Below are 56,200 nucleotides of genomic sequence, written 5' to 3'. Positions count from 1 at the left end.
GCGGGCCGCCGTGATCATCGGGTCGGGGTCGGCGTCCTTCGAGATGCTGCGGTATCTCACCGAACGGCTCCCCGTGATGACCACGCCCCGCTGGGTGCGCAGCCGGGTGCAGCCGATCGCCGTACGCGATGTGCTGCGGCTGCTCGTCGGGTCGGCCGACCTGCCTCCGGACCGCAATCGCGCCTTCGACGTCGGCGGGCCCGACGTCCTCACCTACGCGGACATGATCCAGCGGTTCGCGAAGGCGGCGGGACTGCGGCCGCGTGTCATCCTGCCGGTCCCGGTGCTGTCCCCGGGGCTGTCGAGCCTGTGGGTCGGTCTGGTCACCCCGGTGCCGCCCGCCATCGCCCGCCCGCTGGTGGAGTCCCTGCGCCACGACGCGGTGTGCGGCGAGGACGACCTGTCCGATCTGCTCGGCGACCACGAGCGGATCGGGTTCGACCGCGCGGTGGGGCTGGCGATCCGCCGCACCGCCCAGTCCCGGGTGGACACCCGCTGGACGTCGGCGTCCTGGGCGGGCGCCCCGTCCGACCCGCTGCCCAGCGACCCGGACTGGGCCGGCGGCAGCCTGTACACCGACGAGCGGGTACGGGAGGTGGACGCCCCGCCGGAGGCGGTGTGGCGGGTGGTCGAGGGGATCGGCGGCGAACGGGGCTGGTACTCGTGGCCGCTCGCCTGGGCGGCCCGCGGCTGGATCGACCTGGCGGTGGGCGGGGTGGGCCCGCGCCGGGGCCGCCGCGATCCCGGACGTCTGCGGGTGGGCGACTCCCTGGACTTCTGGCGGGTCGAGGAGATCGTTCCGGGGCGACTGCTGCGACTGCGCGCGGAGATGCGGCTGCCCGGCCCGGCGTGGCTGGAGTTCACGGTCGAGCGCGGTGAGGGGCGCACGGTCCTGCGCCAGCGTGCGCTGTTCCGGCCCCGCGGCCTGACAGGCCACCTTTACTGGGCTGCGGTGACGCCGTTCCACGGTGTGGTCTTCGGCTCCATGTCGCGGAACATGGCCCGCATGGCCCAGAGCGAGGCACGCGAGCCCGCGGCCGTCTGACTGCGCAGCCCCGCCCTGGCCGCCCCGTGCCGTTCCCGGCGCGGGGCGGTCGGTGTGCGGGCCCCGGGCGGCGCCGTTCCCCGGAGGGTGTAGAGTCGCGCCCAAGAAATGCTTGAAAAACGAGATGCTTGTTTTCCGTGGCTTTTGCCGTGGTGGAGGGGAACATCGGTGAACGAGGAGAGGCGGCCGGAACGCCGGTCGCGGTGGTGGATCGGGGCGGCACTGCTCGTCGTCCTGCTGTGGACACTGGGCGGCGGGCCCCTGGGCGCTTTCCTGGGCAGGCTCGGCGAGGTGCAGACCAACGACCGGTCCGCCTTCCTCCCAGTGGGGGCGGAGTCCACCGAGGTCGCCCGGATCGCCGAGGACTTCGACCGCGAGGACGCGGTGCCCGCCATCGCCCTCTGGTCCGGCGACGGGGACATCACCGGGGAGGAACTGGGGGACATCGCCGCCCTCGGTGAGGAGATCGCCGACCGGCCATGGGTCTCCGGCGACGTGGTCGGCCCCTTCCCCGGTACCGAGGACCCCTCCGTCGCCCAGTTGATCGTGCCGATCGACTCCGGCGCGAAGACCTCCGAAGCGGTCGAGGAACTGCGCGCCGTTCTCGCCGGTGAGCCCGTCGGCGACCTCACGGTCCAGGTCACCGGCCCGGCGGGATACGCCGCCGACCTCGCTGCCGCCTTCGGCGGAATCGACTCCACCCTGCTGCTCGTCGCGGTCACAGCCGTACTGGTCATCCTCGTCGCCGTCTACCGCTCCCCGCTGCTGCCGGTCCTGGTCATCCTGGCGTCCCTGCTGGCCCTGGGCCTGTCGGGCGCCCTCGTTTACCTGGCCGCCGACGCCGGGTGGGTCAGCCTCAACGGGCAGAGCCAGGGCATTCTCTTCATCCTCGTCGTAGGTGCCTGCACCGACTACGCCCTGCTGCTCGTCGCCCGCTACCGCGAAGAGTCGGCCCTGCGCGACCGCGTCCCGACCGCCGTCCTGGCCGCGCTGAGCGGTGTCACCGGCCCGGTGCTCGCCTCCGCCGGCACCGTCGTCCTGGGCTTGCTCTGCCTGCTCGCCGCCGACCTGGCCTCCACCCGCAGCCTCGGCCCGGTCGTGGCCATCGGCGTCGGAGCGGCCGTGCTCTCGGCGATGACCTTCCTGCCCGCCGCGCTCGCCCTCGCCGGCCGGGCCGCGTTCTGGCCGAGCGCCCCGCACCGCCCCACCGCCGTCACCGGGGGAGACACCGACCGCGTCATGGCAGCCCACCCCCTGTGGGGCCGGGTCGCCCGGGCCGTCGCCCGCCGACCGCGCGCGCTGTGGCTCGCCACCACGGCGCTGCTGGCCGCGGCGGCCGTGTTCGCCCCCGCGTTCAGTGCCCAGGGCACCGGCCAGGCCGAGGTGTTCCGCACCGAGGTGGAGGCGGTCACCGCGCAGGAGGCCCTGGACCGGGGCTTCGGGAGCGACGCGGCCGCCGCACCCGCCCTGATCGTCGCCGACGCCGACCACCTCGACGCCGTCGTCGCGGCGGCGGAGTCGTCCCCGACCGTGGAGAGCGCCGTCCCCGTCACGGAACCCGGACCTCCCGGGGCCGACCTGCCGCCGCTGACCGAGGACGGCCGCGTGCTGGTCGAGGCGGTCCTCACCGTGGGCCCGGAGTCTCCCGAGGCCGTGGACGCCGTGCGCGACCTGCGCGAACGCCTGGCCGCGGACGCTCCGGACGCCGGCGCCCTGGTGGGCGGCGTCACCGCCACCGACCTGGACACCCTGGAGACGGCCCAACGCGACTTCCTGGTGGTGGTGCCGCTGGTCCTGGTCGTGGTCCTGCTGGTGCTCGTCGTCCTGCTGCGGGCACTGGTCGCCCCGCTGCTGCTCATGGCCGCCAACGTGCTGTCGTTCGCCGCCGCCCTGGGCGTGGGGACCCTGGTCTTCGACCACGTGCTGGACCTACCGGGCGCCGACCCGGTGGTGCCGCTGTTCGCGTTCGTCTTCCTGGTGGCGCTGGGCATCGACTACAGCATCTTCCTCATGTCGCGGGCCCGGGAGGAGACCCTGGCCCACGGGCACCGCGACGGCGTGCTGCGGGCGCTCGCCGTCACCGGCGGCGTCATCACCTCCGCCGGTGTGGTGCTGGCCGCCACCTTCGCCGCGCTCGCCGTCATCCCGCTGCTGTTCCTGCTCCAGCTGGCCTTCCTGGTGGCGTTCGGGGTGCTGGTGGACGCGCTGCTGGTGCGTACCGTGCTGGTGCCCGCCCTGGCGCTGGACGCGGGACCGCGCACCTGGTGGCCGGGCCGGGCCCGACGCGCCGGGGCCTGATCCGGCGGGTCACAGGGGGTCGCCCGGCAGGTCCCGGTAGGTGGCGGCCAGCTTGTTGGTGAGCGCGGCCAACGGAAGCCGCTCCCCGTCGATGGAGATCACCGGGCGCACTCCGGTGACCGCGTTGGTCACGAACGCCCCGGCCATCCGGGTCGCGGCCGCCGCCGACAGCGGCCGGGTGGAGACCGGTACGCCCATGTCCTCGGCCAGCCCGCTCACCAGTCGGGCGGTCACCCCCGACAGCACCGGGGCCTGCGGCCAGACCAGGCCCTCACCGTCCAGGAAGCAGATGTTCCAGGTGGGCCCCTCCGACACCCGGCCGTCCACCCCGTGGAACAGGGCGTCGTCGTGCCCGTCCAGCTGCGCGGCCCGCCGCTGGCGGATCGGGCCGAACAGACCGGTGCCCTTCACCTGCGGGGTGTCCCGGGCGTACCGGCGTGTGCCCAGCCGCAACGGGGACGGCAGCCGGTCGGGGGCGGGGGCGGGCCGGGTGGTGACGAGGATCTGCGGAAGGCTGCGCTTGGCGGGCCTGCCCAGGTCCAGCCCGGGGTCGAAGACGGTCACCCGGATGACGGCGGGGGAGGTGTGCGCGCGGGCGCTGCGCCGCGCCAGCTCGCGCACCCGGGGGATGTCCGGATCGGTGCCGAACAGTGCCCGGCAGTCCTCGCGCAACCGGTCCATGTGCAGCTCCAGGCCGCGTACGCGCAGGTCGGCGACGAGCATGGTGGTGAAGTGGCCGTAGCCGTGGAGGGCGAGGGAGGCGAGCTCCCCGGTGGTGGCAGGGCGTCCGTTCAGTTCCATTGCGCGCCCATCATGGCATTTCGGGACCTGTGTCACCGGGCTTTTCCCCAGCCTTGCCGGAAGCGGTGGCGAACCCCCAGGTCAGCCCGGCACCGACCGCGCGGTCAGCCGGTGCCGTCGGCCTCGCGGGCGAGGAAGGCGGTGATCAGCTGCTCCTCCGAGGTGTCCAGGTAGTTCTCCAGCTCGGCGGCGGCGGCCGTGTGGTCGCCGTCGGCGAGCAGGGTGTGGATGCGCCGGTTCCAGTCCAGGTAGGGCGCGTGGAACTCGCGGGGCGCGTCCATCACGTGGAAGGCGAGCCGGGTCTCGGCCAGGATCCGGCTCATGAACTCGTCGACGCGGACGCTGCCCGCCAGCCCGGCCAGCGACTGGTGGAAGTGCATGTTCGCGGTGCCCACGCCCCACCAGTCGCCCGCGTCGCGGGCCGCCACCCCCTCGGCGACGGCCCGGCCCACCGCCTGCACCGCCTCGGGGACGGGGTCGGCGGCGCGCTGCACCGCGGGCAGTTCCAGCGAGCGCCGAGCCCGGAACAGGTCGCGGACGTCCTCCGTGGTGGGCAGCGTGACGAACACGCCGCGGTGCATCTGGTGGACCACCAGACGCTCGCGGACGAGCAGCCGGAACGCCTCGCGCAGGGTGTTGCGGGAGACACCGAGCTCCTCGCTCAGCCGCTCCTCGGACAGGCGCCGACCGGGCGGGTGGTCGCCGTCGATGACGGCTTCGCGCAGCAGTTCGGCGACCCGCTCGGCCTGGCTGGGCAGCGGCAGCAGCCGTCGGGTCGGCCTGCCGATGCGGTCGTCCGTGGCCGTCACTGGGGCTCCTCGCTGGAAAAAGGGGCGGTGCCCTCCCATTGTCGCCGATGGCCCGGGGTTCCGGGCTGGGTCTCCCCGGCGCGAGCGCTCCATTGGATGATCCTATGAATCGCCGGTCGATGTGAGCGGACCGTTACATCTCTGACCAGCGATCTTTGCGGGCGGACTCTTTACTCGCCTTGTTGGATTGAAGTATTGTTCAACAATCCAACGACGTGGAGTGGTCCGTGTCACGTCGTATTCTCCGGCTCCCAACCGAGGAGAGACCCATGGGCGACACGCCCCCCGCACCCGCCGAGGTGCGCCCCCGTCCCGGGCGGGTCGCGCTGAGCAGCGCCCTGCTCGGCGCGATGTTCCTCATGGCCACCAGCGCCATCGGCCCCGGCTTCATCACCCAGACCACTCAGTTCACGGCGCAGCTCGGCGCCACGTTCGCCTTCGCGATCCTCCTCTCGATCCTCGTGGACATCGCCGTCCAGCTGAACATCTGGCGGGTCGTCGGCGTCGCGAACATGCGCGCCCAGGACCTGGCCAACAAGGTCGTCCCCGGCGCCGGATACCTGCTGGCCGTCCTCATCGTCTTCGGCGGCCTGGTCTTCAACGTCGGCAACCTCGCCGGCACCGGACTGGGCCTGAACGCCCTGGCCGGACTCGACCCCCGGATCGGTGCGGTCATCTCCGCGGTCCTGGCCGTCGTCATCCTGGGCGCCAAGAGGCTGGGCGCGGCACTGGACCGCATCCTGGTCGTCCTCGGCGTCGCGATGATCGGCCTCACCCTGTACGTCGCGATCATCTCGCGGCCCCCGGTCGGCGAGGCCCTGCGCCAGTCCGTCCTGCCCGAACACCTCGGCACGGACGTCTTCCTGGCCACCGTCACCATCATCGGCGGCACCGTCGGCGGTTACATCACCTACGCCGGGGTCCACCGCCTCATCGAGGCAGGGCGGGGCGGCCCCGAGAACATCGCCGCGATCTCCCGCACCTCCGTGCTGGGCATCATCGTCACCGGTGTCATGCGCGTGCTGCTCTTCCTCGCCATCCTCGGCGTGGTCTCCGGCGGCGTCGAGATCCTCAACTCCGACAACCCGTCGGCCGAGGCCTTCCTCCAGGCCGCGGGAGAGGCGGGCATGCGCCTGTTCGGCGTGATCATGTGGGCGGCCGCGGTCAGCTCCGTGATCGGCGCCTCCTACACCTCGATCTCCTTCGTCTCCACCTTCCACTGGCGCCTGGAGAAGTACAGGGGGCTCCTCGTCACCGCCTTCATCGGCGTTTCCCTGGTCGTCCTGCTCGTCTCCGGCCAGGCCCCGACCACGCTCCTGGTCCTGGCCGGCGCGCTCAACGGCATCATCCTGCCGGTCGGCCTGGGCATCATGCTCTGGGTCGCGGCCCGCCGCTCCCGGGACCTGCTCGGCGGCTACCGGTACCCCGTGTGGCTGGTCGTCATCGGCGTCCTGGCCTGGGCCCTCACCGCCTACATGGCGGTCAACTCCCTCGGCGGCATCGCCGCCCTCTGGCAGTAGAGGAGCACCCGTGTCCCGCATCGACCTCAACTCCGACCTCGGCGAGGGCTTCGGCCGCTGGGAGCTCGGCGACGACCGCGCACTGCTGTCCATCGTCACCAGCGCCAACGTCGCCTGCGGCTTCCACGCGGGCGACCCCCTGGTGCTGCGCCGCACCACCGCGGACGCCGCCGCCCGCAACGTGGCGGTCGGCGCCCACGTCGGCTACCGCGACCTGGCCGGGTTCGGCCGCCGCTTCATCGACGTCCCGCCCGCGGAACTGACCGCCGACGTCCTGTACCAGATGGGTGCGCTGTCGGCCTTCACCCGCCTGGCCGGCGACCGCATCCGCTACGTCAAGCCGCACGGGGCGCTCTACAACACGATCGTCCACCACGAGCAGCAGGCCGCCGCCGTGGTCGAGGCCGTCCGCGCCTTCGACCCCGGCCTGCCCGTGCTCGGCCTGCCCGGCTCCCGGTTCCTGCACCTGGCGGAGAAGGCCGGGCTGCCCACCTACCGGGAGGCGTTCGCCGACCGCGCCTACACCCCCGAGGGCACCCTGGTCTCCCGCCGCGAACCCGGCGCCGTCCTGCACGACCCCGCGGAGATCGCCGAGCGCTGCCTGCGCATCGCCCGGCGGGAACCGGTCACCGCGGTCGACGGGAGTGAGATCCTCATCGAGGCCGACTCCCTGTGCGTCCACGGCGACAGCCCCGGAGCGGTCGCCATCGCCCGTACCGTCGCCGAACGGCTGCGCGCCGCAGGCGTCACCCCGGCGCCGTTCGCCCGCTGACCGTCCGGGACCGGCCCGAAGGAGAATCCGTGCGCGTACTGACCTGCGCCGACAGCGGTGTGCTGGTGGAGGTCGCCGACCTGACCGAGGTGATCGCCCTGGGGGCGGCCCTGGAGGCCGCCCCCGTCCCGGGCGTCGCCGACGTCGTCCCGGCGGCGCGGACCGTGCTGCTGCGGCTCACCCCCGGGGCCGACCCCGGCGCGGTGGCCGCCGCGGTGCGCGAGGTCCCGCTCGCCCCGGCCGGGGAACGCGCCGAAGGGGAGACCGTGGTCCTCCCGGTGGTCTACGACGGCGAGGACCTGGCCGACGTCGCCGGGGCGACCGGCCTCACCCCGCGCGGGGTGGTCGAGGCGCACACAGCGGCCACCTGGACCGTCGCGTTCTGCGGCTTCGCACCCGGGTTCGGCTACCTGGTGTGCGACGATGAGCGCCTGCACGTCCCGCGCCGCGCAGAGTCCCGCACCCGGGTCCCCGCCGGGTCGGTCGCCCTGGCCGGGGAGTTCACCGGCGTGTACCCGCGCAGCTCCCCGGGCGGTTGGCAACTGCTCGGTCGCACCGAGGAGAAGATCTGGGACCTGCACCGCGACCCGCCCGGCCTGCTGCGCCCGGGTGTGCGCGTCCGCTTCGAGGAGGTGCGGTGAACGCCCTGGAGATCGTGGCGACCGGGCCGCTGACCACGGTCCAGGACACCGGGCGGTTCGGCCACGCCGCCCTGGGCGTGGGCCGCTCCGGCGCCGCCGACGCCGCCTCCTACGCCCTGGCCAACCGCATGCTCGCCAACCCGGCCGGGGCCGCCGCCCTGGAGGCCACCCTGGGCGGGCTGAGGGTACGGGCCCGCGGCCCCCTGACGGTCGCCGTCACCGGGGCCGAGGTACCGCTCCAAGTGGACGGCCGCGGGGCCGCCATGAACACCGTCCTGCGGCTGGCCGACGGCGCCGAACTGACGATGGGCCTCCCGACCCGGGGCCTGCGCACCTACCTGGCCGTGCGCGGAGGCGTGGCCGTACCGCCGGTCCTGGGCTCGCGCAGCACCGACGTGCTGGCCGGGCTCGGCCCCGACGTGCCCACCCCCGGGACCCTGCTGCCGGTCGGCCCGCCGCCCGCCGGGTTCCCCAACGTCGACCTGGCCCCGGTCCCGCCGGTCGGCGGACCGGAGACGACCCTGCGCGTGGTCCCGGGCCCGCGCGAGGACTGGTTCACCGGCGACGCCCTCACGACCCTGCTCACCTGCGCCTACGAGGTCACCTCGCGCAGCGACCGGGTCGGCGCCCGGCTGTCCGGGCCGGTCCTGGAACGGTCGCGCGAGGGCGAACTGCCCAGCGAGGGCATGGTGCCCGGGTCGCTCCAGGTGCCGCCCACCGGCGAACCCGTGCTGTTCCTGGCCGACCACCCGGTCACCGGCGGGTACCCGGTGATCGCGGTGGTCCGCTCCACCGACCTGCCCCGGGCGGCCCAGGCCAGGCCCGGGACCGCGATCCGCTTCACGCTCTAGAACTCTGGAAGGAGAGGCCGCCGATGGACCCGGCCCGGCTGTCCCCGAAGCAGGCCCGCGCGCTGTTCCGCTCCGGGCTGCGCACGACCACCTCGGGGTTCAGCCCCGGGTACGCGCAGGCCAACCTCATCGCCCTGCCGCGCGAGGCGGCCTTCGACTTCCTGCTGTTCGCCCAGCGCAACCCCAAACCGTGCCCGGTGCTGGACGTGACCGAACCGGGGCAGGTGTCGGCGTCGGTGTTCGACGGCGACCTGCGCACCGACCTGCCCGCCTACCGCGTCTACCGGCACGGCGAGCCGGCCGAGGAGCGCACCGACGTCACCGACCTGTGGCGGGACGACCTGGTGGCGTTCCTTATCGGGTGCAGCTTCACCTTCGAGACGCCGCTGCTGGAGGCCGGGGTCCCGGTGCGCCACATCGAGGCCGGGACCAACGTCGCGATGTACCGGACCAACCGGGAGTGCCGTCCGGCCGGGCGGTTCCGCGGCCCGCTGGTGGTGTCCATGCGGCCGATCCCGGCGGACCGGGTGGCCGACGCCGTGCGCATCACCTCCCGCTACCCGGCCGTGCACGGGGCGCCGGTGCACGTGGGCGACCCGGCGGCGCTGGGCATCGCCGACCTGTCCCGGCCCGACTACGGCGACCCGGTCCAGGTGCGGGAGGGGGAGATCCCGGTGTTCTGGGCGTGCGGGGTGACCCCGCAGGCCGCGGTGGCGGCCTCGGCCCCGGAGTTCGCCATCGGGCACGCCCCGGGGCACATGGCCGTCACCGACGTCAGGGACTCCTGCTACCAGGTGCCCTGACCCGGCCGGTCAGGACCGCTCGGTCCCGCCCTGTCCACCGCCCTCCTCGGGGGAGTCCGGGGAGGAGAGCCGCCGGTCGGGGTCCTGGTCGCGCAGCCGCCGCCTGCGCCGCGGCGCGGCGGGCGGCTCCTGCCCCGGGTCGCCCGCCGGGGCGGGGGGAGGCGACGCCTGCGGGCCGGTGGGCGTCCCGGGCGCCGGCGGTGCCGACGGGGCCTGGGACTGCGACTGCTCGTAGCGGCCCCGCTTGCGGGAGTACCCGGACTGGCTGGCGTAGGTCATCTTGGCGGCCCGCGAGATGTCGTCCCTGCGGGCCCTGCGGGCCATGTCCCGCAACTCCGCGGACTGGGCGGCGGCCGCCGACGGGGGTGCCCCGTACGCGGCGCCCGGGGCCGCGGGGCCGCCACCGAGGAAGTCCGGCGTGTCCAGGTCGTCCAGGTCCTGCCCGGCCCGGTCCAGCAGCCGGGCCGCCTCGGCCCGGTCGCCCCGCCGCAGCGCCTCGCTCGCCCGCTTCTTGGCGGTCTGCGCCTTCTGGAGCGCCTCCTCGGTGCGCACCTCCGGGCGCGGCACCCGGCCCGCGGCCTCGTCGCCCGGCACCACGTTCACACCGACCGGCAGTGTCGCGTTGTAGGTCGTCAGGGTCTCCGGGTCCACATAGGTGACCTCCAGCGTGGTCAGGGTGACCGTCCCCAGAGACGACATCCCCGGCACCTCCAGCCGCAGCAGCAGCCGGCGCTCCTCACCGGAGTGGAAGTCGCCCAGTTCCACCACCACCGACCCGTCCGGCAGGCGGTGCGAGGGCATCTCGCCGACCACGTCCACCGCCCGCACGTGCTCGCCCGCCGGGATCCGCAGCGACACCGCCTGAGCGCTCTTGGCCAGCAGGTACTCCGCCTCCTGCACGATCAGCCCGCCCGCGGTGTCGGGGTCCTCGGCGAACAGGGCGCTGCCCGTACCGCCCTCGGCCACCGCACCGAGCAGCGCCTCGTCGTAGCCCAGCCCGTAGCCGAGCGTGCCCACCGCGACCCCGTGCCCGTAGGCGTCGGCCGCCACCTGCCGCAGCAGGTCGTGGTCGGTGACGCCGTTGTTGGCGTGCCCGTCCGAGATGAGCAGCAGCGTCGCACCCCGTTCCCCGCCCGCCCGGCGGGCCTCCTGGACGCCGCGCAGCAGGCCGCTGGACAGGTCGGTGCCCCCGTTCGCCCGCAGCTCCCCGATGGCCCGCCGGGCGGCGGGCTTGTCGGTCAGCGGTCCGCAGGGCACCACCACACGCGCCTGGGTGTCGAACACGACCAGCCCGAAGTCGTCGGAGGGGTCGAGCCGGTCGACCAGCCCCAGCAGGGCCTGCACCGCCCCGGCCAGGCGGCCGCCCTGCATGGAACCGCTGGTGTCCAGGACGATCTGGAAGGTCGCCCTGGGCCGTCGGGCGTCCTGCCCCCGTTCGGGCGCGGTGATGTCGAGCAGGACGGCCACGGCGTCCTCGGCGTCCAGGGGCACGACGTCGAAGTCGAGCAGTGCGGACAGGTGCACGGGCGTCTCCCGGGGTAGGTTGGCCCCAGACTAGGTGTCGCCCCCGACGCGCGCCCGGCCCCCGGCCCCGGTGGCCGGAACAGGCCAACCGGTGCTCAGGCCCGGTCCGGGATCCGCAGGCGGCCGTCGCGCATCTCCAGCACGCTCGCCGCGTACCCCAGGTACTCGGTGTCGTGGGTGACCAGCAGGGTCGCCACGTCGAACGTGCGGGTCGCATCCGCGACCAATTCCATGATCCGTTCGCCGCGCTCGTGGTCCAGCGCCGCCGTCGGCTCGTCCACCACCAGCACGCTCGGCCGCCCCATCAGGGCGCGGGCGATGTTCACCCGCTGCCGCTCGCCGCCGGACAGCCGGTGCGGGTGCCGGTGCTCCTTCCCGGCCAGCCCCACCGCCGCCAGCGTCTCCATCGCCCGCTCCCGGGCGGCCCGCATGCGCGCCCGCCCTCCCCGGCCCCGGGCGCGCATGTGCTCGGTGACCACCAGCTGCTCCGCGGCGGTCAGCGACGCCACCAGGTTCGGCTGCTGGAAGACGATGCCGATCTCGCGCAGCCGCAGCTCCGACAGCTCCCGCGGCCGCAGCCCCAGGGTGTCGGTGCCGCCGATCCGCACGGTCCCCGCGTCCGGGCGGATCAGCGCGGCGGCCACCGCCAGCAGGCTCGACTTGCCCGAACCGGAGGGGCCGACCACGGCGGCCGACTCCCCGGGCGCCACCCGGACCGACACCCGGTCCAGGGCGGTGATCCGGCCGTCGCCGTCGGGGTAGGTCAGGGTCACATCGCTCAGTTCCAGGGTCATCGGACGCCTCCCAGGGCGGTCAGCGGGTCTACGGAGGTGATACGGCGTACGGCCAGGACCGCGCCGAGCATGCCGAGCACGACCAGCGCGGCCACCGGGCCGACCGTGGTCGCCGCGGTCAGGGAGAACGGCAGGGCCCCGGCGGCCAGCGCTCCCAGGGCGACCCCCGCGGCCCCGCCGACGGCGGTGCCCGCGACCAGCACGACCAGCGCCTGGGCCAGGGCGTCGCGCAGCAGGTGGCGGGTGGAGCCGCCGAGCGCCTTGAGGATGGCGATGTCACCGGAGCGCTGGACGGTCCACACCGTCAGGAACGCGCCCACGACCAGCGCGGAGATGACGTACAGGAACCCCTGCATGGTGAGCAGGGACCCGTTCTCGGAGGAGAAGGACCCGATCGCGGTGAGGCTGCCGGTGCGGGTGGCCGACAGGGTCCCGGCCGCCGCGTCGGCGGCCGCGGCCACCGCGTCGCCGTCGGCGCCCTCGGCCAGGCCGACCGCGACCGTGTTCGCCACCGGCGCGTCCCCGCCCCGCGCGTGCCGGACCCGTGGATCGACGTCCCGCCAGGTGGCGATGTCGGCCCACACCGCGGGGGTGTGGCTGTGGTCGCCGGTGTCGGCGAGCGCGTCGACGGTGAGTTCGGTCCCGGCGACGGTGAGGGTGTCCCCGGCGGACACCCCCAGCTCCGCGGCCAGCCCGGTGTCCAGGACCAGGCCGTCGGCCAGCCCCTCCGGGGCCAGGGCTCCGTTCGCGGGCGCCCCGAACAGGGCGACGGCGGCGGAGTCCTCACCGGACGTCTCCACCCGGGTTCGAGTGATGCCGAGCGGCTCGGCCCAGGCCACCCCGGCGGCGGCGGACCAGGCGTCCACCTGGGCGGCGGTGACGGTGCTGTCGGCGTAGGAGGGCTCGACCTCCCCGTCCCCGGAGGTTCCGAAGGCGATGCGGTCGGCCGCCAGGCCCCTGACCGCCGACGTGGACTGATCGGCCAGTCCGGCGGTCAGCCCCGACAGCAGGACGATCAGCAGGGTGACGAGGGCGATGACCGACCCCATCAGGGCGAACCTCCCGCGAGCGAAGCGAATGTCACGCAGGGCGACGAACACGGCGTCCTCCTCTCTGTGGTGCACGGTGTTCACGACGTCCCCACCCTCCCGCCGGAGGGGGCTCGGCCACATCGTGGGAACGGTGTGTTCGGCGGCCCCGAGAGGTGGAGTCGGACATCAATCGAACGATTGATGCGCGGCCAGCAAGGCCCGTCGTAGGCTGCGATGATGCGCAACAGGGAGAACACGCTCCAGGGCCCGGAGCCGGCCGCCGACCGGTCGGCGGTGCCGGGCCCGCCACCGGTGGCGACCGTGCTGGCGGTGCTGCGGCTGCTGCTGCACGCCTGCTTCCTGCTGCTCCTGGTCATCGGCACCGCCCGCTACGTACTGTCACCGGAGGCGGGGTCGCTCGCCGCCCACCCGGAGACGGTGCGCCGGGCCGTCCCGGCCGGTGCCCTGCTGCTCGGGGCCGTCTACTGCGCCGGTGCCCTGGCGGCCCGCCACGACGTGCACCGCGTTCGCTCCCTGGCGTGGCTGGCCGGGGTGACCGCACTGTGGGCGCTGCTGGCCTGGGCCTCGCCCGACTTCGTGTGGCTGGCCTTCCCCCTGTACTTCCTGCACCTGCACCTGCTGCGCGGGGCGCACGCGGTGCTGGCCGTCGTCGTCATCACCGCGTCGGTGGTGGTCGGGCAGGCGCTGCACACCGGCGACCTCACCGCGGGCATGGTGCTCGGCCCGGTACTGGGCGCCGTGTTCGCGGTCGCCATCGCGGTGGGCTACGACGCCCTGCACCGGGAGGGCGAGCAGCGCCGCGCCCTCATCGAGACCCTCACCCGCACCCGGAGCGAGCTGGCCGAGGCCGAACGCCGGGCCGGGGTGCTGGACGAGCGCGAACGCCTGGCCCGGGAGATCCACGACACCCTCGCCCAGGGGTTGTCCAGCATCGTCCTGCTGCTGCGCGTCGCGGAGAACGCCCTGCCGGGCGACCCCGGCACCGCGACCGCGCACATCGCCGAGGCCCGCGAGAGCGCCTCGGCCAACCTCGCCGAGGCCCGCCGGTTCGTCCGCGACCTGGCCCCGCCCTCGCTCACCGGAGCCGGGCTGCCCGAGGCACTGGCCCGGCTGTGCGAACGGACGGCGCGCACCGGCGTCGACTGCCGGTTCCGGCTCGACGGCGTCCCGGTGCCGCTGCCGTCGGGGTACGAGGTGGCGCTGCTGCGCGCCGCCCAGGCGAGCCTGGCGAACGTGGCGGCGCACGCCCGCGCCGACACGGCGGTGGTCACCCTCGGGTACCTGGACGGGGAGGTCACACTGGACGTGTACGACGACGGGGCGGGCTTCGTCCCGGACCGGGCCGGTCCGCGCCCGGACGGCACCGGGTTCGGACTGGCCGCCCTGCGCGAGCGGATCACCGCGCTGGGCGGCGCCTGGGCGGTGGAGTCGGCGCCCGGCGAGGGCACGGTGGTCGCGGTCCGGCTGCCCCTGGCCCGGACCGGGGGAGAGGAGTCCCGGGGAGAGGAGCGGCGGTGACGGGGGACCCCCTGCGCATCCTGCTGGTGGACGACCACCCGGTGGTCCGCCACGGGCTCAAGGCGATGTTCGCCGACCGCCCGGACATGGACGTGGTCGCCGAGGCCGCCGACGGGCAGGCCGCCCTGGACCTCCTCACCGGTGCCCGGGGAGCGGACCCGGTGCCGGTGGACCCGGTGCAGGTGGACGTGGTGCTGATGGACCTGCGGATGGGTGCGGGCATGGACGGGGTGACCGCCATCCGGCACATCACCCGGCTCGACCCGGCGCCCCCGGTCCTGGTCCTGACCACCTACGACACCGACGCCGACATCCTGGCGGCGGTCGAGGCCGGGGCGACCGGCTACATGCTCAAGGACGCCCCGCCCGACCGGCTGTGCGAGGCGGTGCGCACCGCCTCGCAGGGGCGCACCGCCCTGGACCCCGACGTGGCCGGGCGGCTGATGGACCGGCTGCGCTCGCCCCGGCCCGCGCTCAGCGGCCGGGAACTGGAGATCCTCGGCCTGCTGGCGCGCGGGCTGTCCAACCGGGCGATCGCCCGCGAGCTGTTCATCAGCGAGGCCACGGTCAAGACCCACCTGGTCCACGTCTTCGACAAGCTCGGCGTGGACAACCGCACGGCGGCGATCACCACGGCGCTCCAGCGCGGCCTCATCCGGGTGGAGTGAGGCCGCGCCCGCCTCACCCGGCCTTCAGCCCCATGCGGCGCAGCTCCAGCGCGGCCAACCGGTCCAGGGCCGCGGAGTCCCCCGAGCGCCAGGCGTCGGCGGGGTCGGGGTGGACCGCGGCCAGCCGGGCCGGGGCCACCGTGGTCAGAGCGCGCAGCGCCAGCAGGCGGGAGCGGGCCTGCGGTGACAGCTTCCCGGCCCGGCGCACCGAGGTGGCCCGGGCGATCCACCCGGCCCGGGCGGGCAGCCACGTGGTGGCCACCAGCAGGACCGGCACCGCCGCCACCAGCAGGGGCAGTGTGGTGGCCAGCGAGGCGACCGTCTCCCGGAAGGAGTCGCCCGCCGAGGTCAGGGAGGCGCCGGTCTCGCTCATGTTCGTGAACGGCACGGCCAGCGCCTCCCCGGCCAGGGGCACCTTGGCGGCCTGCTCGGCGGCGCTGTCCATGTGCTCGCTGAACCCCTGGCCGGTGGCGGCCATGAGCTCGCCGGGCCGGTCCAGGGCGCCGATGGTGTCGCGCAGCTCCAGCGCGGCCCGGACCCACAGGTAGACCCACACCACGGCCAGGGCGTCGGCGGCGAGCTGGAACAGGGCGCGGACCGGGCGGTCGGCGTACAACTTCACGGGGTCTCCCAGGGGGTAGGGGAGCCGGACACCGTGTCCGGACGCTCATCCGTTACCCGCTCCGACGCACCCGCACTCCGCCGGTTCCGTGTCGGAAGGGGATCTTGTGCCCATCGTGACCAAGGGTGCACGAGGGGCCCGAACCGGTCGCCTCCCCGGGTGCGCCCGCGAACCCGGCGGGCGGCGCGGTGCCGACCGCCGGGCCTTCCCCGACGCGCTCCCCGGGTTCACGGCTCCGGCCGACCACGGGGTGCCGGCCTGCACCGACCCCTCCCGGCCTCCGCGGGGCGGGCCGCGGTCGTGGGGCCGGCCGGTGGTCGCCGCCGTCGCCTCACCGGTCATCGGGGGGCGCGTCACGGCCGTGGGGTTCGACCGGCCTCAGGGGTTCCGGTCGAGGAACCCGCGGACGGCCTCGCCCCATTCCTCCGGGGCCTCGGCGGCGACCAGGTGACCGGAGGCGATCTCCACCAGCTCCGCTCCGGGGATGCCCGCCGCCAGCGCGCGGGACAGCTCCGGGGAGGCCAGCCGGTCCAGCGCCGCCGCCACGACCAGCGTCGGCACCGCGATGCCGGGCAGGTCGGCGCGGGTGTCCACCCGGGCCACCAGCTCCACCTGCTCGGGGGTGCCCGCGGGGACCGACCCGGCCACCCCGCGCACGGCCTCTTCGAGTCCGTCGGCGTCCAGCGCTTCCAGGGCCGGGGTGCCGAAGCCGACGGAGACGGTGAAGCGGGCCATCGTGTCCCGGTCCCCGTCCAGCAGGGTGCGCCACACGTCGACGTTCAGCCGCGTCCGGTTGTCGATCCGGGCGAACCCGGCCGTGAGGATCAGCCCGGTCACCCGCTCGGGGTGGCGGGTGGCGGCGCGGACCGCCACCGCGGTGCCCAGGGAGTAACCCAGGACGGTGAAGCGCTCGACCCCCTCCTCCACGGCGGCGGCCACCAGGGAATCGGCCACCGTGTCCAGATCCAGGGGGCCGGTGGCGCGCGGGGTGTCCCCCGACCCCGGCAGGTCCGGGCCGACCACGGTGTGCGTGCGGGCCAGGTCCGCCAGCAGCGGACCGAAGTTCGGTTCGATCCCGCCCCCGCCGCCGTGCGCGAGCAGCAGACCGGGACCGGAACCCTTGACGGTGCGTGCGTAGTGTTCGATCATGCGGCGACGGTAGGCCGTGACACCGGTGTGAAGGTCAAGTGAGAGGGGCCACTCAGTGCTGATCGGGGAGCTGTCGGAGCGGACCGGCGTGAGCCGTCGGTTGCTGCGCTACTACGAGGAGCAGGGGCTGCTGGACTCCGCGCGCGCCGCCAACGGGTACCGGACCTACGGCCCCGACGCGGTTTGCGCGGTGCGCGCCGTCCGCGCCCTGCTCGCCATGGGGCTGACCACGGAGACCATCGCCTCGGTGCTGCCGTGCGTGCGCGACCCCGAGGCCGATCCCGTAGAGCTGGAGCTGTGCCCCGACCTGGTGGCCACCATCCGGGCGGAGGTGGCCGCCCTGGACTCGCGGATCGACGAGCTGGCCGAACGGCGCGGAGCCCTCAGCGCCCAACTCGCCGGCTGCTGAGCACCGGACTCGGGGAACGTGCGCCGCCCCGCACCGGGCCCGGAGGGGGGCCGGTACGGGGCGGGCGGGGAGCCGGTACGGCACCGGGAGTGCAAGGGAGCCGTGTGCGCACCGGATGCGGTCCGTGAACCGGGAGTGAGCCGGACCGCGTGTGGTCAGTTGCGGGTGCCCACCGGGGAGTGCTCCGGGTCCGGGTCCGCGTCACCGTCGGCCACCGGGGCCTCGGTTGCGGTCGCTGTGGCGGGGGCCTCGGCTCCGGCGGCTCCGGTGTCCCGGGCGGGGGCGCCGTCGTTCTTCCCGGAGTCCTCGCGGTCGGGGCTCATGAGGGCGTCCATGTCGATGGTGTTCGGGGCGTCGAGCACGTACTTCAGCCGGTCGCGGTCCAGGCCGCCGGTCCAGCGGGCGATGACCAGGGTGCCCACCGCGTTGCCGGTGAGGTTGGTCAGTGCGCGGGCCTCGGACATGAACCGGTCGATACCGACGATGAGCGCGATCCCGGCGAGCGGGATGACGTCGCCGAAGGCCGCCAGCGAGGCGGCCAGGGTCACCAGCCCGGCGCCGCTGACACCCGCCGCGCCCTTGCTGGACAGCAGCATGAACAGCAGCAGGCCGATCTGGGTCCAGACCGAGATGTCCGACCCGGTGGCCTGGGCGATGAAGATCGCGCCCATGGTCATGTAGATCGCGGTGCCGTCCAGGTTGAACGAGTACCCCGTCGGGATGGTCAGGCCCACCACGGACTTCCTGACGCCCGCGGCCTCCAGCTTGGTCATCATGCGCGGCAGCACGGACTCGCTGGAGGAGGTGCCCAGCACGATGAGCAGCTCGTCCCGGATCAGGCGCAGCAGCTTGAACAGGTTGAACCCGGCCAGGCGGCCGATCACGCCCAGGACCACGACGATGAACAGCACGCAGGTGGCGTAGAAGCCGAGCATGAAGTAGGCGAGGCTGCTCAGCACCTGGCCGCCGTACTCGCCGATGGTGAAGGCCATGCCGCCGAACGCGCCGATCGGCGCCGCGTACATGACGATCCTGATGACGCCGAACATGATGTGCGACATCGTGTCCAGGGCGCGGACCGCGGGCTCGCCCCGCCTGCCGAGCATCGTCAGCGCGCAGGCCACCAGGATGGCCAGGACCAGCACCTGGATGAGCTGGCCGTCGACGAACGCGGAGAAGAAGGAGTCGGGGATGGTGTGGAGGACGAAGCCGGAGAAGCCCTCGCCGCTCTCCTCCGCCGTGGCGATGGTGTCGGCCGCGGCGGACTCGTCGAACGACACGTTCAGGCCCACACCGGGCCGCATGATGTTGACGGTGACCAGTCCGACGGCCAGGGCGAGAACGGTCGTCGCGGTGAAGTAGACCAGGGTCCGCAGGGCCAGTCCGCCCGCCTTGGCGAGGTCGCCCAGCCCGGCGATGCCGACGACGACGGTGCAGAAGATGGTCGGGGCGATGACGACCTTGACCAGCTTGATGAACAGGTCGGCGAGCCAGCGCATCTCGGCGGCCCAGGTCGGGAAGACCAGGCCGACGGCGATACCGAGCGCGATACCGACGAGCACCCAGAAGTACAGCTGGCGGTGAATGGCCTTCTTGGCGGGGACAGGGCCCGAGACGGCGCCCTTCCCCGCGGTGGCGGCACGTCCGAAGATCGACATGGCCCCCTCCTCTGAAAGTTCGTGTGCGGCCGGTCACAGGAACTCTCACTGAGACGTGCGCAACAGTCGAACCTCATGAGGAAACTTAAGATTTACCTGACATTTGCTCACCCATCGTGCTCGCTCATCCCGAACTTATCCACACAGAGTGACAGTGGGTCGCTGTTCGTCACGTGCCGTGAGGCCGCCCGCGGCCGTGACCGCGTCGGTGACCGCGTCACGTGCGGGCCGGATCGCCCTCGCGGACCCGGACCAGCCGGGTGAGCAGCGCCAGCACCGGCAGCTCCACCAGCGGCCCGGCCACCAGGGCGACCGCGATGAGCGGCCGGTCCGGGAAAGCGGCCACGGCGATCGCGAGCGCGATCGGGGAGTTGCGCGCGACCGAGGTCATGGTCAGCGCGACCCGCTGGTCGGCGGGCAGCCGCAACATCCGCGACACGCCCAGCGCCAGCAGCGGGGCCGTGGCGAAGAAGACCAGCAGCGGCGGCACCAGCGCCGCCAGTTCACCGGCGTGCGCGAGCACCGTGCGGGCCTGCCCGGCGAACATGGCCGCCACCGCCGCGTACAGCAGCGGCAGTACCACCGCCGAGGCCCGCTCCACCAGCACCCCGTCCCGCCAGTCCGCGCCCTTCCACCGGGTCGCGGTCCACCGGGCGAGGACCGCCGCCACCAGTGGCACCACCAGCACCAGTACCACCGACTCCACCAGGGTTCCGGTGCCCACCATCGCGGCATCGCCGCCCAGCAGCAGCACGTACACCGGCAGCAGCAGCAGCTGGAGCACCAGGTTCACCGGAAGCAGTGCCGCGGCCACCCCCATGTGCCCGCGGCCCAGGCGGGTGAACACCAGGTACCAGTCGGTGCAGGGGGTCACCAGCAGCAGCAACAGGCCGATGCGCAGGTCCGGGGCGTCGCCCAGCAGGCCCGTGCCCAGCCCCCAGGCCAGCAGCGGGGTGACCGCGAAGTTCAGCACCAGGCTCGCCGCGACGACGGCCCGGGCCGACCGGACCTCGGCCACCCGGGCGGCGTCCACCTGCACGAACACCGCGGCGAGCATGAGCATCAGTGCCGGCAGCACCAGGTGCCCCGCCACGTCCCCGACGGGCGGCAGCAGCCCCAGGGCCAGCCCCAGCAGGGCGGCGGCGGCCACGAACAGGCTCTGGAACTTCTCGGACGCGGACACGCGGCGCCTTTCCGACGGCGGAGAACGGACACCCCAACAGTAGTTCGGCGGATCGGGCCGGGGGCGGGCGGGGCGCTGTGGGACGCCGCACCCGGGGCGAACGCCACCCGGCCGGGAGGGCTGCGTCCGGTGCCGAGGCGGTCGCCCTCCTCGGGCTGCACGCGCAGGCCGTGCGGGCCGTCGGGCAGGTGCAGGGGGGCGCAGGACGCCCTCGGCGGCGGAGGTGCGGGGGTTCAGGTGTCGTCGGTCTCCTCGACCACACCCAGGAGACGCAGGTAGTCCAGGGTCGCGGAGCGCATGTCGACGGCCTCGGGGTCCAGCAGCCACTGGACCTGGAGCCCGTCCTGGAGGGCGAGGAGCTGGACGGCGGCCGTCCCGGGGGAGACGGGGGAGCCGTCCTCCAGCAGTACGGAGAACGCGGAGGTCAGGTGGTCGCGCAGGAGCCGGTACCGGCGCGTGAAGTAGTAGTTGGCCGGGTGGTCGGGATCGGTGGACTCGGCGGACAGCTTGGCGTAGAGGGAGACCAGGCCCGGGGTCCGGGTGTTGCGCTCGACGATGTCGACGAGGTTGTCGATCAGCTCGGCGGCGGACGGCCCGGGGTCGAGCACCAGGTGCGCGTCGACCTGGTCGCGCCTGGTCAGGACGTCGATGAGGGTGGCCTCCTTGCTGGGGAAGTGGTGCAGGACCCCCGCGTGGGTGAGTCCGGCGTGGGCGGCGATGTCGCGCAGCGACACCGCCCGGTAGCCCGAGCGGGAGAAGAGTTCGAAGGCGGCGTCGATGATGCGCTGCCGGGTGCGCTCTCCCTTGGTCATGCGCGGGCCTTCGGTCGCCTGGTCGGTCAACGGGATCTCTCCTCGCGGTGCGGTGCTCCGGACCCCTCGCGGGGGCCGGATGTGCGATGGCTTAGAGATTACGGCTCCGGCGTCCGTGTTCCCGCTGTTCGCAGGGGCTTCCCGGTCCGCTCCCCGGTGGTGCGCGGCGCGCTTCACAAAACCTACCGTGTGGTTGATCTGTGACTCACATATCCCGCGCGACCTCCGCGGGCGCCCACCCCCGGACCTCCCCCACGGAGTGACACACGCAGAGGAGGACCGGCCTCACCACGGCCGCCGCCGTCGGCGCGGCGACGCTCCTGCCGACCGGCCGCGGCGCGGACGGGGCGGCAGCGCGAGCGCCGCACCGAATACGAAAGGCGATGCCGTGCCCCCGCCCCCTGAAAGATCCGTCCCTGCCACCGCACCCTCCGGCCGGTCCGCGCGGATCGGGGGCGGCCGCCGGATCACCCTCTCTGGGGCACCCGCCGCCTGGTTCGCCGATCTCGTCGGGCGGTTGTGCGGGGTGTGGGTGGAGGGGGTCGTCGAGGTGCCCTCGGTCTCCGGGGCCGACACCGCCGCCCGGCGCGCCGGCCCCGCCCCGGGTCAGCGCCAGGCGTCGGCGGCGCCCCGGGCGTAGTCGGCGAACGGTGTGGCGGGGCGGCCCAGGGCGCGCTCCACCCCGTCGGCGGGCTCGACGTTGCGGCCGTCCAGGATCTCCTCCAACAGGCCGATCAGCCCGTGGGCGAGGTCCTCCGGGGCGCCCGCCGCGACCATCGCCGCGACGAACTCCTCCGGGGTGACCTCGGCGAAACGCGCCCGCCTCCCGGACACCCCGCCCACGACGGCCACGGCCTCGGTGAACGTGAGCGACCGCGGTCCGGTCAGCTCGTACGTCACACCGCCGTGCCCGTCCTCGGTCAGCGCCCGCAGCGCCACCCGGGCGACGTCGTCCAGGTCCACGAAGGGCTCGGGGACGTCGGGCACCGGCAGCGGAAGGACGCCCGACAGCAGCGGAGGCAGGAAGAAGCTCTCGGAGAAGTCCTGGGCGAACACCGAGCAGCGCAGCACGGTGGTGCCGGCGAACGCCTCCCGGACCATGGCCTCGGTGTTCTCTGCCCCCTTCTCGCCCCGCCCGGAGAGCAGCGCCATCCGGCGCACGCCCGCCTCCGCGGCGCGGGCGGCGAACGCGGACACCGCCTCGGCGGCTCCGGGGAAGGCCAGGTCCGGGTGGTAGCAGAGGTAGACGCCGGTGACCCCGTCCAGGACGGCGTCCCAGGTGGCGGGCTCGTGCCAGTCGAAGCGCGGCTCCCCGGACCGGGAACCGACCCGGACCCGGGCTCCGGCGTCGGCGAGGAGGGCGCTCACCCGGCGGCCGGTCATCCCGGTGCCGCCGGTGACGAGGATGTGCTCTTGGATCATGTTCTCGCTCATGAATCGAGTTCATCAGCTCGATCTCGGACTTACCATGATTCAGATTCCGGAGAACATAAGGGATCGTCTGACATAGGGTCGGGGATATGGACCCTCTCGCCCACCTCCTCGACGGGCCCCGCGCCCGGGGCGCGTTCACTCTGCGCGTGGTCATGAGCCCCCCGTGGGGCATCCGGCTGCTCGACCGCTCCGCCCTCACCCTCGTCGTGGTCACCTCGGGGCGCGTGTGGGTGGACGTCGACGACGGCGGCACCGAGGCCGTGGCCGGGGACGTGGTCCTCGTCCGCGGGCCGGAACCCTACATGCTGGCCGACCGCAGGGGGAGCACCCCCACGGTCACCGTCCACCCGGGGCAGCGCTGTGTGGCCGCCGACGGGCAGGAGGTGCACGTGAGCATGCTCCATGGCGTCGGAACCTGGGGCAACGACCCCGACGGGCCCGACACCATGATCGTCGGTGCCTACGAGGACGACAGCGAGGTCGGCCGCCTGGCGCTGTCCGCGCTGCCCCGCCTGGCGGTGCTGCCGGGCGAGCGCGTGGACCCGGCCCTGGTGTCCCTGCTGTCCCGGGAGATCACCAGCGCCCGCGTCGCCCAATCCGGCCTCAACGACCGCCTGTTGGACTGCCTGCTGGTGATGGCCGTCCGCGCCTGGATCGAGGACGCGCCCGACCACGCCCCGAGCTGGCTCAACGCACGCCGCGACCCGGTGGTGGCCCGCGCCCTGGACCTCGTCCACGAGCGCCCGGCGGACCGGTGGACCCTCGCGGGCCTGGCCCGTGCCTGCGCCGTTTCCCGCTCCACCCTGGCCGACCGCTTCCAGCGCGCCGTGGGCACCCCGCCCATGACCTACCTGCGCACCTGGCGCCTCACCCTCGCCGGCGACCTCCTCACCGCCCGCCCCGACCTCGGCCTGGAGGCCGTCGCGGCCCGCGTCGGCTACGGCAGCGCCTTCGCCTTCAGCGCCGCCTTCAAACAGCACACCGGCCGCAGCCCCTCGCACTACCGCACCCCCGCGCCCGCCCCCTGACCGCCGCCCGCCCCGGACGGCACCGCACCCGCAGCGGCCCGGTCGCGCCCACCGCCGATGCCCGTACCCGGCCCGCCCCGACCGATCCGGCCCCGGACGCCCGTGGTGATGGCAGGGTCCCCCACTCCCTGACAGCCGCCCGCCCCGGACGGCGCCGGACCCGCAGCGGCCCGGTCGCGCCCACCGCCGATGCCCGTACCCGGCCCGCCCCGACCGATCCGGCCCCGGACGCCCGTGGTGATGGCACGGTCCCCCGCCCCCCGGGCGGTGCCGGACGCTCCGTGGTCCCGGAGGCGGGGCGGCGCCCGTTCGGCGGACTCCTCCGGTCCCCGGCGGGGCCGCCGCGTTAGGTTGGTGTCCGGACCCGCCGCCCGGGCGGGTCGCACGACCCCACCGGGAGGCACCGCCGTTGACCGACAGGACCCAGGCCTTCGACCGGCTCACCGACGACTACCACCGCTTCCGCCCCGGCTACCCCGCGGACATCACCGAACACCTCCGCGAGCACGTCCTGGCGGGCGGGGGTGAGCCCCGGCTCCTGCTCGACGTCGGCTCCGGCACCGGGATCTCCACCCGCACCCTGCGCCACCTGTTCGGACCCGGACCCCGCGTGGTCGGCGTCGAACCCGGCCGCTCCATGCGCGGCACCGCCGTCGGCGAGGCCGACGGCCTGGAGTACGTGGACGGCCGCGCCGAGGCGCTCCCCTTCCCCGACGGGGCCGCCTCCCTGGTCCTGGCGGCCCAGGCCGTGCACTGGTTCGACCGGCCCGCGTTCTACGCCGAGGCCGCCCGCGTCCTGGCGCCCGGCGGCACCGCCGCCGTCCTGCACAACGACCGCGACTGGGAGTCCAGCGACTTCGTCGACGCCTACGAGGGCCTGCTGGAGAAGCACGGCGACGACTACCGGCGCGACTACCGGGTGTTCGACACGGTGGGGGAGATGAACGCCGCGGAGGGGCTGGCCGACGCGGTCGGGCACTCCACCGCCTGGACCCGGGAACTGGACCTGGACGGGCTGCTGGGCGGCGCACTGTCCTCCAGCAAGGTCGCCGCGGTGGTCCGCGCCCTGGGCGAGGACGCCACCCGCGCGGCCGTCACGGACCTGGCCCGCGAGCACTTCCCGGACGGGCGGATCCGTATCCCCTACGTCACCCGCCTCTTCCTCGCCCGCCGTACCTGAGCGCTGTTCGGCTCGTCTTTGCCCCGGCCTGGCATTGCCTGGAGCCGCTCCCGGGAAGGGTCCCGCCGATCGGGCCCGACACCCGGGCCCGGCGACGACGGGAGAACGCACACCCATGTCACAGCTCATCGTCCTCGGCGTGGCCGACCGCGAAGCCGCCGAGCACGCCCTGGACATCGCCGCCGACCTCAACAAGCAGCAGCTGCTCCGGCTGGAGGACGCCGCCTACGCCTACAAGGACGGCAAGGGGCGCCCCCGCATCCAGCAGACCGTGAGCACCACCGGTATGGGCGCGGCGGGCGGTGCCCTGTGGGGCACCCTCATCGGCCTGATCTTCCTCAACCCGCTGCTGGGCCTGGCCGTCGGCGCGGCCACCGGTGCCGTCGCGGGCAAGCTCACCGACATCGGCATCGACGACGACATGATCAAGCAGATCGGCGCCCACCTGGAGGGCGGCCGCGCCGCCGTCTTCCTGCTCGCCGACATCAACACCGCCGACCGCGTCATCGACGCGTTCAAGCCGCTCCGGCCCACGGTCATCCAGACCAACCTGTCCAAGGACGACGAGCACGAGCTCGTCGAGGCCCTGCGGTCCTGACCTCGGCCCCGTGGGACCCGCCGCACCGCGGCGGGTCCTTTCGCGGCCGGGCTCAGCACCCGGCCTGCGCCTCGACCCCGGCGAGGATCAGTTCCAGGCCCGCCATGAACCACCCGCGGCCCCCGCGGGCGGCGGCGGTGTCGGCGTCGATCAGCGCGGCCGGCCTCGGATAGGCGCCCAGGTCGGTGTCGGCCAGGCGGTTCCGCCAGGCGGCCCCGGGGGCACCGGCCTCCGATGAGGGGCGGGGGTCCGCCGCCTCCCCGCTCAGCGCCAGGCGCACGCTGCCCTGGAGGTAGTGGGTGACGGCCATGACCGCCCGGCCCGCCGCGGCGGGGGACGGCTCCAACGGGTCCAGGGCCCGCAGCGCCCACTCCATCGCGGCCAGGGTGTGCGGACCGGCGGTGGAGGCGGGCCGGGCGGCGGCCGGGCCGCTGTCGGCCGCCGCCCGTGCAGCGTTCGTGGCGGGGATGGCCGCCGCGGGGCCGGCCGGGGTGGCCGTCATGGCGGTGCTCGCCCTGGCCCTGCCGGTGCTGCTCCGGCGCGCGTCAGGCGGGGCGTGAGCGCAGGCGGCGCAGCATCCGGGCGTCGCCGAACCCGACGGCGCGGGCGGCGGCCTCCACGGTCTCGCCCGCGCCGATCAGGTGCTCGGCGTGCTCCAGGCGCAGTCCCTGCTGGTAGCGCAGCGGGGTGAGCCCGGTCGCGGCCGTGAACAGCCGGGTCAGCGTCCGCTCGCTCACCCGCGCCGCCGCGGCCAGCTCCGCCAGCGGCAGCGGTTCGCGGAACCGGGCGTCGATGACGTCCTGTACCCGGTGCACCGCGTCGACCAGGTGCCCCCGGTGCCTCAGCATCACCCCGGCCTGCGGTTCGTCGCCGTTGCGGCGGGCGTACACCACCATCTCCCGGGCGATCGCCGCGGCCGCGGACGGCCCGTGCCGCACGGTGATCAGGTGCAGGGCCAGGTCGATGCCGCTGGCGATGCCCGCCGAGGTGAGCACGCCGCCGTCGGGCACGTACAGCACGTCGGGCACCACCCGGGCGCGCGGGAACCGGCGGGCCAGCAGGTCCTGGAGGGCGTGGTGGGTGGTGCAGCGCCGCCCGTCCAGCAGCCCGGCCTCGCCCAGGGCGAACGCTCCCGAGCACACGCTCGCCACCGTCCCGCCCGCGGCGCGGTGGGCGGCCAGCGCCCCGGCCTGCCCGTCGGTCAGCACGCGGTGCGGCACCCGGCCGCCCGCCCGCCAGCCCGGGACCACCACCAGGTCGCCGGGGGAGGACGGCGGCACGTCGGTGGCCACCCGCAGGGCCAGGCCCTGTGCGGTGACCACCTCCTCCTGTGCCCCGCTGTAGCGCACCTCGTACCCCAGGCCCAGGTCGGCCGCGGTGGAGAACACCTGCGCCGGACCGGCCAGGTCCAGCAGGTGCACGCCGGGAACGAGGAGAAAGCTGACGAGGGTCATGATCCGGTCAGTCTACGCCGACCACCTCGGCGACCGTGGCGATGCGCGCGAACCGCCCCGACAGCGCGTACACGGTGCGGGTGACGACGTCCTGCGTGCCCAGGGTCGACGGGTCGGCGAGGATCTCCGCCAGCGACCGCCCCGGCTGTGCCCCGGGGGCCTGGATCGGCTCGGTGGCGGTGGCGTCCACCACGAAGGTGACGTCGTAGCCCAGGTCGGAGGCGGCCCGTGTGGTGGTCTCGCAGCACTGCTCGGTGCGGATGCCGCAGACCGCCACCTCCGACACCCCCCGGCCGTCGAGGATCCGCTGGAGGTCGGTGCCGCCGAACGCGCTGTGCACGTTCTTGTACAGCACCGGCTCGCCCTGCTGCGGTTCGAGCCCGTCCATGAGCTGGACGAACCCGAGTGCGGGGTCGAACGGGGTGCCGGTCCCCGGCTCGGTGTGCAGGACCCACACCACCAGGTCGCCGCGCCCCCGGGCGTGCGCCACGAGCGCGGCGACGTCGTCGGCGACATCGGGGTTGGAGGAGGCCTGCCAGGTCTCCCGCTGGAGGAAGGACTTCTGGGTGTCGACCACAAGGAGTGCTCTCGTCATGCCCCGATCCTCCCGTGCCGCCCCCGCGTCCGGACAGGCACGATCGGGGCCGCCACCGGAACGATCCGGTCAGCCGATGCGCTTCTTGAGGCCCAGGTGCGAAGGCCGGTATCCGAGGCGCTCGTAGAACCGGTGGGCGTCCTCGCGCGCCCGGTCGGAGGTGAGCTGGACCAGTGCCGCGCCCCGGTCGCGGGCCACCCGCTCCACCCATTCCATGAACGCGGTGCCCAGGCCGGTGCCGCGTTCGCCGTCGTGCACCCGCACCGCCTCCACCTGGACCCGCAGCGAGCCCCGCCGGGACAGCCCGGGGATGAACGTCAGCTGGAGGGTGCCCACCACCCGGTCGCCCCGGCGCAGCACCGCCAGGAACTGGTTGGGGTCGGTGTCGAGGTCCTCGAACGCCCGCCGGTACACCTCCGGCTCGTCCGGGGACTCCCGGGAGGCGCCCAGCCGGTCATCGGCGAGCAGCCGGACGATCGCCGGGACGTCCGCGAACCGGGCGCGGTCCACGAGCACCCCCGGCACCAGTTCCTCCGTCGCGATGTCGTGTCCCACATGTACTCCTTCGCCCGGCTTCTCGAAGCGTTCCCACCCTGCCACAGGCCCGCGCCCGACAGCGGGCCCGGACCCGATCCGGAGCGGCACGGTCAGGCCGACCGGCCCACCGCCGCGGCGAACCGCTCCATCCGGTCGCCGAACCCCTCCCAGTCCCCGAACCACACCGCCACGGCGTCCGCGCCCTCCCGCTCCAGCGCACGGTACAGGTCCACGGCCCCGCCGAACCCCGCCTCCCCGCCGGTCCACGCGATCCTGGTCTGCGCCCGCACCGGACGCCCGGTGAGCTCCCGCAGCCGGTCGCGGCAACGCGCGAACCCGGCGGCGTCAAGACCCACCCCCTGCCAGGCGTCGCCCAGGGCGGCGGCCCGTGCCAGGGCGGGTTCGGAGGCGCCGCCCACCGTCACCGGCAGGGGCGAGGCCGGTCGGGGCTCGAACACCCCCTGGTCGTAGGAGTGGAACCGTCCACGGAAGGGCCCCGCTCCCTCGAACAGGTGCCGCAGCAGCCGTAGCACCTCGTCGGTGCGGGCGCCGCGCGTGGCGAAGTCGGCGCCCACCGCGGCGAACTCCTCCCGGGACCAGCCGACCCCCACCCCCAGCACGAAACGCCCGCCGGACAGGGCGTGCAGCGTCGCCGCCTGCTTGGCCAGGGTGAACGGATCGCGCATCGGCGCCACCAGCACCGACGTGCCCAGCCGCACCCGCTCGGTGCGGGCGGCCAGGTGGGCCAGTGTCACCAGCGGCTCGTACACGCCGCCGAAGGCCGTTCCGTAGGGGCCGGGCGGGAGCAGGTGGTCCGGCAGCCAGAGGGTGTCCGCCCGCAGGTCCTCGGCCCGCCGCGCGAGGTCGGTGAGGACCCGCGGCGGCATGTCCGGGGACTCGTCGGGCAGCACCACCTGGAACCGGGTCGCGTGCGTCGTGTCGGGGACCTGTTCGCTCATTCGCCGAACGTAGACCGTGCCACCGGTGTGAAGGTCAAGTCCGGTCGACGTGCCCTGTTCAGCGGCCGCCGGGGAGGGTCACCGTGACGATCACGGCCCGGTGGTCGCTGCCGGCCACCTCCACCACCTCCAGGTCGCTCGGTTCCGTGTCCAGGGGCACCAGCACGTGGTCGATGGTCACCGGGGGAAGCACCCGCCCCAGGACCGGCCAGGTCGGGCGGAAGCCCTCGCCCAGGTCGGCCGCCGCGTCCTGGTAGCCCGAATCCAGCACCTCGCGCAGGGCGGCGTGGTCCAGGGTGGCGTTGAAGTCCCCGGCCAGGATGCGACGCACGCCCTGCGGCGGGGGAGCGGTCAGCGCCGCCAGCTCGGCCTCCCAGGCCGCGGTGTACCGCGGGTCCAGCGGGGGAGGCGTGTGCACCGACACCACCTCCACCGCCGCCGTCCCGCCGTACGCCCGGTCCGGGACCTCCATCGCCGCGACGGGCATCGCGAACCAGTCCGGCCCGTTCAGCGAGCCCGCGTCGGTCAGCGGCAGCACCGCGTGCACGGTGCTCCCCTCCACCCCGGCCCCGGAGTGGTCGACGGTGTACGGCAGCAGGTCGTCGAGCCCGGCGGCGGACAGGTCGGACAGCAGCTCCGGGGTGACCTCCTGGAGGGCCAGCACGTCCACCTCCTGCGTGCGGACCAGGTCGACGATCTCGTCGACGCGCGCCCCGCCGCCCAGGGCGTTGAAGGACATCACGCGCAGCGCCGGTCCGTGCATGAAGCCCCTTCCCATGAGATCCACCTCCCGGGGCAGGACCGCCGCGACCAGGACGGCGGCCGCCACGGCGAGGACGGCCAGGGAGACCCACCGGCGCAGTACTCCGGCGACGGTGACGGCCAGGACGGCCGCCCCCGCCACGTAGGGGGTGTAGGCCATGAGCGGGACCAGGGGGAATCCGCGCTCCAGTCCCAGCTCGCGCAGGACGGCGAAGGCCGCGAACCCCGCCGCCACCAGGCCCACGGCGACCGTCACCCCGGGGGACCGGCCCGTCCCCGCCGTCGTCCCCGTCGTGCGTACGTCCATCCCGTCGCCTCTCTCCGGTTCTCTCCGTGTCATCCCCGCCGCACCCGCCCGCCGGTCCTCCACCGGGCTCAGGCCGCCGACACGGGCAGCACGAGCTCCACCACCAGCGCTCGGTGCGTCGATCCGGGGACCTCCACCGCCGTGAATTCCCCGGCCCGGGCCCGGTCGTCCACCAGAACGTGGTCCAGGGTCACCGGGGGCAGCGGCGGTCCGTCCACCGGCCAGGTGCCGACCAGGCCCCGCCCCAGATCGGCGGCCGCGTCCCGGTACCCGGTGTCCAGGACGCCGCGCAGGGCGGCGTGGTCCAGGGTGGCGTTGAAGTCCCCGGCCAGGATCCGCAACGGCCCGTCCGGGCCGGCCGGGGGCAGACCGGCCAGGCCGTCGTCCCAGGCGGCCATGGACGAGGGGCGGCGCGGGGACATCGGGTGCACCGACACCACCTCCACCTCCAGGGGCTCCGTCTCGCCGTCGCCCGGGATTGACATTCCGGCCAGCGGCATGGCCAGCGAGCCGATGTCGTGCCCGATGTCGCCCAGGTCCGTCAGCGGGTGGACCGAGTGGACCGTTCCGCCGGCCGCCGCAGGGGCCGAGTGGTCGACGCTGTACGGCAGCAGGTCGTCGAGCCCGGCCGCCGACAGGTCGGCCGCCAGCTCCGGGGTGACCTCCTGGAGCGCCAGCACGTCCGGCTCGTGCTCGCGGACCAGGGCCACGATGTTCTCCGCGGGGGTGTGCCCGAAGTGGGCGTTGAGGGTGGCCACCCGCAGGAGGACGCCCCGGGGTCCCGTGTCGGCGCCGGGGACCGCGCGGGGCAGGACCGCCGCGACCAGGACGGCGGCCGTCACGGCGAGGACGGCCAGGGAGACCCACCGGCGCAGTACTCCGGCGACGGTGACGGCCAGGACGGCCGCCCCCGCCACGTAGGGGGTGTAGGCCATGAGCGGGACCAGCGGGAAACCGGTCTCCAGGCCCGGCCCGCGGATCAGCGCGAAGACGGCGAACCCCGCAGCCACCAGACCCACCAGGGCGGTCACGGCCCGCGACCGCCGCCCGCCCACCGGTACGCCCTCCGCCAACGGTGCGTTCTCCGCCATCGGTCCTCCCTCGTGGTCGCCCATCGGGGTGGTGGGATCCCGGGAACCGCGGGCAGGTTGCGGACGAACGCGGCCGGATACGGATCCGCCGGCCGGTTTCACCAGGACCGCCCCGCCGCGGACAGCACCGACAGCACCCCCTCCATGCAGGAGTTCTCCGGCATCCCGGACCGCCGCACCAGGAACGCCGTGTTGATCGGCGGGTCCTCCGGCTCCAGCAGCGTCACCAGCCGCCCCGCGTCCAGCTCCCCCCGGCACAGGTAGCGGGGCAGCACACTGATCCCGGCGCCGCCCGCCACCGTGGCCATCACCGCTCGCAGATCCGGCACGGCCACCGCGACCTTGCAGGTCAGCCGCACCCCGAACACGTGCCGCCAGTACCGGCGCAGGATCGGCAGGCTCTCGTCGTAGGCCACCAGCGGGACCCCGCACAGGGCCGGTGCCCCCTGCCGGGCGAGGCGCTCCGGGTCGATGCGCTCCGCCCACAGCGGCGCGCCCACCAGCACGAACTCCTCGTCCGCCAGCGGCTCGGCCACCAGTGAGCGCCCGCGCGGCCGTACCGTGGACACCACCAGGTCGTGCCGGCCCGCGCGCAGTTCCTCCAGCAGGTCGTCGGAGAGGCCGTGGCGCACCCGCAGCCGCAGCCCCTCCGACTCCACCAGCGGTGCCAGAGTGGGCAGCACCAGCACCTGGAGCGCCTCCGCCGGGCCCGCCAGCCGCAGCGGCCGGTGCGGGACCGCCGGGCCGGCCCCGGCCACGAGCTCCAGCGCGTCCAGGGGCTCGGCGACCCGTGCCGCCAGTTCGTTGGCCTCCGCGGTCGGCGCGACACCGCGCGGCAGCCGCTCGAACAGGGAATACCCCAGCCGGCGCTCCAGGGCGCGTATCTGAGTGGTCACGGTCGGCTGTGACAGGCGCAACGCCTGCGCGGCGGCGGTGAAGGACCCGGACCGGTGCACGGCCAGGAACGTCCGCAACTGCTGGAGATCCAGCGGGGCGGGGCCGGTCTCGACGGGAACGTCCTGGAGGACCGCCGTCGATCCATTGGAATGCCTATGGCTCACTTCGGCGATTTTATTGGTCGATCAATACGTGGGGGTACTAGCGTCTGCCCCCGGGGCCACCGCCCACCGCGCGGGCCCGTCTCCGTTCCCGCGGCCATCCGTTCGAGAGGTTCCACCGTGTCCGTCATCAGCAGGGAAGTTCACCTGGTCGCCCGTCCGGTCGGGGAGCCCGTCCCCACCGACTTCGCACTCGTCGAGACCACCCTGCCCGACCCCGGCCCCGGGCAGGTCCTGGTCCGCAACGAGTGGATCTCCGTCGACCCGTACATGCGCGGCCGGATGAACGACTCCAAGTCCTACGTCGCCCCCTACCGCCTCGGCGCGGCCATGGAGGGCGGCGCGGTCGGCACGGTCGTCGCCTCCGGCGACGACTCGGTCCCGGTCGGCGCCACCGTGCTGCACTTCCTGGGCTGGCGCGACCACGCGCTGGCGCCCGCCGAGGCGGTCCGGGTCGTCGACGCCGGGGCCGCCCCCGCCCAGGCCTACCTCAACGCGCTGGGCATGATCGGCTTCACCGCCTACGTCGGCCTCACCGAGATCGCCCCCGTCCGCGAGGGCGACGTGGTGTTCGTCTCCGGCGCCGCCGGGGCGGTCGGCTCCCTCGCCGGGCAGATCGCCCGCCGCCTGGGCGCCGCCAAGGTCATCGGTTCGGCAGGGGGGCCGGAGAAGAAGCGCCGCCTGGTCGAGGAGTTCGGCTACGACGCCGCCATCGACTACCGCGAGGGCCGGCTGGAGGAGCAGTTGGCCCAGGCCGCCCCCGACGGGATCGACGTCTACTTCGACAACGTCGGCGGCGACCACCTGCGGGCGGCCATCGCCGCCGCGCGCGATCACGCCCGCATCGCGCTGTGCGGGGCGATCTCCCAGTACAACGCCACCGAGCCGGTGCCCGGGCCGGACAACCTGTTCCTCGCCGTGGGCAAGCGGCTCACCCTGCGCGGCTTCATCGTCGGCGACCACTCGCACCTCATGGGCGAGTACGCCCGGCGCGCCGCCGGGTGGCTGGCCGACGGCGACCTGCGCGTGGAGGAGACCGTGGTGGACGGCATCGACAACGCCGTCACCGCGTTCCTGGACATGATGCGCGGCGCCAACACCGGCAAGATGCTGGTCCGCCTGTCCCACTAGGCCGTGTTCGGCGGATGCCTTCGTGCGGCTCGGCGCTCGCGGCGGGCGCCGGGAGCGGCCGTGAGGCAGCCTCTCGCAGGACGACGAGCGCAGGTCGGCCCGGGGGGACGGTCGTCCGAGCGAAGGCGGCGCCGCGGGAGACCGCCTCGCGGCTCCGTGGCGGTACCGCGCCGAAGGCGTCCGTTGAGGGTGGTGGCGGGCGACGGGCGGGCCCGGAATGATCCGCTGAACACGCCCTGGGCCGCTCCCGGCCCCCGCACCACCCCCGTCTTCGTCTCCGTGACCCAGGAAAGGGACCCATGCAGTACGTCACTCTCAACAACGGCACCCGTATGCCGCAGCTCGGGTTCGGGGTCTGGCAGATCCCCGACGACCAGGCCCAGGCCTCCGTCGAGACCGCACTGGAGGTCGGCTACCGCAGCATCGACACCGCCCGCCTCTACGACAACGAGGCGGGCACCGGCCGGGCCCTGGCCGCCTCCGGGCTGCCCCGCGAGGAGCTGTTCGTCACCACCAAGCTGTGGAACGACGACCAGGGCGCCGACAAGGCCCTCAGGGCGTTCGACGCGAGCCTGGAGCGCCTGGGGCTGGACTACGTCGACCTGTACCTGATCCACTGGCCGGTCCCGGCCCAGGACGCCTACATCGACACCTGGAAGGTGCTGGAGCGCATCGCCGCCGAGGGCCGCGCCAAGGCGGTCGGCGTGTCCAACTTCAGCGAGAAGACCCTGGCCCGCCTGCTGGAGAACACCGACCTGGTGCCCGCGGTCAACCAGATCGAGCTGCACCCGTACTTCTCCCAGAAGTCCATGCGCGGGCTCAACGCCGCCCACGGCATCCACACCGAGGCGTGGAGCCCGCTCGGCCAGGGCAAGGGCCTGCTGGAGGAACCGGTGCTGGCGGAGGTCGGGGCGAAGTACGGCAAGTCCGCCGCCCAGGTGGTGCTGCGCTGGCAGCTACAGATCGGCAACGTCGTGATCCCCAAGTCGGCGACCCCGTCCCGCATCGCGGAGAACTTCGACGTTTTCGACTTCGCACTGGAGGGCGACGACCTGGACAGGATCGGCTCCCTGGACCGCGGCGGCCGCATCGGGCCGGACCCGGACGAGTTCAACGTCGTCTGATCCCGGCGGGCGGAGGGCGCTCCCGACCGGCGGGGCGCCCTCCGGCGTTCTCCCGCACCGGCGGCCGGTGCCGCCCGCCTCCGGTCCGCGCCGGTCCCCGGCCGCTCTTCTGTGTGGCACGGAGCGAGAGCGCACGGGAGCGGACACGTTTCGCGGACCCGGCAAGGTCACGGAACGCCTTCCCCCGGTCGCTTCCGCCCCCGGAGTGGCACGGGGCGCACGGGAGGCGTACAGTCCTCTCTTGGCGCGCCGGGCAGCAGACCGGCGAACAGCACTCTCCCTACGCGAAATACCAGATCCATGACCGTCGTTCCTTCGCGCACCGCGCGTGTCTATCGCTCCGAGAGCGCCGAGCGTTCGGTACACGCCTGGTGCCACAAAGCCCTCAGTCGCTGGCCCGAGCTCGGCCCCCTGCCCCCCGTGGACACCCGCATGGGCAGCACCCAGGCGTTCCGGTCCACCGGCGGTCCCGGGACCCCGGTCCTGATCCTGTCCGGAACCAACTTCACCGCCGCCACCACGGTGCCCGCGGCCCGGGCCCTGGCCGCGGACCGCCCCGTGTACCTGGTGGACCTGCCCGGACAGCCCGGGCTCAGCTGCGGCGAGCGGATCGGCAAACCGGGGATCGAGGCGTACGGAGCCTGGCTCGACGAGCTCCTGCCCCAGATCACCGACCGGCCGGTCATCGTGCTCGGCCACTCCCGGGGCGCCGCCATCGCCCTGGCCTCCACCCCCTCGCCGCTGGTCGCCGGGCTGTTGCTGCTCAACCCCGCCGGGCTGACCGCGCCCGGGATGACCTCCGAGTCGATGCGCGCCACCCTGCCGTGGATGCTCCGCCCCACCGAGCAGAACAGCGGACGCCTCGTCGAGTTCCTCAGCGGGCCGCAGACCCCCTGCGAGGAGCACCGGGAGGAGGCCGAGTGGCTGACCCTGGTCGCGCGCAGCTGCCGCACCGGGTCCACGCCCAGCCCGCTGTACGCGGAGCAGATCCGCGCCTGGTCCGACACGCCCGTCGCGGTCGCCACCGGGTCGCACGACCCGTTCTTCTCACCCGCGCGCCTGCACGGGCCCGCCCGGCGCTTCCTGGACGCCGAGGTCCACACGATCGAGGGCGCCGGGCACCTGTCCCTGTACGAGAACCCCGAACAGGTCTGCGGACTGCTGCGCTCGCTCGACCCCGCCTGAGGAACCGGGGCGGCCCGCAGCCGTGTCCCGCCCGGCATCGGGCGGCGGGAGCGGCAAGACTCTTCGTGACGACATCATCACGGGGAGGCGCATATGCTCGATAAGGCGGCGAGAGCCCTCGGTCTCAGGACCGATCCGGTCATCTTCTTCGGCGCGGTCGCGGTGACGGCCCTGTTCGTGGTGTGCGCCATCGTCTTCACCGACACGGTGGACGCGCTCTTCGGCGCCGTGTCCGACTGGATCCTCACCCACCTGGGATGGTTCTACATCCTGGGGGTCACCACCTTCCTGGCCTTCCTCGTCTGGATCGCCCTGAGCAGGTACGGCCGCGTCCGGCTCGGCGGCGACGACAGCCGGCCCGACTACAGCGACCCCGTCTGGTTCTGCATGCTCTTCGCCGCCGGTATCGGCAGCATCCTCATGTTCTGGGGTGTGGCCGAGCCCATCAGCCACTTCGCCGAGCCGCCGCTGCGCGACGTGGAGCCGGAATCGGTGCAGGCGGCGAGCGAGGCCATGGGGTTCACCCTCTACCACTTCGGCCTGCACACCTGGACGATCTTCTGCCTTCCGGGGCTCGCCTTCGCCTACTTCGCGTACCGCAAGGGGCTGCCGTTCCGGGTGAGCTCGATCCTGTACCCGTTCCTCGGGGAACGCGCACTGGGGCCGATCGGACGTTTCATCGACGCGTTCGCGGTCCTGGGCACGCTCTTCGGGGTCGCCGTCACCATCGGCCTGGGCACCATGCAGATCAACAGCGGACTGCACACGCTCTTCGGGGTCCCGGAGAACAGGGCCGTCCAGCTCATCCTCATCGCCTCCGTGACCACCCTCGCGGTGATCTCCGTGGCCACCGGTCTGGACATCGGCATCAAGTGGCTGTCCACCGCGAACATCGTGCTGGCCGTCGGGCTGCTCGTCTTCGTCTTCCTCGCCGGCTCCAGCCTCTACCTGGCCAAGGGGGTCATCGAGACCACCGGCATCTACCTGGAGTCGCTGATCCCGCTCTCCTTCTGGAACGACACCTTCGGCAACACCGGGTGGCAGGGGTCGTGGACGGTCTTCTACTGGGCCTGGACCATCACCTGGTCGCCGTTCGTGGGGATCTTCGTCGCCCGCATCTCCCGGGGGCGGACCATCCGGGAGTTCGTCCTGGGCGTCCTGGCCGTGCCCACCGCCTTCAGCATCATCTGGTTCGGGGTCTTCGGCCTGTCCGCGTTCGACATCGAGATGAACCAGGGCGGGGAGCTGGTCCGCAACGTCGTGGTGGAGGAGGACATCCCCGGTGCGCTGTTCGCCTTCCTCGCCCACTACCCCCTGCCGACCCTCATCTCCGCGGTGAGCATCCTCATCGTGGTCGTCTTCTTCACCACCTCCTCGGACTCCGCCTCGCTCGTGGTCGACATGCTGTGCGCGGGAGGGCCCGAGTCACCCACCCGCCAGCGGGTGTTCTGGGGCATCACCGAAGGCGTGGTGGCCGCCACCGTGCTCACCGCGAGCGGGGTGGGCGGGCTGGAGGCCCTACAGCAGACGATCATCGTCTTCGGGCTGCCGTTCTTCGTCCTCGCCTTCTTCATGATGGTCGGCCTGGTGCGCAGCCTGCGCCGGGAGCCGGAGAGCGCCTTCCAGCGGCGCCCCCGGCACGGTGCGGAACCCGGGGAGGGGAAGAAGGCCGAAGCGGCCGATGCGTAGCCCGTCACGGTCGGGGCGCCGCCGGGTCCCGTCGGCGCCCCGGGGGTCGGGCGGAACTCACCCCGGCCAGAAGAAGTCGTCCAGGGCCCGGTACAGCTCCAGCAGCTCCGGGTCGACCAGGTCGCGGCCGTAGGCGTCCAGGAACGCCTCGGCGTCGCGCGGCCCGAACGACGGGTTGAGGTCGCTCAGCATGCTGCCCGTCATGTCCGCCAGGTCCAGGTGGCGGTCGCCCACGCCCACCCGGCCCAGATCGATGAGGGACCACCCGCCCTCCCCGTCCAGCAGGACGTTGGGCAGGCAGTAGTCGCCGTGCAGCAGGACCGGCCCGGACACCGGGATCCGCCCCAGCCGCTCTGCCAGCCCGGACAGCACCTCACCCGCTCGCCGCCCCGCGCCGTTCCCGGCGGACACCGCGGTCGTGCCGTCACCCGTCTTTTCGGCGGGCGTCTGTGGTGCGGCGCTTTCCACCTGCCTTCCTGGGTCGCCTTCGGTGGGCGTTCTGGTCGTGCCGCCGCTCGTCCTTTCAACGGACGCCTGCGGTGCGGCGCCCTCGACCTGCCTTCCTGGGTCGCCTCCGGTGGGCGTTCTGGTCGTGCCGCCGCTCGTCCTTTCAACGGACACCTGCGGTGCGGCGCCCTCCACCCATCGCCCGCCGCCGTTCCCCGCGGGCGGCACCGCGGCGCTCTCCCCGGGGAGCTCCGGGGTGTGGCCCTGCGCCCGCCAACCGCGGTCGACCGCGCCCGAGGCCACCCGCTCGCGCGCCTGCTCCAGCAGCACGTCCGGGCCCATCGGGAACGGAAGCCCCGCCACCGGGACGGCGTGCAGCTCACGCAGCGCGCGGGCCAGCAGGGCGATCAGGTCCGTGCGGTCGTGCCCCGGCTCGTGGGCGCCCCGGCCGGGGAGGTGCTCCATGGTCAGCCAGTACGTCCCCCGCCACCGACCGGAGTCCAGCAGCCGGGGGACCGGCAGCGCCGTGTCGGCCAGCAGGCGCAGCCGACGCTCGGTGCCGACCAGTTCGGCCACCTGCTCGCGGCGGCCCGGGTCCGCCGACTTGAACACCGCGGTCGGCCGCCCCGCGACGTACAGGCGGGCGACCCGTGCCCCGGACAGGCCCACGTCGACCTCCTCGACCCGGTCGGCGGTGACACCCGGCGGCAGCGACATGACCGGCAGCGTAACCGGGCTGCGGCTGCCGCTTCCACCGGTTTTCCCCGGTCGCCGGGCCCGTGCCGCGGCGCCTGTCAGCGGTGGCGCCCGCGGGACCCGCCGCGCCGGACAGCCGAGGCGGTGGTGCCCGCGGGGTGTGGCGGCGAGCCGCCGCATGGGCGCCTCGGGGACGACGGCTCCGGCCTCGGGACCGCGCACCCGCGGGGACCCGCTCCGCCCGCGGTGCCGCTATTGCTCACGGCTCGCGCGGGGGTCCATCCCGATGGCGGGCAGGATCACCTCGTCGACGATCCGGGCGAGGCGGTCGCGGTCCGGGGAACGGCCGTGGTCGACCGCGTACTTGAGGACCATCGCCTCGCCGATGTCGACCGTCACGTCGGTGACCCGGGCCGGGTCGATGCGGCCCTGTTCGGCGTAGTGCAACAGGACGGTACGGGTGAAGCGGCCGCCCTTGGGGTCGAACACCTCGCTCTCGAACCGCTCGTGCAGGCCCGGGTCGCGCAGGGACTCGGCGATCACCGCGAACATCGCCCGCCCCAGCGGGTCCTCGCCCAGTTCGGCCAGGATGACCAACGACTCGATGAGGTCGCCGCGCAGGTCGCCCGCGTCCGGGGAGGGGGTCTCCTGCGGGAAGTGGCTGTACATCGCGTCCAGCAGGATGTCGGCGGGCACCGACCAGCGCCGGTACAGCGAGGTCTTGGCGGTGCCCGCGCGGCGGGCGATGCCCTCCATGGACAGTCCCGAGACCCCGTTCTCCGCGGCCTCCAGGATCGCGGCCTGGTGGATGGCGTCGACGAGGTCGCTCCCGCGCCTGCGCGTCCTCCGGCCGACGGTCTCCTCGTTCCGGTCGTCCACAGGGGTTCCCAACTAAGCTACGGTGTCGTATCTTAAAGATGCGGCATTGGATACGGCTTCGTATCTTACCTTGTTCTGTGGGTCCAGCCGTGCCCGTGCCGCCCTCCGACGGAAATCCGATCTCGAATGGAGTCGTTCCGCATGCCCTCCATCCGCCCCTCACCCACCACAGCCGTCCACGGCACCGACCTGTCGGGCCGAGCGATCGCCCCCGACCTCGCCCGCGGCGTGATGCTCCTGATCATCGCCGTGGTGCACGCCCACATCTTCCGGCTCATGACCAACGGCGACCTCGCGGGCGCCCCCGCCGGCGTGCTCGACACGGTGACGACGATGGCGGTGCTGCTGCTCGCCGAGGCGCGCGGCTACCCCATGTTCGCCGCCCTGTTCGGGTACGGCCTGGCCTGGATCCACCTCCGGCGGGTCGGCGAGGGCCGCACCTGGCCCTGGGTCCGCGCCCTGGTGCGCAGACGCGGCCGCTGGATGGTGGCCATCGGGCTGGCGCACGTGGTGCTGCTCTTCTTCGGCGACATCATCTCGGTGTACGGGCTCATCGCCCTGCTGTTCGCCGGGCTGCTGCACGTCAGCGACCGACGGCTGCTCGCCCACGGGTTCACCTGGATGGCGGTCGGCTCCCTGGTCTACGCGCTGGGTACCACCATGCCCGCGGCCACCTCCGCCGAGGGCGGGGGAGCGCTGAGCCCCGACCCGCTGGTCGACCTGGGAATGCGGCTGCTGACGTGGCCGTTCATGACACCGCTGCTGCTGGTCACCTCGGTGTTCCCGTTCGTCGTCGGGGTGTGGGCCGCCCGCCGACGCGTCCTGGAGCGCCCACAGGACCACCTGGCGCTGCTCCGCCGGGTCGCCGGGATCGGCATTCCGCTCGCCGTCATCGGCGGGCTGCCCTGGGCCCTGACGGGTGCCGGGCTGTGGTCGCCGTCTTCGGCCGCCGTCGAGGCCGTCGGAGCCTGGCTGCACGTGCTCACCGGCTACGCGGGCGGGTTCGGCTACGCGGCGCTGATCGCTCTGGTGGCGGTGCGCATCGGCGGGCGGCAAGGGCCGGTGGTGCGGGCCCTGGTCGCCACGGGGCAGCGGTCGATGACCTGCTACCTGTTGCAATCGGTGGCCTGGATGGTGCTGTTCATGCCGTACACGCTGAACCTGGGCGCCGGGATTTCCGACACCGCCTCGGTGCTGGTGGGCGCCGCCGTCTGGGCGGTCACCGTGGTCCTGGCGGATCTGATGCGCCGCTTCGGGGCGCGCGGTCCCGCCGAGCGGTTCCTGCGCTGGTGCACCTACGCGCCGGTCCGCCACGACCGGATGGAGGACGACCACCCACGGAGACCAGCCGCGGAGCGCACGGCCCCCTGAACCGGCACCACTTGAGCCGGCGTCCCTCAACCGGCGCCTCGGGGGCCACGGTGCCTCTCCCGGCCCTCGGACACCACGGGACAACGGGACCACCGGTGGGGGCGGGGGCTCCGGGCGGCTGGGAACATGGCGGAATGGGACTTTCAGACCATGACTTCCTCCAGGACACCGCGGCCCGGCTGAGCGGGCTGACCGGGGTGCGGGCGGTGGCCCTGGGCGGGTCGCGGGCGCAGGGGACGCACCGGGACGACAGTGATTGGGATCTGGCGGTCTACTACCGGGGGAGGTTCGATCCGCAGGAGCTGAGGGACCTCGGCTGGCCCGGCGAGGTGTCGGAGGTCGGTGGCTGGGGCGGGGGTGTGTTCAACGGCGGCGCGTGGCTGCGCATCGACGGCCGCCGGGTGGACGTGCACTACCGGGACCTGGAGGTGGTGGAACGGGAGATCACGCGGGCACGGGCCGGTGACTTCGATGTGGAGCCCCTGCTGTTCCACCTGGTCGGCATCCCCACCTACCTGGTGGTCGCAGAGCTCGCCCTGGGCCGCACCCTCCTCGGGGAACTGCCCCGGCCGGACTACCCACAGGCGCTGCGCCGCAACGCCCCGCCCCGTTGGCGCGAGGTCGCCGCGGCCACGCTCGGATACGCCGAGCACGACCACGCTCCACAAGGGCGGGTGAGCCAGACCGCGGGCCTCATCGCGCAGGCGGCCGCCCAGACGGCGCACGCCGTGCTGGCCGGGCGCGGAGAGTGGACGACCAACGACAAGGACCTGCTGGCCAGAGCCGGATTGGAGGAGATCGACCTGGTCATCGCCGGGATGACCGCCGACCCCCAGGACCTGGTGGCGGCCGTCGCCGAGGCGGGACGGGTCTTCGCCACGGCGTGAGCGAGGGTCACGGTGCGAGCGAGCGGCACCCGGTGAGGCCGCGTCCTGAGTTCATGCCCCATCGGGTGGAGTGAGAACACCGGCTGTTCTAGCAGGGACGGGCCGCCGACCGGTGCGCCGTCCCCTCCGGCCTCCGGGGCCCAGCGGCCGGGGCCGAACGGGGTCCCACCGCTCGGTGGGAGACCATGCGTGCCGGTCGCGGTGCGGCTCCCGGTGGCCTCAGGGCGCGCTCGGCTTTCGGGGCCGTGTCCACGCGCACCCGCCGTGCCGCACCGCCGAGCCTGCGACATGCGGCGCGGCGGGGTGTGCGGCGGCGGGGTGCGACCCGATGGGAGGTGCGGCCGGTCGGTCGGCGCGGACGCCGACCGACCGGAAGGCTTCACCGGCCACGCCCTACAGCGGCGCGTCCCACACCATGTCGACGACCCCACTGATGGTGGCGTACCCCGCCCGGGCGAAGGCCGCGGCCATGGGCGTGTTCCCCAGGTCGGTGGCGGCCCGGACGTACGTCTCGCCGCCCTCCTCGACCAGCACCCGGGTGCCCTCGGCCAGCAGGTCGTCGATGTACCCGTTGCCCCGGTGCTCGGGCAGCACCGCGATGTACCCGATGATCGGGTGCTTGGCGTTGCGGGCGGGAAGGACGAACCCGACCGGCTCCCCGTCGGGTCGGGTGGCGATCCGCCACCAGGACCGCGGCGTGGAGTAGCGCCCGAACTCCTGGGCGAACTCGTCGGCGACGATCTCCTCGGGGGTCTTGGTCCGGAGTTCGTGCCGGTGGTGGGCGTCCAGGCTGCCCCGCACCGCGCGCTCCATCAGGTCCCGCATCTCCTGCTCGTCCCGGATCTCCCGGAAGCGCAGCCGGTCGCCGGGGTTCGGACCGGCTTCCTTCAGGTCCCACTGGAAGCGGAGCCGTTCCACGAGCAGGGAGCCGCCGGTCTTCTCCACGACGGCCATCCGCTCGGTCACGGCCCGGTGCTCGCGCGGGTCGGAACGCCAATCGGCGGACACGAACCGCAGGAACTCGGGCGGCACCGTTCCGGGCGGGAGGGCGGCGGCCAGCGCCGTGCGCAGCAGGTGTTCGAGGACGGCCTCCCGGTCCAGGTCGGCGGCCTCGTCGTCGACGTCGAGGACGTCGATCAGCAGCGGCGCGTCGCCCGGCTTCGCCGCCCAGAAGGACAGCCGGGCCACCGGTCGGTCACCGGCCAGGGCCAGCCACATCCACGCGGAGCGGCGGCGGCCTTCGGCCAGGTCCTCGGCGAATTCGTCGTTCAGCAGGTACGGGAACCGGTTGAACAGGGACAGCTCGTCGGGTCCGGTGATCGGACGGACGGTCAGGTCGGATACTGCAACAGTCAAGGCGACACCTTCATGTGTGCGCCCGACCGCCCGGAGGCGGGCCGCATGAGCCCTATCGGTTCCCCCGGGAGGACACGAGCGCGATGTGCACGGTGGACATGGCCCGGCCTCCTTTCGTTCTGGAACCCCGGTTCACCGTTCGTTCCGGGGCTCGTATTTTCTACCGGCCGGGCGCCGGAGCACGCAACCCCATATCTCACGCGGTTTCCGGTTCCCTGTCGGCCCGCACACCCCTCCGCGCGGTGATGACCCAGGTCAGCGTCCCGGCGACCAGGCCCCAGAACGCCGACCCGATCCCCAGGAACGTGATCCCCGACGCCGTCGCCAGGAACGTCACCAGCGCGGCCTCCCGCGAGCGCTCGTCCGACAGCGCCGACGACAGCGACCCACCGATCGTGCCGAGCAGGCCGAGCCCGGCGATGGCCGCGATCAGCGCCGGGGGCAGCGCCACCAGCAGGGCCGCGACGGTCGCCCCGAACACGCCGACGACCAGGTAGAACACCCCCGCCCACACCCCGGCCAGGAACCGCCGCTCCCGGTCGGGGTGGGCCTGGGGCCCGGTGCAGATCGCGGCGGTGATCGCCGCCAGGTTCATCCCGAAGCAGCCGAACGGCGCCAGCACCAGGTTGGTCGCCCCGGTCCACCCGATCAGCGGGGAGACCGGAACCCGGTAGCCGTCGTTGCGCAGCACCGCCACCCCGGGCAGGTTCTGCGACGCCATCGTCACCACGAACAGCGGCACCCCCACGCTCACCAGCACCTGCCAGGAGAACTCGGGGACGACGAGCACCGGCACCGCCACCCGGGGCGTCACCCCGGACAGGTCCAGCGTTCCGCCCAGCGCCGCCACGGCGCCCCCGGCGACCAGCGCGGCGGGCACCGCGTAACGCGGCGACCAGCGGCGGGCCGCCAGGTACACCGCGAACATGGCGGCCACCACGGCGAGGTCGCCCTGCATGCTCGTGAACAGGCCGATCCCGAACTGCAACAGCACCCCGGCCAGCAGCCCGGCGGCCAGCGGCACGGGGATGCGGTCCATGACCTTCTCGAACCAGCCGGTGACCCCGCTCAGGGTGATCAGCGCGGCCGAGAACACGAACGCCCCGACCGCCTGCGCCAGCGTCACACCGTCCAGGCCCACCGCCAGCAGCGCGGCGCCGGGCGTGGACCAGGCGGTGACCACGGGGGCCCGGTGGCGCAGGGACAGACCGACGCAGGTGACGGCCATGCCCACACCCAGGGCGAGCATCCACGACGCGATCTGCCCGGAGTCGGCCCCGGCCGCCTCGGCGGCGGTGAACACGATGGCCGCGGAACTCGTCACTCCGACCAGCACTGCGACCAGCCCGGCGGTGACGGCGGGCAGGGGGGTGACGGAACCGGCGAACCGGAGCAGGGTCCTCATGGGGGTCCATCCTGGCGAGTCCGATCCGGCACGCTCACGGCGGGGTGGCCCCATGACCGGATGACACACCCGGCCCGCCGAAAACCACCTGCCCCCGGGCGGACCCGGATGTGAACATGACCGCATGAGCATCTTCGACGACCTGGTGGCCGAGGCCGCAGACGCACCCGTGGCGGGATGGGACTTCTCCTGGCTGGACGGCCGCGCCACCGAGCAGCGCCCCTCCTGGGGCTACCACCGGCTGGTGGCCGAACGCATGGCGCGGGCGGGCGCGGCCCTGGACGTGCAGACCGGGGGCGGGGAACTCCTTGCGGGCGTCCCCCGCAGGCCGCCGCTGACGGTGGCCACCGAGGGGTGGCCGCCGAACGTCGCCAAGGCGACCCGGCTGCTGCACCCCTTGGGCACCGCGGTGGTCGCCGCGGCCGACACCGACCCGCTGCCGTTCGGGGACGACGCCTTCGACCTGGTGGTCTCCCGCCATCCGGTGGCCGCGAACTGGCCCGAGATCGCCCGGGTGCTGGCTCCGGGCGGCACCTACCTGTCCCAGGAGGTCGGTCCGGCGAGCGTCTTCGAGGTCGTGGAGTTCTTCCTCGGGCCGCAGCCGGAGGAGACCCGGACGAGCCGCCATCCCGACCACGCCCGGCGCGCCGCCGAAAGGGCAGGGCTGGAGGTGGTGGACCTGCGGTCGGAGGAGCTGCACACCGAGTTCTTCGACGTCGGCGCGGTGGTCTACTTCCTGCGCAAGGTCGTGTGGATGGTCCCGGACTTCACCGTGGAGAAGTACCTCGACCGGCTGCGCGCCATGCACGACCACATCGAACGCGAGGGCTCCTTCACCGCCACCACGACCCGCTTCCTCATCGAGGCCCGCGCTCCCCGGAGGCCCTGACCGCGAGCCGTCTGCGCGGCCCCCGCCGCAACCGTGCGGAGGCCCCGGGTGGGGTTCTGAGTGCTGTGACCCCGTTCGGGTTCGCCCCGGGGCTCCTGGTGGGGGTGAGTGCGGCGGTGCAGGGTCTCGCATCCGCGGTCGGTAGCGTGGCGGCGGCCCGCAGGACGGCCCAAAACACCTCACCACCGGTCCCGGGGCGTTCGGCCGACAGGGGCGGCGGCCGCTGGTCGTTCCGCTCATCCGACCGGGCGCACGCCGACAGCACCAGTGCGTCCGTCGGCGTGTGCGGATTCTCCGCGAGGGCCTGCCACACGAACGGGTACGGTGTGGCGGACGGCCGGCGCAGCCCGTCGGGACCGTGGGAGCCGCGTGCCGCCGCCGGGTGATCGGCGGGGGAGGTGCCCGCGCGGGGCGGGCACCGGGGGGCGGTCACGCCCTATCCCTCGTCCTTCGCCGAGACGCGCTGGATCACCTCGAAACCCCACAGTTCGCTGCCGGTCGCGGCGGGACCGCCGTGCCCGTGGCCGTGGCCGTGTCCGTGCCCGGTGCGGCCCGCGTCGGCGGCCGCCTGGGCGTGCCCCCGCTTGAACTCCTGGCTGTTCAGCCAGTTCTCGAAGTCCTCCTGGGACCGCCACCGGGTGTACACGAGGTACTTGTCGGTGCCCTCCACCGGACGCAGCAGCTGGAACTCCTCGAACCCGGGCTGCCCCTCCACCAGGCCCGCACGGTTGGCGAACCGCTCCTCCAGCGTGGCCCCGGCGCCCTCCGGGACGGTCAGGACGTTGAACTTGACGACGCTCACGCGGCACCTCCACGGTTGTCGGCGATCTGTACCGCCCAACCTAAGGCAACCCTCACCCGGTCCCGCGGCGCCCCCGCCGGTGTGCGTCGGCCGACGCCCCGCCGCCCCGGACCACCGAGGATCTCCGCGGCCTTCCACCGTCCCGGCCGCGCCGAGGCCCTGCCCCCGCTGCCCGACCCGTGGGCACGCGCTGTCCTGTCGGCGGTCCTCTCCCCGCGCCCCCGGCACGCCGTGGACGAGGGCGGCGGCATCCGCTTCGACGACTCCGGCGGCGGCCGGTGGGAGCCGGTCCCGGTGACGGGTGGCCGAGCCGTTCCCGCAGGCACGGAACGCTCCTGCGACGAGCACCTCTATGGGTGTGGACACGCTGGACGGTGCGCACGGCTTCTCCTGCGACCATGCCCCCGGGCCCGACTCCGGGCGCGGGACCCATGACGGGCACCGCGTCCTGGACTTCCGCTGCCTCCCCCACGCCCCGAGCGCATCCCCGGCCGGTGGCGGCGACGGCCCGATCACCGCCGGAGGGTCCGGCCCTCCGGCGGAGCGTACGGGTCGTGGTTCCGTCCTATGGCGTTCTCGTGGTCGCCTGCCGCCTCGCGCCCTGCGTCGGGATCGATTCTGCGACGCCCCGCTTTCAACACGCTTACCGTTCCCCCCGCCCGCGCCACCGCCGGGCGGTCCCCCGGAGGCGTGCACGCCGACGCCTCGGCGCCGGTGGCCGAACAGCCACGGTTCCGGCATGACCCGCCCCACCGGCGCACAGGCGGGCCGTCATCGCGAACAGCCGCGGATCGTCGCCCTCGGCCGACACCACGTCCTCGCGGATCTCGCGGGGTGACAGGCCGGGGCTCCGCGTGATCGGCGCCGCCCCGGCCAGGGAGACCGCGACCGGAACCGGACCCCACCACCAGGCCGCGTCGGCCAGGGCGACGACGGCGCACAGAGCGGCCGCCTCGACCGCGGCCACCGAGGCGAGGAGCAGCCACGCGGTGACCATGTGCCGGGTGTCCGCCCGCTCCGACGGGTTCACCGCAGACCGTGTCTGCGGGCGACCATGTTCAGGACCACCGAACGAGGCATCAGCCGCCGCAGCGCGAACACCAGCGGTGCGTTGCTGCCCACCGCGTACAGCGGCCGCGGTCCGGCGTCCTCGATCGCCCGCAGGACCGTGCGGGACACCGTCGTCGCGGGGACGCCCGCGGCCTCGTTGGCGTTGAGCGCGGCCAGCATGGTGCGGTAGTCGTCGGTGTAGGGGGAACCCTCGCGCAGGTACTGGGTGCGCCGTTCACTGATGCCGGTGTTGATGGAACCGGGCTCCACGGTGGCCACCCCGATCCCGTACGGGGAGACCTCGCGGCGCAGCGCGTTCGCGAACCCCTTGATCGCGGCCTTGGACGCCACGTACGAGGACCGGTGCGCCAGCGGGAAGCTGGCCAGCATCGACCCGACCATGATCACCCGCCCGTACCGGCGGGCGCGCATCCCCGGCAGCAGCAGCTGGGTCAGCCGCACCGCGCCGAACACGTTGAGGCGGAACAACCGCTCCAGGGCGTCCATGGGCAGCTCCTCCAGCGGCCCGCTCTGGCTCTCGCCCGCGTTGTTGACCAGCACGTCCACGTCTCCGGCCGCCTCGGCGCAGGCCGCGATGGAGTCCGCGTCGGTCAGGTCCAGGGCCAGGTACTCCACCCCGGCCACGGGGTCGGCGACGGTCTCGGGCCTGCGGCTCGTCCCGTACACGCGGTACCCGCGCCGGACCAGGTCGGCGGCGACGGCCCGGCCGATGCCGGAGGAGGCTCCGGTGACGAGCGCGGTCCGCCGGGTGGTGTTCTGCATTCGGGGGTCCTTTCGAGGGACGGGGACGGGGAGGGTGCGCTCGCGCCGCGCTGGGGGAGATGATCGCACGCCCCCTCCCGCGGGTCACGGCCGCCCGGTGTCCCAGCGGTGCGGATCGAACATGGAGATCGGCACCGCGGTCTCCCCGTCCCGCGCCAGGTCGGCCAGGGCGACACCCACCGCGGAGGCGAACTTGTACCCGTGTCCGGAGAACCCGCCGGCGACCACCAGGCCGGGCAGGTCCCGGTGGCGGCCGATGACGAAGTGCTCGTCGGAGGTCATCGTGTACATGCACGACGCCATGCGCTCGGGCAGCGGCTCGACGCCGCGCAGCCCGGCGGTGAGTTCGCCGAGGCGGCGGGCGTCGTCCGGGTCGGGTGCGCGCGGGCCCGCGTCGGGGTCGACGGGCTCGCCCCACTGGGAGCCGGGGCGGCGCGGGGCACCGGGGGCCTCGGCGTGCACGCCGATCTTCACGGTGCGCCCGTCCAGGCTGGGGAAGCCGTACCAGAGGGTGCCGTCGGGCTCGTCCCGGGCGAACACCGGGCCCGCGGCGTGCGGTGGGGCGCCCTCCGTGAGCCGGAACCAGCCCAGCACCCGGCGCTCCACCCGGATGCCGCCGCCGAGCCCGGCCAGGGCGGGCAGCAGTGCGGGCAGCCACGCCCCGGCGGTCACCACCACCCGCCGGGCCCGGATCTCGGTGTCCCCGGCGAACACGCGGGGACGGTCGGGGTCGGGCTCGATCCGGGTGACGGCGGCACCGGTGATCACGCGGGCCCCGGCGGCACGGGCCAGCCGTACCGCGGCCAGGATCGCGGCCTCGGGCAGGACGGCGCCGCCCTCCTCCTCGAAGACGCCCTCCTCACCGGGGCGCACCGCGTGCCCGGGGAAGCGCTCGGCCAGGCCGGTGCCGGACAGGTGCTCCACGGCGAGCCCGTGCCGGGCGGCCGCGGCCAGCGACCCGGCCACCGCCGCGCTGTCGGGGGCGCCCAGCATGAGCGCCCCGGTGTGGTGGACGAGCCGCTCCCCGGAGGCCTCCTCCAGTTCGGCCCAGGCCCGCCAGGCGGCCCGCACGAACGGGACGTACTCCTCGCCCTCCAGGTAGGCGGTGCGGATGATGCGGGACTCGCCGTGGCCGGATCCGCGGTCGTGGCCGGGGGTGAACCGTTCGACCCCGATGGCGTCGACCCCCTGCCGGGCCAGCCGCCACAGGGCCTGGGCGCCCATCGTGCCCAGCCCGACGACGACGGTGTCGGTCTCCATCGGATCCGCCACGTCCGCTCCTCCCACCTCGGATCGCACCCATGGTCCCAGCCCCGGACGGCCCGGACGCCCGTCCGCCGGCGGGTCGTCGGCAGACGCCCGGGCGGTGCGGGACCACCGGCACGCGGCGGCCCTACCCCGGGGTCTCGGCCGGCGGCAGCGGGGCGAGCAGCGGAACCGGCACCACGGCCCTCACCACGGCGGACACCGCGCCCGGGGCGGCGCCCGCCCCGGCCCGCGCCCGGACGCGCACGGACCGGTCCCCGCCGCCCCCCGGGTCCCCCTCGTCACGCCTGCGGACGGCGGTCGCCGGGTGCCACCGGTACTGCGGGCCACCGCTTCCCATCGCGGAATCCCGTACGCACCGGGTGTGCGCCATCGGGGCGGCGGCGCCCGCCCCGGGGCATGACGGGTCAGCCGTTCTCGCCGGTGAGGCGGTCGCGGGCGGCGTCGGCGACGGTGCCGCCCGGGTCCTCCACGAACCCGCCGACGGCGTCGGCCTGTTCCTGGAAGCCCTGCACGGCCCCGCCCGCCTCACCGAGGGCGGCCTCGCCGTACCCCTGGGCGGCCTCGGCCGCCCCACCGAGGGCCTCCTCACCGTGGCTCTGCGCGGTCTCACCGAAGCCCTGGGCCGCTTCGCCGTACCCCTGGGCGGTGTCTCCGTACCCCTGGGCGGTCTCCGTGACCCCCTGGACGGACTCCTCGGCCGCCCCGCCGAACATCCCCTTGAACCACTCCACAACGCTGTCGAACATCGACGCACGCTCCTTCTCGGTTTTGCGACCCTTACCCGGGCGCACTACCCCCGGACTGTAAGTCACGGGTAAGGGACCCGAGTGCCGCGTGGTCGAAGCGACGGGCCCTGCGGCCCGAGGAGAGGGTGGGTTCTCGGAGACCGTGTTCCGGGTTCCTCCGGCAGCCCCTGTGGCAGGGGGCCCGCGATCCCCGGGAGGTGCCTCACGAGGTCTCCGTAAGTTGGTGGGTGGCCCGGGAGGGCCGGGTGCGGCCGACGGGGTCTTGCCGTCCATGGCTTCTGAGGAGCGGCCGCGGGCCCCACCGGTCCCGCAGACGGCTTGACGACCTCATCGAGACTCCTCGGGACCGGCCGGCGGCGGCGTGAACGTCATGGCCAGCGCGACGGCCAGCAGGGCGGTCCCGGCGACCACCCCGTACACGGACCCGTACCCGGTCAGGGCGGACGCGGTGAGCACGGCACCGGTCACCGCGATCAGCAGCGAGACGCCCAGCGACTCCGCCACCTGCAACGCCGAACTGTTGCCGCCCTGCTCTCCGACCGGCGACAACGCGAGCACCAGCGAGCTCACCTGCGGATAGGCCAGGCCCATGCCCGTCCCCATCAGTACGCAGCCGAGGACGGTCACCCAGAGCGGCAGCACCCCGGCCACCAGGCCCAGCGCCGCCACCGGTCCGCACAGGGCCAGCAGCGCGGCGGCGCGCAACGAGGCGGGCGAGCCTGCGGGGGCGTCCGAGCGCCCCTGGATCCAGGCGCCCAGGGCCCAGCCGAACGCCCCGATCGCCACCACCGCGCCCGACGCCACGGGGCTGAAGTCCAGCCGGTGCTGGAGGTACAGCGGCAGGTAGATGTCGGTGGCGGCGTTGGCCGCCCCGAGCACGCCCCGGAAGACGACCAGCCGGGGGATGCCCGCGCGTGCCCGCAGCGTCCCGGCGGGCAGCAGCCGCGCGGCGGTGACCGCCGCGGCGGCCGCACCGGCCACCGTTCCCACCGCGAGCCAGGGCATCTGCTGCTGCCCGGCCAGGTGCAGGCCCAGCACCGCGACGGCCGCGGCCACCGCCCACAGACCCCGGCGGCCCACGGGGGACCCCGACGTGTGCAGGCGCGGGGCCGAGCGGGTCGCGTTCAGCAGCACCGCCAGAGAGAGCGCTGAACCGGCCAGCACCAGGGCGAACACCAGCCTCCAGTGCATCAGCTCCACCAGCGCACCGGTGACCAGCGGACCCAGGATCGACGGCAGCAGCCAGGCCGCGGTCAGCAGCCCGAACATGCGCGGACGCAGGTCCTCGGGGATGAACCGGGCGATGATCACGTAGAGCACGACCGAGTCGATGCCGCCGCCCACGCCCTGGAGCAGGCGGCCGAGGACGAAGACCGGCATGCCGGGGGCGACCGCGCACAGCGCGATGCCCACGAGGAACATCGCCGCGCCCGCGACCAGTGGGCGGCGCACCCCGCGCAGGTCGGCCCAGCGTCCGCCGACGGTCATGCCGATGAGCCCGGTGGTGGCGGTCGCGGCGAACGCCAGCGAATACCACTGCTCCGCGTGCAGGCTCCGGGCGACGACCGGCATCGCGGTGGTGATGGCGAAGGCCTCGAACGCGATGAAGGTCATCAGCCCGAACACCCCGGCCACCACGGGACGGTAGGGGGATGCCCACAGCCGCGCCCGCCCGGGCGTCCCGGTCGGCGCCGTCACCACGCACCCCCGCGGCCCGCGGTGCTCGTCGTCTCCATGCTCTCCTCCTCGCCGGGCACGGGTGCGCCCGGGAGAATTCCACAACCTCAACACGGGTCGAGGTCAAGCCGGCCGGAGCGGGCGACCTTCGTGTCCCTTCCCTGACCGGAAGCGGACATCGGGACCTTCGCCGTGTCCTCGGTCACTCCCGGATCCCTAGGATGGGCGGCGCGTGACGTACCGTGCGTCCGCGCACACGTTCCCGAGGGGGCCCACCGGTGCCGGAACCACACCGCAACGAGGCGTCGGACAACACGGGCACCCTCGTCCAGGTGCGCGACGTGCACGGGAATCTGACCATGGGGACGCTCCCTCCCCCGCCGCCGCCCCGGCGCCTGCCGCCCGCCGACATCCGGCACACCGACCGCGAGTCCGAGCTGCAAGCGATCCAGGCCACCGCGGCCGACGTGGTGCGCCGCAGGCGCGGTCGCGTCGTCCTCGTCGGGGGGCGAGCGGGCATCGGCAAGAGCGCCCTGCTCGTCGAGGCGGGCCACCTGGTGGGCGACCGCTTCCCCGACGGGGTGCTCTACTCCGACCTGGCCGCGTGGCGCGACGACAAGGGGGCCGTCGACCTGTCGGCCGCCCTGCGCGCACTGCTGCACGCCTTCCACGTCGCCGACGCCGACGACAAGGCCTCTCTCACGGCCCTGCGCGACCGCCTACGGGAGGTCACCGCCGACCGCGCGGTCCTGTTGCTCATCGACGGCGCCCACGACGCCGGCGAACTCGACCTCTTCACCCCGGGCACCGGCCCCAACCTCCTCGTCGCCGCCTGCGCCCCCGGCTTCCGCGGGACCGCCGAACTGGTCGCACGCAACGCCGAGGTCATCGCCCTGGGCGGTCTCGCCGCCCCCGACGGCCTGCGGCTGCTGGGCGAGTTCCCCTCCGTCGCGTCGCGCATGCGCGAACACGGCGGCGAGGAGGGGGCGCGGCGCCTGGTGGAACTGTGCGGCGGCCTGCCCGCGGCGCTGCGCATGGTCGCGGGCCTGCTGGACACCCAGCGCGATGTCACGATGGGCCAGGTCGTCGCGGCGGTCGAGGAGGTCCGCAGGCGTTCCCCGCGCCTGTCGGGTTTCGACGCCGTCACCGAGATCGTCCTGGACCGGCTGAGCCCGCAGGAGCGCTCACTGCTGGACCTGCTCTCCCTGCACGGCGGCCGGGCCGTTCCTCCCGGACTGGGCGACACCGCCCCGGGCGGCGGGTCCTCGCAGGTCCGGCATGCACTCGTCGCCGCCGGGATCCTCAACCGGGTGGGGGAGTCGGACGTCGGCGTCGTGGAGGCGGTCGGGGCCCGGGTCCGGGCCGGAATCGAACCCCTGAGCGGGCGCTGGCGCGACCTGGTCGACACCATCCTGCGTTTCTCGACGGCGGTGCACCACCGGGCCGACCGCGCGGCGCTGGGGGAGCGGTACCGTCTCGCGGACCGGATCGAGTCCTCCCTGGCGACCCTGCCCCCGGCCTCCTACGTGGCCCCCTTCGGGAACAAGCGCGAGGCCTCGGACTGGCAGGACGCCCATCTGGGCGACATCCCCGTTCTGATGGGGCTCGCGGTGCAGGCGGGGCGCGAGCGGGACGCGCTGCTGCTCGCCGACGCGGTCTGGCCCACCTGCCACGGACGCAGGCGACTGGCCCTGGGCGAGGCCATCTACGCGAGCGCGCTCGATTCGGCCCGGCGGCTGGGCGAGCCCGCCGCCGTGGTGCGCTGCGCCGTGTACCTGGCCCGGATCCGGATCGAGCTCGGTCGGGCGGAGCAGGCCGCGGATCTCATCGGGGAGGCCGGCCGGGCGTCGGCGGACCGGCTGGACGAGGCCGTCGTCCTGGAGGCGCGCGGTGTGCTCAAGAGCCGGTTCCCCGACGCCGAGCCCGAGGACGCGGTGGAACTGCTGACCCGTTCACGGGACATCCACCGCGAGCTGGGCCGCCCGCGCGGTGACGCCCTCCAGACCTATCAGCTGGCCGAGCAGGCCCGCCGCCGCGGCGACCTGGAACGCGCCGAGTCCGAGCTGCGCTCCGCCGACCGGGTCGCCCGCCGACGCCTGGAACAGGTCGAGGCGTCCGCCGGGGACCGGTGGGCGGCGGACGACTGGCTGCTGATCCGGGCCCGCATCGACCTGGCCCTGGCCCGGGTCCTGGCGGAGACCGGCCGGGAGGACGAAGCGCGTGACCGGGCACGGGGGGCGACCCTGGTGTACGGCGAGGCCGCCGAGCCCGTGCGCCTGATCCGGGCCCAGCGCTTCCTCGCCGACCTGGCCCGACGACAGGGCGACATCGAGCGGGCCCGGACGATCACCGGGGAGATCCGTGCTGTGGCCGAGGCCTACCACCTGGAGGAGGAGGCCCACCGGGCCCGCTGGTTCCTGGAGGGCGGCGGGGGCCGGGCCTGATCCGGACCCGGGCCGGGGCCGCTGCGGCCGGTTCCGGGGTGGGGCTCCGCGATGCGGCGGGAGACGCCCCGCCGGGCCGGCCGTTCCGACCGGCGGTGGCCGAACCCGACCACCGGCCCGGCCGTGCGCTCGCCCGGCCGGGGGTCAGCACCGCTCGGAGCCGTCGGCCCCCAGAAAACGAAAATCGCGCGGGGGGGGGGAGCCCCTCAGGCGATGGGTGCGCCCGCCCACCTCGACCTGCACCTCTCCGTGCCACTCCCGCCACGGGCGGCCCTCCCGGGACCACGCGACGGCGGCCGCGGCCAGCACGGCCGCGTCGGGCCCCTCTCCGGCCGCGCGTACCCGCATGGCCGCGCCCGACCGGTGCAGCACCAGCGCGCCGCCGTCCACCGCCGCCACCGCGAGCGCGGCCTTCGGGTACCGCTCCAACCGCCCGTGCGCCCACGCCAGTGCCGGGTCCGGCGCCGTGGACCGCCGCGCGGACCAGGCGTCCGCCGACTCCCACCGGGTCATGACCGCGTCCTCGGCATCCACCACCAGCGCCCGCCCGACGGGCCCGCGCACACCCGCCGGGAACCGCCGCAGCCGCAGCCCCGTGCCGGTGGCCTCGGCCTCCACCCGCCACGCCGTCACGTCCTCGGCGGCCTTCGCCGGGCCCTCCGGGTCCGGCAGCGGCCGGTAGTGCGCCGGTTCGGCGGGCTCGGGCAGCTCCAGCAGCCCGTACACCAGCGACCGCAGCCGCGCCGCCGATCCCCCGGGGTGGGCGATCAGCAGGTCGCCGACCCCGGCCGGGGAGGCCCGCAGCGCCTTGGCCACCTGCTCCTCCGGCGGCGGCGCCCAGGGCCCGGTGTGCAGACGGGGCGTCGCAGCGCCGAACACCGGCAGCGGCGACGCCGGGTCCAGGTCGCCGTCGTCGAACGCCGCCAGCAGCACCGGCCGCCCGATCGCCGCCGCGTAGTAGGTGGTGGACCCGGCGTCCCCGACGACCAGGTCGGCCGCGATCATCGCCGCCCGCCAGCCCTCGAACGGCGGGACCAGGACCAGCCCCGCCTCGATGTCGTCGGCGAACCACTGCTCGATCTCCCCGCGTCTGCGCGAGAACCACACGTTGGGATGGGCCACCAGCGCCACCCGGTACTCGTCGTGGGGCAGCCCCGCCAGCAGCGCCCGCACGGTCTCCCGCTGCGAGCCCAGCAGGGATCCCGGGTTCCACGTGGAGGAGAGCACGACCAGCCGCCGGTCGCCCACCCCCAGCAGCTCCCGGTACCGGTCCCGGCGCCCCAGCGCGGCGAGCATCCGGTCGAACGCGGGATCGCCCACCACCACGCCGCGACCGGCCGCCGGGGGACAGGTGCGCGCCAGCCGCTCGACCTGCTCGGGGTGGGAGAACGCCATCCGGGTCGGGACCACCCGGCCCCCGTGCAGCAGTTCGCGGGGGTCCAGCCCGGAGGCGTGCTCCAACGACCCGGGCAGGTCGCCCACCTGACGGTTGTGCCCCGCGCCGTGCGGCATCGTCAGCAACGGCATCGGCAGCCGGTGCAGCCCGCCCTTGGTGCTGGCGGCCAACGCCAGCCGGTACCGCGTGGGCCGCAGCAGCGCCTGTTCCCACGGCAGCGGCGGGTCGAACCCGGCACGGCGCAGCATCTCCTCCAGCCCGGGCTCCGAGCGCGACCCCGGAGGCACCGTGAAGGTGATGCCCACCCGGTCGTGGAAGAGACCGCAGACGTCGAGCAGGCGCCCGGCCGCGGGGACGCTGCGGGCGACGGCCAGCACCTCGCGGTCGGGGACCAGGGTCTGCCACGCGTTGGTCGGGGGGCTCACGGGCGGTGCGGTTCTCCGGGAAGGTCGGTGCGGGCGGGCGGGGCCCGCCGGGACCGACCCAGCTTAGACCGTGCCCGCGGGCGCCCACCGGGGTCCGGGAACGCCGACGGCGCCCCGCTCCGCGGCGGGGCGCCGTCGGGCGGCGGTCCGGCCTCAGGCCAGGGCGTCCGCGAGGCGGGGGACCAGGGTGTCCACCGCGTAGGGGATGGACAGCACCGAGTTGTAGGTCATGGCGCCGCGCTGGTCGATGGTGGTGACGACCACGGCGTCCTCCCGCACCACGTCCAGGTCGGCGAAGACCGGTGCGGCCTCGACCACGTCGTAGTCCTCGTCGTCGCTCAGGACCAGCAGCACGTCGCCGTCCAGCCATTCGACGTTCTCGGCGGGCACCTCCACGAAGAAGCTCTCACCGGTGTCCTGCTCGGTGATCGCCTCGGGGATCTCGAAGCCCAGCGACGCGAGGAACTGCCCGCGGGCGTCCCCGGGCAGGAACGCGCCGAACTTCCCGTCGTAGGGCAGGACGGCGGCACCGGTCAGGTCCGCGAACTCCGGGTGTTCGGCGCGGACCTCCGCCAGCAGGGCGTCGGTCTCGGCGTTGAGCTCGGCGCCCTCGTCCG

General features: G+C 74.3%; 53 protein-coding genes (2 of these 53 cut by a window edge). 21 read left to right on the top strand and 32 right to left on the bottom strand.

Features of this window, described 5'->3' with window-relative positions:
• Both QJS33_RS03720 and QJS33_RS03715 read left to right on the top strand, forming a co-directional pair.
• On the top strand, positions 1-1,045 hold the 3' portion of the coding sequence (locus QJS33_RS03720; RefSeq protein WP_306366413.1) for an SDR family oxidoreductase. The gene continues 434 nt to the left of window position 1, outside the view; 1,045 of the gene's 1,479 nt are visible here — the last part of the coding sequence; its start codon lies beyond the left edge, outside the window; the stop codon is at positions 1,043-1,045.
• Between the two features lie 168 nt (positions 1,046-1,213).
• On the top strand, positions 1,214-3,343 hold the full coding sequence (locus QJS33_RS03715; protein ID WP_372339577.1) for an MMPL family transporter: 2,130 nt from the start codon (positions 1,214-1,216) through the stop codon (positions 3,341-3,343).
• A gap of 9 nt (positions 3,344-3,352) precedes the next feature.
• Here QJS33_RS03715 and QJS33_RS03710 read toward each other — a convergent pair whose 3' ends face one another.
• Together QJS33_RS03710 and QJS33_RS03705 are read right to left on the bottom strand one after the other, a co-directional pair.
• Positions 3,353-4,144: an aminotransferase class IV gene (locus QJS33_RS03710; RefSeq protein WP_306366411.1), complete on the bottom strand. Its 792-nt coding sequence runs from the start codon at positions 4,142-4,144 to the stop codon at positions 3,353-3,355.
• 104 nt (positions 4,145-4,248) lie between these two features.
• Positions 4,249-4,953 carry a GntR family transcriptional regulator gene (locus QJS33_RS03705; protein ID WP_306366410.1) on the bottom strand — a complete coding sequence of 235 codons (705 nt, stop codon included), beginning with the start codon at positions 4,951-4,953 and terminating at the stop codon, positions 4,249-4,251.
• A gap of 269 nt (positions 4,954-5,222) precedes the next feature.
• On the opposite strand from QJS33_RS03705, the gene QJS33_RS03700 reads away from it, so the two are divergent.
• Genes QJS33_RS03700 through QJS33_RS03680 form a run of 5 tightly spaced genes read left to right on the top strand, consistent with a single transcriptional unit; the run spans position 5,223 to position 9,540 of the window.
• Positions 5,223-6,473: an NRAMP family divalent metal transporter gene (locus QJS33_RS03700; protein ID WP_306366409.1), complete on the top strand. Its 1,251-nt coding sequence runs from the start codon at positions 5,223-5,225 to the stop codon at positions 6,471-6,473.
• A gap of 10 nt (positions 6,474-6,483) precedes the next feature.
• Positions 6,484-7,245, top strand: coding sequence for a LamB/YcsF family protein (locus QJS33_RS03695; protein WP_306366408.1), 762 nt, complete (start codon positions 6,484-6,486; stop codon positions 7,243-7,245).
• Positions 7,246-7,274: 29 nt separating this feature from the next.
• Positions 7,275-7,886, top strand: a complete 612-nt coding sequence (locus tag QJS33_RS03690; RefSeq protein WP_306366407.1) for an allophanate hydrolase subunit 1 — start codon at positions 7,275-7,277, stop codon at positions 7,884-7,886.
• Complete coding sequence (locus QJS33_RS03685; protein ID WP_306366406.1) at positions 7,883-8,737, top strand: biotin-dependent carboxyltransferase family protein; 855 nt, start codon at positions 7,883-7,885, stop codon at positions 8,735-8,737. The genes QJS33_RS03690 and QJS33_RS03685 overlap by 4 nt, the downstream gene beginning before the upstream one ends.
• Before the next feature lie 23 nt (positions 8,738-8,760).
• Complete coding sequence (locus QJS33_RS03680) at positions 8,761-9,540, top strand: putative hydro-lyase (protein ID WP_306366405.1); 780 nt, start codon at positions 8,761-8,763, stop codon at positions 9,538-9,540.
• Positions 9,541-9,549: 9 nt separating this feature from the next.
• Here the strand turns inward: QJS33_RS03680 and QJS33_RS03675 are convergent, their stop codons facing one another.
• The 3 genes from QJS33_RS03675 to QJS33_RS03665 form a co-directional block, all read right to left on the bottom strand.
• Complete coding sequence (locus QJS33_RS03675) at positions 9,550-11,064, bottom strand: VWA domain-containing protein (protein WP_306366404.1); 1,515 nt, start codon at positions 11,062-11,064, stop codon at positions 9,550-9,552.
• A gap of 95 nt (positions 11,065-11,159) precedes the next feature.
• A complete protein-coding gene (locus QJS33_RS03670) occupies positions 11,160-11,858 on the bottom strand; it encodes an ABC transporter ATP-binding protein (RefSeq protein WP_306366403.1) in 699 nt (232 codons plus the stop codon).
• Positions 11,855-12,958 (bottom strand): ABC transporter permease, encoded by a 1,104-nt coding sequence (locus QJS33_RS03665; protein WP_306366442.1) that lies wholly within the window; start codon positions 12,956-12,958, stop codon positions 11,855-11,857. The genes QJS33_RS03670 and QJS33_RS03665 overlap by 4 nt, the downstream gene beginning before the upstream one ends.
• A gap of 168 nt (positions 12,959-13,126) precedes the next feature.
• Between QJS33_RS03665 and QJS33_RS03660 the strand changes: the two genes are divergently transcribed.
• Positions 13,127-14,428 carry a sensor histidine kinase gene (locus QJS33_RS03660; RefSeq protein WP_306366402.1) on the top strand — a complete coding sequence of 434 codons (1,302 nt, stop codon included), beginning with the start codon at positions 13,127-13,129 and terminating at the stop codon, positions 14,426-14,428.
• The gene (locus tag QJS33_RS03655) at positions 14,425-15,096 is read left to right on the top strand and encodes a response regulator transcription factor (RefSeq protein WP_306366401.1); all 672 of its coding nucleotides are present in this window, start codon (positions 14,425-14,427) and stop codon (positions 15,094-15,096) included. Before QJS33_RS03660 ends, QJS33_RS03655 begins: the two co-directional genes overlap by 4 nt.
• 13 nt (positions 15,097-15,109) lie before the next feature.
• On the opposite strand, the gene QJS33_RS03650 is transcribed toward QJS33_RS03655, so the two are convergent.
• Both QJS33_RS03650 and QJS33_RS03645 read right to left on the bottom strand, forming a co-directional pair.
• Positions 15,110-15,718 carry a hypothetical protein gene (locus QJS33_RS03650; RefSeq protein WP_306366400.1) on the bottom strand — a complete coding sequence of 203 codons (609 nt, stop codon included), beginning with the start codon at positions 15,716-15,718 and terminating at the stop codon, positions 15,110-15,112.
• Positions 15,719-16,096: 378 nt separating this feature from the next.
• Entirely contained in the window at positions 16,097-16,867 is a 771-nt protein-coding gene (locus QJS33_RS03645) for an alpha/beta fold hydrolase (protein ID WP_306366399.1), read from the bottom strand.
• Positions 16,868-16,922: 55 nt separating this feature from the next.
• Between QJS33_RS03645 and QJS33_RS03640 the strand changes: the two genes are divergently transcribed.
• Entirely contained in the window at positions 16,923-17,276 is a 354-nt protein-coding gene (locus QJS33_RS03640) for a MerR family transcriptional regulator (RefSeq protein ID WP_306366398.1), read from the top strand.
• A gap of 155 nt (positions 17,277-17,431) precedes the next feature.
• Here the strand turns inward: QJS33_RS03640 and dctA are convergent, their stop codons facing one another.
• The 4 genes from dctA to QJS33_RS03620 form a co-directional block, all read right to left on the bottom strand.
• Positions 17,432-18,934: a C4-dicarboxylate transporter DctA gene (gene dctA / locus QJS33_RS03635; protein ID WP_306366397.1), complete on the bottom strand. Its 1,503-nt coding sequence runs from the start codon at positions 18,932-18,934 to the stop codon at positions 17,432-17,434.
• 217 nt (positions 18,935-19,151) lie between these two features.
• Positions 19,152-20,117, bottom strand: a complete 966-nt coding sequence (locus tag QJS33_RS03630) for an arsenic resistance protein (protein ID WP_306366396.1) — start codon at positions 20,115-20,117, stop codon at positions 19,152-19,154.
• A gap of 233 nt (positions 20,118-20,350) precedes the next feature.
• Positions 20,351-20,959: a TetR/AcrR family transcriptional regulator gene (locus tag QJS33_RS03625; protein ID WP_306366395.1), complete on the bottom strand. Its 609-nt coding sequence runs from the start codon at positions 20,957-20,959 to the stop codon at positions 20,351-20,353.
• A 576-nt stretch (positions 20,960-21,535) separates the two neighbouring features.
• Positions 21,536-22,363, bottom strand: coding sequence for an NmrA family transcriptional regulator (locus QJS33_RS03620; RefSeq protein ID WP_372339576.1), 828 nt, complete (start codon positions 22,361-22,363; stop codon positions 21,536-21,538).
• Positions 22,364-22,449: 86 nt separating this feature from the next.
• Here QJS33_RS03620 and QJS33_RS03615 point away from each other — a divergent pair, with 86 nt between their 5' ends.
• The 3 genes from QJS33_RS03615 (at position 22,450) to QJS33_RS03605 (ending at position 25,169) form a co-directional block, all read left to right on the top strand.
• Complete coding sequence (locus QJS33_RS03615; protein WP_306366394.1) at positions 22,450-23,391, top strand: AraC family transcriptional regulator; 942 nt, start codon at positions 22,450-22,452, stop codon at positions 23,389-23,391.
• Between the two features lie 409 nt (positions 23,392-23,800).
• A complete protein-coding gene (locus QJS33_RS03610) occupies positions 23,801-24,571 on the top strand; it encodes a class I SAM-dependent methyltransferase (protein WP_306366393.1) in 771 nt (256 codons plus the stop codon).
• Between the two features lie 115 nt (positions 24,572-24,686).
• The gene (locus QJS33_RS03605) at positions 24,687-25,169 is read left to right on the top strand and encodes a DUF1269 domain-containing protein (RefSeq protein WP_306366392.1); all 483 of its coding nucleotides are present in this window, start codon (positions 24,687-24,689) and stop codon (positions 25,167-25,169) included.
• Positions 25,170-25,221: 52 nt separating this feature from the next.
• Here the strand turns inward: QJS33_RS03605 and QJS33_RS03600 are convergent, their stop codons facing one another.
• From QJS33_RS03600 to QJS33_RS03565, 8 genes are all read right to left on the bottom strand, one after another.
• The gene (locus tag QJS33_RS03600) at positions 25,222-25,671 is read right to left on the bottom strand and encodes a TetR/AcrR family transcriptional regulator C-terminal domain-containing protein (RefSeq protein WP_306366391.1); all 450 of its coding nucleotides are present in this window, start codon (positions 25,669-25,671) and stop codon (positions 25,222-25,224) included.
• Positions 25,672-25,714: 43 nt separating this feature from the next.
• Complete coding sequence (locus tag QJS33_RS03595) at positions 25,715-26,623, bottom strand: GlxA family transcriptional regulator (RefSeq protein WP_306366390.1); 909 nt, start codon at positions 26,621-26,623, stop codon at positions 25,715-25,717.
• 7 nt (positions 26,624-26,630) lie between these two features.
• A complete protein-coding gene (locus QJS33_RS03590) occupies positions 26,631-27,218 on the bottom strand; it encodes an isochorismatase family protein (RefSeq protein WP_306366389.1) in 588 nt (195 codons plus the stop codon).
• A gap of 69 nt (positions 27,219-27,287) precedes the next feature.
• Positions 27,288-27,773, bottom strand: a complete 486-nt coding sequence (locus tag QJS33_RS03585; RefSeq protein WP_372339575.1) for an N-acetyltransferase family protein — start codon at positions 27,771-27,773, stop codon at positions 27,288-27,290.
• A gap of 92 nt (positions 27,774-27,865) precedes the next feature.
• Positions 27,866-28,714 (bottom strand): TIGR03619 family F420-dependent LLM class oxidoreductase, encoded by an 849-nt coding sequence (locus QJS33_RS03580; protein ID WP_306366388.1) that lies wholly within the window; start codon positions 28,712-28,714, stop codon positions 27,866-27,868.
• Between the two features lie 58 nt (positions 28,715-28,772).
• On the bottom strand, positions 28,773-29,783 hold the full coding sequence (locus QJS33_RS03575) for an endonuclease/exonuclease/phosphatase family protein (protein WP_306366387.1): 1,011 nt from the start codon (positions 29,781-29,783) through the stop codon (positions 28,773-28,775).
• Positions 29,784-29,851: 68 nt separating this feature from the next.
• Entirely contained in the window at positions 29,852-30,874 is a 1,023-nt protein-coding gene (locus QJS33_RS03570) for an endonuclease/exonuclease/phosphatase family protein (protein WP_306366386.1), read from the bottom strand.
• A gap of 98 nt (positions 30,875-30,972) precedes the next feature.
• A complete protein-coding gene (locus tag QJS33_RS03565) occupies positions 30,973-31,863 on the bottom strand; it encodes a LysR family transcriptional regulator (protein WP_306366439.1) in 891 nt (296 codons plus the stop codon).
• Between the two features lie 189 nt (positions 31,864-32,052).
• On the opposite strand from QJS33_RS03565, the gene QJS33_RS03560 reads away from it, so the two are divergent.
• From QJS33_RS03560 to QJS33_RS03545, 4 genes are all read left to right on the top strand, one after another.
• Entirely contained in the window at positions 32,053-33,063 is a 1,011-nt protein-coding gene (locus QJS33_RS03560; protein ID WP_306366385.1) for an NADP-dependent oxidoreductase, read from the top strand.
• Positions 33,064-33,362: 299 nt separating this feature from the next.
• A complete protein-coding gene (locus QJS33_RS03555) occupies positions 33,363-34,187 on the top strand; it encodes an aldo/keto reductase (protein WP_306366384.1) in 825 nt (274 codons plus the stop codon).
• 300 nt (positions 34,188-34,487) lie between these two features.
• Complete coding sequence (locus QJS33_RS03550) at positions 34,488-35,372, top strand: alpha/beta fold hydrolase (RefSeq protein WP_306366383.1); 885 nt, start codon at positions 34,488-34,490, stop codon at positions 35,370-35,372.
• Between the two features lie 93 nt (positions 35,373-35,465).
• The gene (locus QJS33_RS03545; protein WP_306366382.1) at positions 35,466-37,061 is read left to right on the top strand and encodes a BCCT family transporter; all 1,596 of its coding nucleotides are present in this window, start codon (positions 35,466-35,468) and stop codon (positions 37,059-37,061) included.
• 57 nt (positions 37,062-37,118) lie between these two features.
• On the opposite strand, the gene QJS33_RS03540 is transcribed toward QJS33_RS03545, so the two are convergent.
• Both QJS33_RS03540 and QJS33_RS03535 read right to left on the bottom strand, forming a co-directional pair.
• On the bottom strand, positions 37,119-38,225 hold the full coding sequence (locus tag QJS33_RS03540; protein ID WP_306366381.1) for a phosphotransferase: 1,107 nt from the start codon (positions 38,223-38,225) through the stop codon (positions 37,119-37,121).
• 231 nt (positions 38,226-38,456) lie between these two features.
• A complete protein-coding gene (locus tag QJS33_RS03535) occupies positions 38,457-39,083 on the bottom strand; it encodes a TetR/AcrR family transcriptional regulator (protein WP_306366380.1) in 627 nt (208 codons plus the stop codon).
• A 141-nt stretch (positions 39,084-39,224) separates the two neighbouring features.
• Here QJS33_RS03535 and QJS33_RS03530 point away from each other — a divergent pair, with 141 nt between their 5' ends.
• Positions 39,225-40,454, top strand: coding sequence for a DUF418 domain-containing protein (locus QJS33_RS03530; RefSeq protein WP_306366379.1), 1,230 nt, complete (start codon positions 39,225-39,227; stop codon positions 40,452-40,454).
• A gap of 134 nt (positions 40,455-40,588) precedes the next feature.
• Positions 40,589-41,341 carry a nucleotidyltransferase domain-containing protein gene (locus QJS33_RS03525; RefSeq protein WP_306366378.1) on the top strand — a complete coding sequence of 251 codons (753 nt, stop codon included), beginning with the start codon at positions 40,589-40,591 and terminating at the stop codon, positions 41,339-41,341.
• 393 nt (positions 41,342-41,734) lie between these two features.
• Here the strand turns inward: QJS33_RS03525 and QJS33_RS03520 are convergent, their stop codons facing one another.
• Entirely contained in the window at positions 41,735-42,697 is a 963-nt protein-coding gene (locus tag QJS33_RS03520; protein ID WP_306366377.1) for a GNAT family N-acetyltransferase, read from the bottom strand.
• Positions 42,698-42,893: 196 nt separating this feature from the next.
• Positions 42,894-44,102, bottom strand: coding sequence for a benzoate/H(+) symporter BenE family transporter (locus QJS33_RS03515; protein ID WP_306366376.1), 1,209 nt, complete (start codon positions 44,100-44,102; stop codon positions 42,894-42,896).
• Positions 44,103-44,226: 124 nt separating this feature from the next.
• On the opposite strand from QJS33_RS03515, the gene QJS33_RS03510 reads away from it, so the two are divergent.
• Positions 44,227-44,991 (top strand): class I SAM-dependent methyltransferase, encoded by a 765-nt coding sequence (locus QJS33_RS03510; protein WP_306366375.1) that lies wholly within the window; start codon positions 44,227-44,229, stop codon positions 44,989-44,991.
• Between the two features lie 436 nt (positions 44,992-45,427).
• On the opposite strand, the gene QJS33_RS03505 is transcribed toward QJS33_RS03510, so the two are convergent.
• From QJS33_RS03505 to QJS33_RS03475, 7 genes are all read right to left on the bottom strand, one after another.
• Positions 45,428-45,793, bottom strand: coding sequence for an antibiotic biosynthesis monooxygenase (locus QJS33_RS03505; RefSeq protein ID WP_306366374.1), 366 nt, complete (start codon positions 45,791-45,793; stop codon positions 45,428-45,430).
• A 643-nt stretch (positions 45,794-46,436) separates the two neighbouring features.
• A complete protein-coding gene (locus tag QJS33_RS03500; protein ID WP_306366373.1) occupies positions 46,437-46,790 on the bottom strand; it encodes a hypothetical protein in 354 nt (117 codons plus the stop codon).
• A gap of 29 nt (positions 46,791-46,819) precedes the next feature.
• A complete protein-coding gene (locus tag QJS33_RS03495; protein ID WP_306366372.1) occupies positions 46,820-47,626 on the bottom strand; it encodes an SDR family oxidoreductase in 807 nt (268 codons plus the stop codon).
• 84 nt (positions 47,627-47,710) lie between these two features.
• Positions 47,711-48,886 carry an N-methyl-L-tryptophan oxidase gene (gene solA, locus QJS33_RS03490; protein WP_372339579.1) on the bottom strand — a complete coding sequence of 392 codons (1,176 nt, stop codon included), beginning with the start codon at positions 48,884-48,886 and terminating at the stop codon, positions 47,711-47,713.
• Between the two features lie 133 nt (positions 48,887-49,019).
• A complete protein-coding gene (locus tag QJS33_RS03485) occupies positions 49,020-49,232 on the bottom strand; it encodes a hypothetical protein (protein WP_306366370.1) in 213 nt (70 codons plus the stop codon).
• 67 nt (positions 49,233-49,299) lie between these two features.
• Positions 49,300-49,641: a hypothetical protein gene (locus tag QJS33_RS03480; RefSeq protein WP_306366369.1), complete on the bottom strand. Its 342-nt coding sequence runs from the start codon at positions 49,639-49,641 to the stop codon at positions 49,300-49,302.
• Between the two features lie 327 nt (positions 49,642-49,968).
• On the bottom strand, positions 49,969-51,276 hold the full coding sequence (locus QJS33_RS03475; RefSeq protein WP_306366368.1) for an MFS transporter: 1,308 nt from the start codon (positions 51,274-51,276) through the stop codon (positions 49,969-49,971).
• A gap of 320 nt (positions 51,277-51,596) precedes the next feature.
• Here QJS33_RS03475 and QJS33_RS03470 point away from each other — a divergent pair, with 320 nt between their 5' ends.
• Complete coding sequence (locus tag QJS33_RS03470; protein ID WP_306366367.1) at positions 51,597-53,762, top strand: NB-ARC domain-containing protein; 2,166 nt, start codon at positions 51,597-51,599, stop codon at positions 53,760-53,762.
• A 144-nt stretch (positions 53,763-53,906) separates the two neighbouring features.
• On the opposite strand, the gene QJS33_RS03465 is transcribed toward QJS33_RS03470, so the two are convergent.
• Positions 53,907-55,583 carry a translation initiation factor IF-2 gene (locus QJS33_RS03465; protein ID WP_306366366.1) on the bottom strand — a complete coding sequence of 559 codons (1,677 nt, stop codon included), beginning with the start codon at positions 55,581-55,583 and terminating at the stop codon, positions 53,907-53,909.
• Positions 55,584-55,736: 153 nt separating this feature from the next.
• On the bottom strand, positions 55,737-56,200 hold the 3' portion of the coding sequence (locus tag QJS33_RS03460; RefSeq protein WP_306366365.1) for an iron-siderophore ABC transporter substrate-binding protein. The gene runs 574 nt beyond the window's last position; only the last 464 of its 1,038 coding nucleotides appear in the window; its start codon lies off the right edge, out of view; the stop codon is at positions 55,737-55,739.

It is taken from the genome of Nocardiopsis sp. CC223A, from assembly GCF_030766825.1.
Classification (GTDB): Bacteria; Actinomycetota; Actinomycetes; order Streptosporangiales; family Streptosporangiaceae; genus Nocardiopsis.
The sequence above is the reverse complement of the archived record's forward strand: the minus strand, read 5'-3'. Positions and strand labels throughout refer to the sequence as shown.

Coding starts and splice junctions, on each gene's coding strand:
- QJS33_RS03540 (WP_306366381.1), bottom strand. CDS start 38,225: ATGTCGCTGCCGCCGGGTGTCACCGCCGACCGGGTCGAGGAGGTCGAC.
- QJS33_RS03595 (WP_306366390.1), bottom strand. CDS start 26,623: ATGACCCTCGTCAGCTTTCTCCTCGTTCCCGGCGTGCACCTGCTGGAC.
- QJS33_RS03590 (WP_306366389.1), bottom strand. CDS start 27,218: ATGACGAGAGCACTCCTTGTGGTCGACACCCAGAAGTCCTTCCTCCAG.
- QJS33_RS03700 (WP_306366409.1), top strand. CDS start 5,223: ATGGGCGACACGCCCCCCGCACCCGCCGAGGTGCGCCCCCGTCCCGGG.
- QJS33_RS03495 (WP_306366372.1), bottom strand. CDS start 47,626: ATGCAGAACACCACCCGGCGGACCGCGCTCGTCACCGGAGCCTCCTCC.
- QJS33_RS03550 (WP_306366383.1), top strand. CDS start 34,488: ATGACCGTCGTTCCTTCGCGCACCGCGCGTGTCTATCGCTCCGAGAGC.
- QJS33_RS03510 (WP_306366375.1), top strand. CDS start 44,227: ATGAGCATCTTCGACGACCTGGTGGCCGAGGCCGCAGACGCACCCGTG.
- QJS33_RS03525 (WP_306366378.1), top strand. CDS start 40,589: ATGGGACTTTCAGACCATGACTTCCTCCAGGACACCGCGGCCCGGCTG.
- QJS33_RS03680 (WP_306366405.1), top strand. CDS start 8,761: ATGGACCCGGCCCGGCTGTCCCCGAAGCAGGCCCGCGCGCTGTTCCGC.
- QJS33_RS03545 (WP_306366382.1), top strand. CDS start 35,466: ATGCTCGATAAGGCGGCGAGAGCCCTCGGTCTCAGGACCGATCCGGTC.
- QJS33_RS03485 (WP_306366370.1), bottom strand. CDS start 49,232: ATGGGAAGCGGTGGCCCGCAGTACCGGTGGCACCCGGCGACCGCCGTC.
- QJS33_RS03580 (WP_306366388.1), bottom strand. CDS start 28,714: ATGAGCGAACAGGTCCCCGACACGACGCACGCGACCCGGTTCCAGGTG.
- QJS33_RS03660 (WP_306366402.1), top strand. CDS start 13,127: ATGCGCAACAGGGAGAACACGCTCCAGGGCCCGGAGCCGGCCGCCGAC.
- QJS33_RS03615 (WP_306366394.1), top strand. CDS start 22,450: ATGGACCCTCTCGCCCACCTCCTCGACGGGCCCCGCGCCCGGGGCGCG.
- QJS33_RS03710 (WP_306366411.1), bottom strand. CDS start 4,144: ATGGAACTGAACGGACGCCCTGCCACCACCGGGGAGCTCGCCTCCCTC.
- dctA (WP_306366397.1), bottom strand. CDS start 18,934: ATGTCGATCTTCGGACGTGCCGCCACCGCGGGGAAGGGCGCCGTCTCG.
- QJS33_RS03480 (WP_306366369.1), bottom strand. CDS start 49,641: ATGTTCGACAGCGTTGTGGAGTGGTTCAAGGGGATGTTCGGCGGGGCG.
- QJS33_RS03670 (WP_306366403.1), bottom strand. CDS start 11,858: ATGACCCTGGAACTGAGCGATGTGACCCTGACCTACCCCGACGGCGAC.
- QJS33_RS03600 (WP_306366391.1), bottom strand. CDS start 25,671: ATGACGGCCACCCCGGCCGGCCCCGCGGCGGCCATCCCCGCCACGAAC.
- QJS33_RS03605 (WP_306366392.1), top strand. CDS start 24,687: ATGTCACAGCTCATCGTCCTCGGCGTGGCCGACCGCGAAGCCGCCGAG.
- QJS33_RS03555 (WP_306366384.1), top strand. CDS start 33,363: ATGCAGTACGTCACTCTCAACAACGGCACCCGTATGCCGCAGCTCGGG.
- QJS33_RS03570 (WP_306366386.1), bottom strand. CDS start 30,874: ATGGCGGAGAACGCACCGTTGGCGGAGGGCGTACCGGTGGGCGGGCGG.
- QJS33_RS03575 (WP_306366387.1), bottom strand. CDS start 29,783: ATGGACGTACGCACGACGGGGACGACGGCGGGGACGGGCCGGTCCCCC.
- QJS33_RS03500 (WP_306366373.1), bottom strand. CDS start 46,790: ATGGTCACCGCGTGGCTGCTCCTCGCCTCGGTGGCCGCGGTCGAGGCG.
- QJS33_RS03645 (WP_306366399.1), bottom strand. CDS start 16,867: ATGATCGAACACTACGCACGCACCGTCAAGGGTTCCGGTCCCGGTCTG.
- QJS33_RS03530 (WP_306366379.1), top strand. CDS start 39,225: ATGCCCTCCATCCGCCCCTCACCCACCACAGCCGTCCACGGCACCGAC.
- solA (WP_372339579.1), bottom strand. CDS start 48,886: ATGGAGACCGACACCGTCGTCGTCGGGCTGGGCACGATGGGCGCCCAG.
- QJS33_RS03620 (WP_372339576.1), bottom strand. CDS start 22,363: ATGAGCGAGAACATGATCCAAGAGCACATCCTCGTCACCGGCGGCACC.
- QJS33_RS03515 (WP_306366376.1), bottom strand. CDS start 44,102: ATGAGGACCCTGCTCCGGTTCGCCGGTTCCGTCACCCCCCTGCCCGCC.